Source organism: Nonomuraea sp. NPDC005501, assembly GCF_040605905.1.
Lineage (GTDB): Bacteria > Actinomycetota > Actinomycetes > Streptosporangiales > Streptosporangiaceae > Nonomuraea.
The window spans coordinates 1-56,342 of the sequence record NZ_JBEXDT010000029.1 but is presented as its reverse complement, the minus strand read 5'-3'; the positions used below and the strand labels follow the sequence as shown (position 1 = coordinate 56,342).

Annotated in this window: 56 protein-coding genes, 1 tRNA gene and 1 pseudogene; 31 read left to right on the top strand and 27 right to left on the bottom strand. The window is 69.3% G+C overall.

Annotated elements, in window-relative coordinates; genetic code table 11:
* Nucleotides 1-59: 59 nt before the first annotated feature.
* Nucleotides 60-350 (bottom strand): 30S ribosomal protein S6, encoded by a 291-nt coding sequence (gene rpsF, locus ABZS51_RS16870; protein ID WP_106242878.1) that lies wholly within the window; start codon nucleotides 348-350, stop codon nucleotides 60-62.
* 189 nt (nucleotides 351-539) lie between these two features.
* Here rpsF and ABZS51_RS16865 point away from each other — a divergent pair, with 189 nt between their 5' ends.
* Complete coding sequence (locus ABZS51_RS16865) at nucleotides 540-851, top strand: hypothetical protein (RefSeq protein WP_355441319.1); 312 nt, start codon at nucleotides 540-542, stop codon at nucleotides 849-851.
* Nucleotides 852-959: 108 nt separating this feature from the next.
* On the opposite strand, the gene ABZS51_RS16860 is transcribed toward ABZS51_RS16865, so the two are convergent.
* Nucleotides 960-1,094: a hypothetical protein gene (locus ABZS51_RS16860; RefSeq protein ID WP_301309528.1), complete on the bottom strand. Its 135-nt coding sequence runs from the start codon at nucleotides 1,092-1,094 to the stop codon at nucleotides 960-962.
* 120 nt (nucleotides 1,095-1,214) lie between these two features.
* Here ABZS51_RS16860 and ABZS51_RS16855 point away from each other — a divergent pair, with 120 nt between their 5' ends.
* The gene (locus ABZS51_RS16855; protein WP_310707790.1) at nucleotides 1,215-1,958 is read left to right on the top strand and encodes a deoxyribonuclease IV; all 744 of its coding nucleotides are present in this window, start codon (nucleotides 1,215-1,217) and stop codon (nucleotides 1,956-1,958) included.
* Nucleotides 1,959-2,040: 82 nt separating this feature from the next.
* On the opposite strand, the gene ABZS51_RS16850 is transcribed toward ABZS51_RS16855, so the two are convergent.
* The 4 genes from ABZS51_RS16850 to ABZS51_RS16835 form a co-directional block, all read right to left on the bottom strand.
* A complete protein-coding gene (locus ABZS51_RS16850) occupies nucleotides 2,041-3,123 on the bottom strand; it encodes a mannosyltransferase family protein (RefSeq protein ID WP_355441315.1) in 1,083 nt (360 codons plus the stop codon).
* Nucleotides 3,120-4,472, bottom strand: coding sequence for a glycosyltransferase 87 family protein (locus ABZS51_RS16845; RefSeq protein WP_355441312.1), 1,353 nt, complete (start codon nucleotides 4,470-4,472; stop codon nucleotides 3,120-3,122). Before ABZS51_RS16845 ends, ABZS51_RS16850 begins: the two co-directional genes overlap by 4 nt.
* Entirely contained in the window at nucleotides 4,469-7,102 is a 2,634-nt protein-coding gene (locus ABZS51_RS16840; protein ID WP_355441309.1) for a transglycosylase domain-containing protein, read from the bottom strand. Before ABZS51_RS16840 ends, ABZS51_RS16845 begins: the two co-directional genes overlap by 4 nt.
* A 232-nt stretch (nucleotides 7,103-7,334) precedes the next feature.
* The gene (locus tag ABZS51_RS16835) at nucleotides 7,335-7,721 is read right to left on the bottom strand and encodes a DUF5318 family protein (RefSeq protein ID WP_355441306.1); all 387 of its coding nucleotides are present in this window, start codon (nucleotides 7,719-7,721) and stop codon (nucleotides 7,335-7,337) included.
* A 133-nt stretch (nucleotides 7,722-7,854) separates the two neighbouring features.
* Here ABZS51_RS16835 and ABZS51_RS16830 point away from each other — a divergent pair, with 133 nt between their 5' ends.
* On the top strand, nucleotides 7,855-8,439 hold the full coding sequence (locus tag ABZS51_RS16830) for a PadR family transcriptional regulator (RefSeq protein ID WP_355441304.1): 585 nt from the start codon (nucleotides 7,855-7,857) through the stop codon (nucleotides 8,437-8,439).
* A gap of 13 nt (nucleotides 8,440-8,452) precedes the next feature.
* Nucleotides 8,453-9,532 (top strand): inositol-3-phosphate synthase, encoded by a 1,080-nt coding sequence (locus ABZS51_RS16825; protein ID WP_310707784.1) that lies wholly within the window; start codon nucleotides 8,453-8,455, stop codon nucleotides 9,530-9,532.
* A 133-nt stretch (nucleotides 9,533-9,665) separates the two neighbouring features.
* Here the strand turns inward: ABZS51_RS16825 and idi are convergent, their stop codons facing one another.
* Nucleotides 9,666-10,259, bottom strand: a complete 594-nt coding sequence (gene idi / locus ABZS51_RS16820; protein ID WP_310707783.1) for an isopentenyl-diphosphate Delta-isomerase — start codon at nucleotides 10,257-10,259, stop codon at nucleotides 9,666-9,668.
* 104 nt (nucleotides 10,260-10,363) lie between these two features.
* Here idi and ABZS51_RS16815 point away from each other — a divergent pair, with 104 nt between their 5' ends.
* Nucleotides 10,364-11,653 carry an MFS transporter gene (locus ABZS51_RS16815; protein ID WP_355441301.1) on the top strand — a complete coding sequence of 430 codons (1,290 nt, stop codon included), beginning with the start codon at nucleotides 10,364-10,366 and terminating at the stop codon, nucleotides 11,651-11,653.
* Between the two features lie 7 nt (nucleotides 11,654-11,660).
* Here ABZS51_RS16815 and ABZS51_RS16810 read toward each other — a convergent pair whose 3' ends face one another.
* Nucleotides 11,661-13,064 carry a CCA tRNA nucleotidyltransferase gene (locus ABZS51_RS16810; RefSeq protein ID WP_355441364.1) on the bottom strand — a complete coding sequence of 468 codons (1,404 nt, stop codon included), beginning with the start codon at nucleotides 13,062-13,064 and terminating at the stop codon, nucleotides 11,661-11,663.
* A gap of 146 nt (nucleotides 13,065-13,210) precedes the next feature.
* Here ABZS51_RS16810 and ABZS51_RS16805 point away from each other — a divergent pair, with 146 nt between their 5' ends.
* The 8 genes from ABZS51_RS16805 to trxA all read left to right on the top strand — a co-directional run bounded on the left by ABZS51_RS16805 (nucleotide 13,211) and on the right by trxA (nucleotide 22,348).
* The gene (locus tag ABZS51_RS16805) at nucleotides 13,211-13,732 is read left to right on the top strand and encodes a YbaK/EbsC family protein (protein ID WP_355441298.1); all 522 of its coding nucleotides are present in this window, start codon (nucleotides 13,211-13,213) and stop codon (nucleotides 13,730-13,732) included.
* Between the two features lie 47 nt (nucleotides 13,733-13,779).
* On the top strand, nucleotides 13,780-16,020 hold the full coding sequence (locus tag ABZS51_RS16800) for a DUF6049 family protein (RefSeq protein WP_355441296.1): 2,241 nt from the start codon (nucleotides 13,780-13,782) through the stop codon (nucleotides 16,018-16,020).
* Nucleotides 16,017-17,624: a murein biosynthesis integral membrane protein MurJ gene (gene murJ, locus ABZS51_RS16795; RefSeq protein WP_310707779.1), complete on the top strand. Its 1,608-nt coding sequence runs from the start codon at nucleotides 16,017-16,019 to the stop codon at nucleotides 17,622-17,624. The genes ABZS51_RS16800 and murJ overlap by 4 nt, the downstream gene beginning before the upstream one ends.
* 178 nt (nucleotides 17,625-17,802) lie before the next feature.
* A complete protein-coding gene (locus ABZS51_RS16790) occupies nucleotides 17,803-19,323 on the top strand; it encodes a protein kinase family protein (RefSeq protein WP_355441293.1) in 1,521 nt (506 codons plus the stop codon).
* Between the two features lie 16 nt (nucleotides 19,324-19,339).
* Nucleotides 19,340-19,975, top strand: a complete 636-nt coding sequence (sigM, locus tag ABZS51_RS16785; protein WP_355441290.1) for an RNA polymerase sigma factor SigM — start codon at nucleotides 19,340-19,342, stop codon at nucleotides 19,973-19,975.
* Entirely contained in the window at nucleotides 19,965-20,945 is a 981-nt protein-coding gene (locus ABZS51_RS16780) for a zf-HC2 domain-containing protein (RefSeq protein ID WP_355441287.1), read from the top strand. Before sigM ends, ABZS51_RS16780 begins: the two co-directional genes overlap by 11 nt.
* Before the next feature lie 143 nt (nucleotides 20,946-21,088).
* Nucleotides 21,089-22,021, top strand: a complete 933-nt coding sequence (gene trxB / locus ABZS51_RS16775) for a thioredoxin-disulfide reductase (RefSeq protein ID WP_310707775.1) — start codon at nucleotides 21,089-21,091, stop codon at nucleotides 22,019-22,021.
* Between the two features lie 12 nt (nucleotides 22,022-22,033).
* Nucleotides 22,034-22,348, top strand: a complete 315-nt coding sequence (gene trxA / locus ABZS51_RS16770; RefSeq protein WP_310707774.1) for a thioredoxin — start codon at nucleotides 22,034-22,036, stop codon at nucleotides 22,346-22,348.
* 82 nt (nucleotides 22,349-22,430) lie between these two features.
* Here the strand turns inward: trxA and ABZS51_RS16765 are convergent, their stop codons facing one another.
* Complete coding sequence (locus ABZS51_RS16765; protein WP_310707773.1) at nucleotides 22,431-23,048, bottom strand: GNAT family N-acetyltransferase; 618 nt, start codon at nucleotides 23,046-23,048, stop codon at nucleotides 22,431-22,433.
* 267 nt (nucleotides 23,049-23,315) lie between these two features.
* On the opposite strand from ABZS51_RS16765, the gene ABZS51_RS16760 reads away from it, so the two are divergent.
* The 3 genes from ABZS51_RS16760 (at nucleotide 23,316) to ABZS51_RS16750 (ending at nucleotide 26,928) form a co-directional block, all read left to right on the top strand.
* Nucleotides 23,316-24,548 carry a PLP-dependent aminotransferase family protein gene (locus tag ABZS51_RS16760; protein ID WP_310708158.1) on the top strand — a complete coding sequence of 411 codons (1,233 nt, stop codon included), beginning with the start codon at nucleotides 23,316-23,318 and terminating at the stop codon, nucleotides 24,546-24,548.
* 316 nt (nucleotides 24,549-24,864) lie between these two features.
* Nucleotides 24,865-25,821: a D-alanine--D-alanine ligase gene (locus tag ABZS51_RS16755; protein ID WP_355441283.1), complete on the top strand. Its 957-nt coding sequence runs from the start codon at nucleotides 24,865-24,867 to the stop codon at nucleotides 25,819-25,821.
* Between the two features lie 60 nt (nucleotides 25,822-25,881).
* Nucleotides 25,882-26,928 carry an aminotransferase class V-fold PLP-dependent enzyme gene (locus tag ABZS51_RS16750; RefSeq protein ID WP_355441281.1) on the top strand — a complete coding sequence of 349 codons (1,047 nt, stop codon included), beginning with the start codon at nucleotides 25,882-25,884 and terminating at the stop codon, nucleotides 26,926-26,928.
* A gap of 919 nt (nucleotides 26,929-27,847) precedes the next feature.
* On the opposite strand, the gene ABZS51_RS16745 is transcribed toward ABZS51_RS16750, so the two are convergent.
* From ABZS51_RS16745 to rpmH, 8 genes are all read right to left on the bottom strand, one after another.
* Nucleotides 27,848-28,813, bottom strand: a complete 966-nt coding sequence (locus ABZS51_RS16745; RefSeq protein ID WP_355441278.1) for a ParB/RepB/Spo0J family partition protein — start codon at nucleotides 28,811-28,813, stop codon at nucleotides 27,848-27,850.
* A 365-nt stretch (nucleotides 28,814-29,178) separates the two neighbouring features.
* On the bottom strand, nucleotides 29,179-30,108 hold the full coding sequence (locus ABZS51_RS16740; RefSeq protein ID WP_355441275.1) for a ParA family protein: 930 nt from the start codon (nucleotides 30,106-30,108) through the stop codon (nucleotides 29,179-29,181).
* A gap of 137 nt (nucleotides 30,109-30,245) precedes the next feature.
* Nucleotides 30,246-30,917 carry a 16S rRNA (guanine(527)-N(7))-methyltransferase RsmG gene (rsmG, locus tag ABZS51_RS16735; RefSeq protein ID WP_355441272.1) on the bottom strand — a complete coding sequence of 224 codons (672 nt, stop codon included), beginning with the start codon at nucleotides 30,915-30,917 and terminating at the stop codon, nucleotides 30,246-30,248.
* A 262-nt stretch (nucleotides 30,918-31,179) separates the two neighbouring features.
* The gene (locus ABZS51_RS16730) at nucleotides 31,180-31,668 is read right to left on the bottom strand and encodes a R3H domain-containing nucleic acid-binding protein (RefSeq protein WP_310708157.1); all 489 of its coding nucleotides are present in this window, start codon (nucleotides 31,666-31,668) and stop codon (nucleotides 31,180-31,182) included.
* Between the two features lie 20 nt (nucleotides 31,669-31,688).
* Nucleotides 31,689-32,639: a membrane protein insertase YidC gene (yidC, locus tag ABZS51_RS16725; protein ID WP_310707767.1), complete on the bottom strand. Its 951-nt coding sequence runs from the start codon at nucleotides 32,637-32,639 to the stop codon at nucleotides 31,689-31,691.
* A 4-nt stretch (nucleotides 32,640-32,643) separates the two neighbouring features.
* On the bottom strand, nucleotides 32,644-32,901 hold the full coding sequence (gene yidD / locus ABZS51_RS16720) for a membrane protein insertion efficiency factor YidD (RefSeq protein ID WP_310708156.1): 258 nt from the start codon (nucleotides 32,899-32,901) through the stop codon (nucleotides 32,644-32,646).
* Between the two features lie 17 nt (nucleotides 32,902-32,918).
* Complete coding sequence (rnpA, locus tag ABZS51_RS16715; protein WP_355441268.1) at nucleotides 32,919-33,281, bottom strand: ribonuclease P protein component; 363 nt, start codon at nucleotides 33,279-33,281, stop codon at nucleotides 32,919-32,921.
* A 72-nt stretch (nucleotides 33,282-33,353) separates the two neighbouring features.
* Entirely contained in the window at nucleotides 33,354-33,491 is a 138-nt protein-coding gene (rpmH, locus tag ABZS51_RS16710) for a 50S ribosomal protein L34 (protein ID WP_043614899.1), read from the bottom strand.
* Between the two features lie 458 nt (nucleotides 33,492-33,949).
* On the opposite strand from rpmH, the gene dnaA reads away from it, so the two are divergent.
* The 9 genes and pseudogenes from dnaA to ABZS51_RS16665 all read left to right on the top strand — a co-directional run bounded on the left by dnaA (nucleotide 33,950) and on the right by ABZS51_RS16665 (nucleotide 45,771).
* Nucleotides 33,950-35,530: a chromosomal replication initiator protein DnaA gene (gene dnaA / locus ABZS51_RS16705; protein WP_355441265.1), complete on the top strand. Its 1,581-nt coding sequence runs from the start codon at nucleotides 33,950-33,952 to the stop codon at nucleotides 35,528-35,530.
* A 526-nt stretch (nucleotides 35,531-36,056) separates the two neighbouring features.
* Entirely contained in the window at nucleotides 36,057-37,196 is a 1,140-nt protein-coding gene (gene dnaN / locus ABZS51_RS16700) for a DNA polymerase III subunit beta (protein ID WP_310707764.1), read from the top strand.
* Nucleotides 37,197-37,238: 42 nt separating this feature from the next.
* A pseudogene (gene gnd / locus ABZS51_RS16695) lies at nucleotides 37,239-38,183 on the top strand (phosphogluconate dehydrogenase (NAD(+)-dependent, decarboxylating)); the annotation flags it as partial.
* 91 nt (nucleotides 38,184-38,274) lie between these two features.
* Nucleotides 38,275-39,504, top strand: a complete 1,230-nt coding sequence (gene recF / locus ABZS51_RS16690) for a DNA replication/repair protein RecF (RefSeq protein ID WP_355441262.1) — start codon at nucleotides 38,275-38,277, stop codon at nucleotides 39,502-39,504.
* Complete coding sequence (locus tag ABZS51_RS16685) at nucleotides 39,494-39,991, top strand: DciA family protein (protein ID WP_355441259.1); 498 nt, start codon at nucleotides 39,494-39,496, stop codon at nucleotides 39,989-39,991. Before recF ends, ABZS51_RS16685 begins: the two co-directional genes overlap by 11 nt.
* A 375-nt stretch (nucleotides 39,992-40,366) precedes the next feature.
* Nucleotides 40,367-42,310, top strand: a complete 1,944-nt coding sequence (gyrB, locus tag ABZS51_RS16680; protein ID WP_355441256.1) for a DNA topoisomerase (ATP-hydrolyzing) subunit B — start codon at nucleotides 40,367-40,369, stop codon at nucleotides 42,308-42,310.
* Nucleotides 42,311-42,343: 33 nt separating this feature from the next.
* Entirely contained in the window at nucleotides 42,344-44,851 is a 2,508-nt protein-coding gene (gyrA, locus tag ABZS51_RS16675) for a DNA gyrase subunit A (RefSeq protein WP_355441253.1), read from the top strand.
* Between the two features lie 3 nt (nucleotides 44,852-44,854).
* Entirely contained in the window at nucleotides 44,855-45,565 is a 711-nt protein-coding gene (locus ABZS51_RS16670; RefSeq protein WP_355441250.1) for a DUF3566 domain-containing protein, read from the top strand.
* A 129-nt stretch (nucleotides 45,566-45,694) separates the two neighbouring features.
* A tRNA-Ile gene (locus ABZS51_RS16665) sits at nucleotides 45,695-45,771 on the top strand.
* Between the two features lie 62 nt (nucleotides 45,772-45,833).
* On the opposite strand, the gene ABZS51_RS16660 is transcribed toward ABZS51_RS16665, so the two are convergent.
* Nucleotides 45,834-46,121 carry a tyrosine-type recombinase/integrase gene (locus ABZS51_RS16660; protein ID WP_355441247.1) on the bottom strand — a complete coding sequence of 96 codons (288 nt, stop codon included), beginning with the start codon at nucleotides 46,119-46,121 and terminating at the stop codon, nucleotides 45,834-45,836.
* 158 nt (nucleotides 46,122-46,279) lie between these two features.
* Complete coding sequence (locus ABZS51_RS16655; RefSeq protein ID WP_355441243.1) at nucleotides 46,280-46,408, bottom strand: hypothetical protein; 129 nt, start codon at nucleotides 46,406-46,408, stop codon at nucleotides 46,280-46,282.
* 22 nt (nucleotides 46,409-46,430) lie between these two features.
* Between ABZS51_RS16655 and ABZS51_RS16650 the strand changes: the two genes are divergently transcribed.
* Nucleotides 46,431-46,739 (top strand): hypothetical protein, encoded by a 309-nt coding sequence (locus ABZS51_RS16650; protein WP_355441241.1) that lies wholly within the window; start codon nucleotides 46,431-46,433, stop codon nucleotides 46,737-46,739.
* Nucleotides 46,740-46,747: 8 nt separating this feature from the next.
* Nucleotides 46,748-47,044: a hypothetical protein gene (locus tag ABZS51_RS16645; RefSeq protein ID WP_355441238.1), complete on the top strand. Its 297-nt coding sequence runs from the start codon at nucleotides 46,748-46,750 to the stop codon at nucleotides 47,042-47,044.
* Between the two features lie 567 nt (nucleotides 47,045-47,611).
* Here the strand turns inward: ABZS51_RS16645 and ABZS51_RS16640 are convergent.
* On the bottom strand, nucleotides 47,612-48,247 hold the full coding sequence (locus ABZS51_RS16640) for a DUF998 domain-containing protein (RefSeq protein ID WP_355441235.1): 636 nt from the start codon (nucleotides 48,245-48,247) through the stop codon (nucleotides 47,612-47,614).
* 56 nt (nucleotides 48,248-48,303) lie between these two features.
* Here ABZS51_RS16640 and ABZS51_RS16635 point away from each other — a divergent pair, with 56 nt between their 5' ends.
* Together ABZS51_RS16635 and ABZS51_RS16630 are read left to right on the top strand one after the other, a co-directional pair.
* Nucleotides 48,304-49,197: an alpha/beta hydrolase gene (locus ABZS51_RS16635; RefSeq protein ID WP_355441232.1), complete on the top strand. Its 894-nt coding sequence runs from the start codon at nucleotides 48,304-48,306 to the stop codon at nucleotides 49,195-49,197.
* Entirely contained in the window at nucleotides 49,194-49,847 is a 654-nt protein-coding gene (locus ABZS51_RS16630) for a TetR/AcrR family transcriptional regulator (protein ID WP_355441229.1), read from the top strand. The genes ABZS51_RS16635 and ABZS51_RS16630 overlap by 4 nt, the downstream gene beginning before the upstream one ends.
* A gap of 375 nt (nucleotides 49,848-50,222) precedes the next feature.
* On the opposite strand, the gene ABZS51_RS16625 is transcribed toward ABZS51_RS16630, so the two are convergent.
* The 3 genes from ABZS51_RS16625 to ABZS51_RS16615 form a co-directional block, all read right to left on the bottom strand.
* A complete protein-coding gene (locus tag ABZS51_RS16625; RefSeq protein ID WP_355441226.1) occupies nucleotides 50,223-50,597 on the bottom strand; it encodes an SMI1/KNR4 family protein in 375 nt (124 codons plus the stop codon).
* Between the two features lie 311 nt (nucleotides 50,598-50,908).
* Nucleotides 50,909-51,472, bottom strand: coding sequence for a carboxymuconolactone decarboxylase family protein (locus tag ABZS51_RS16620; protein WP_355441223.1), 564 nt, complete (start codon nucleotides 51,470-51,472; stop codon nucleotides 50,909-50,911).
* Entirely contained in the window at nucleotides 51,472-52,071 is a 600-nt protein-coding gene (locus ABZS51_RS16615) for a TetR/AcrR family transcriptional regulator (protein ID WP_355441220.1), read from the bottom strand. The genes ABZS51_RS16620 and ABZS51_RS16615 overlap by 1 nt, the downstream gene beginning before the upstream one ends.
* A gap of 156 nt (nucleotides 52,072-52,227) precedes the next feature.
* Between ABZS51_RS16615 and ABZS51_RS16610 the strand changes: the two genes are divergently transcribed.
* Nucleotides 52,228-52,440, top strand: coding sequence for a hypothetical protein (locus ABZS51_RS16610; protein ID WP_355441217.1), 213 nt, complete (start codon nucleotides 52,228-52,230; stop codon nucleotides 52,438-52,440).
* 78 nt (nucleotides 52,441-52,518) lie between these two features.
* Here ABZS51_RS16610 and ABZS51_RS16605 read toward each other — a convergent pair whose 3' ends face one another.
* The 3 genes from ABZS51_RS16605 to ABZS51_RS16595 all read right to left on the bottom strand — a co-directional run bounded on the left by ABZS51_RS16605 (nucleotide 52,519) and on the right by ABZS51_RS16595 (nucleotide 54,838).
* Nucleotides 52,519-53,652 (bottom strand): aminotransferase class I/II-fold pyridoxal phosphate-dependent enzyme, encoded by a 1,134-nt coding sequence (locus ABZS51_RS16605; protein WP_355441214.1) that lies wholly within the window; start codon nucleotides 53,650-53,652, stop codon nucleotides 52,519-52,521.
* A 242-nt stretch (nucleotides 53,653-53,894) separates the two neighbouring features.
* Entirely contained in the window at nucleotides 53,895-54,386 is a 492-nt protein-coding gene (locus ABZS51_RS16600) for a GNAT family N-acetyltransferase (RefSeq protein WP_355441211.1), read from the bottom strand.
* Between the two features lie 119 nt (nucleotides 54,387-54,505).
* The gene (locus ABZS51_RS16595; protein ID WP_355441209.1) at nucleotides 54,506-54,838 is read right to left on the bottom strand and encodes a cupin domain-containing protein; all 333 of its coding nucleotides are present in this window, start codon (nucleotides 54,836-54,838) and stop codon (nucleotides 54,506-54,508) included.
* A gap of 70 nt (nucleotides 54,839-54,908) precedes the next feature.
* Between ABZS51_RS16595 and ABZS51_RS16590 the strand changes: the two genes are divergently transcribed.
* Nucleotides 54,909-55,859, top strand: coding sequence for a helix-turn-helix domain-containing protein (locus tag ABZS51_RS16590; RefSeq protein WP_355441206.1), 951 nt, complete (start codon nucleotides 54,909-54,911; stop codon nucleotides 55,857-55,859).
* Nucleotides 55,860-55,942: 83 nt separating this feature from the next.
* On the opposite strand, the gene ABZS51_RS16585 is transcribed toward ABZS51_RS16590, so the two are convergent.
* The coding region (locus ABZS51_RS16585) for a dienelactone hydrolase family protein (protein WP_355441203.1) at nucleotides 55,943-56,342 on the bottom strand (400 nt) is incomplete at its 5' end.

Here is a 56,342-nt window from a genome sequence, read left to right as displayed (position 1 = left end):
CTTTGGGTTACGGCTCAGAGTACGGCCGACGCCCGACAAAAAGCCGGGCGACGAGCTGCTTAGTGCACGTCGGGGCGGAGAACCTTGGTGCGCAGGATGCCCTCGTTGAGGTTCATCTGGCGGTCGAGCTCCTTGACCGTCGCGGGCTGCGCGGACAGGTCGATGACGGCGTAGATGCCTTCCGACTTCTTGTCGATGTCGTAGGCGAGACGGCGACGGCCCCAGACGTCGACCTTCTCCACGGTGCCGCCGTCGTTGCGGACCACGGTGAGGAACTGGTCGAGGGACGGCGCGACGGTGCGCTCATCGAGCGAAGGGTCCAGAATGACCATTACTTCGTAACGACGCATGCGGGACTCCAACCTCCTCTGGACTCTTGCGGTCACGACACTCTGCCGTGACAGGAGGACGCTGACGTCTAGGCCCCGGCGCCCCTTTCGGCACCAGGGTGTGACGGTTCACCCGTCACAACGCAGCCTGACCAGGTTACCAGCCGAGTCCATATGGGAAGGCCTGTAGGAAACCAGGGGGTGATAGTTGTGCCACACATCCTCCAACCTTCCAGAAACCAGCGGTTCAGGCTCACGCTCAACAGCGACGGGCGGGCCCATCCGGTGGAGAACACCCTGGCGGTCGTCACCGTGATCTGCGGTCTGACGGCCTTCGTCGCGGCGTTCGTCCCCGGCGGTCACGTCGTGGCTTCCTGGGCGGGCGCGCTGGGGTTCGGGACGGGCCTCTACTCCCAGTACGTCTCCGCCACGACTCCCCAGCGGGCCCTCAACATCGTCGGCGTGGTGGCGTCGTTCGTGGGCGTGGCCCTCGGCATCGCCCACGGCGGTTTCCTGCCCTGACCCCGGGCACCGCCCCCGTACGAACGAAAGACCCGTACGAACGAAAAACCCCGTACGAACGGAAGAAAGGACGGCCCCGGCGCGGCCGGGGCCGTCCGCGATATGGGGTCATCCTCCGATGTGCAGGTCCACGCCGAGCAGGACGAGGAACCAGAGGAAGACCGCGAGCAACGCCTCGGCGATGTCCTTGAGGATCCCCGGAGTGATGTAGTGGTACACCCAGGCCACGTAGAGGCCAATCACGACGTAGATCAGGATGACTAACGAGCGCCATCGCCATCGGGCCATATGCGTCTCTCCTCGCGTAGGGGGTGTCTGGCGACTTCCCCGGGGCAGGTACGGCAAACGGATAGGCTCGATGACATGGTGCGCATCGGAGCTCACGTCGGCCAGGACGATCCCGCCGCTCACGCCGCCGAGGTCGGGGCCGAGGTGGTGCAGTTCTTCCTCGGCGATCCGCAGGGCTACGACAAGCCCGTGCTGCCCGCCAAGCCCGTGGAGGGCGTCGACGTCTACATCCACGCCCCTTACCTGGTCAACGTGGCGACGACCAACAACCGGATCAGGATCCCCAGCCGCAAGCTGCTCGCCCAGCACCTGGAGGCGGCGGCCGGGCTGGGCGCCAAGGGCCTGATCGTCCACGGCGGCCACGTCAACAAGAGCGACGACCCGCAGACGGGCTTCGACAACTGGCGCAAGGTGTTCGAGCGGCTGGAGTGCCCGATCCCGGTGCTGATCGAGAACACCGCGGGCGGCGGCAACGCGATGGCGCGCAAGCTGGAGCGCATCGCGCGGCTGTGGGACGCGCTCGACGGGTTCGACGTGGGCTTCTGCCTCGACACGTGTCACGCGCACGCGGGCGGCGAGGAGCTGGTCGATCTGGTGGACCGGGTCAAGGCCATCACCGGGCGGATCGACCTGGTGCACTGCAACGACTCGCGTGACGCGTTCGACTCGGGCGCCGACCGGCACGCCAACCTGGGCAAGGGGCAGATCGATCCGGAGCTGATCCTCGCGGTGTGCCGGGCGGCCGGCGCGCCGATCGTGGTGGAGACGCCGGGCGAGGGCCAGGCGGCCGACATCGCGTTCCTGAGGGAGAACCTGTAGGACGTGGGAGTCCACAGATCGGATACACACAGGCTGTGGATAACTTCCCTGGATTACCGGGCCACGAAAGTGGGTACGGGAATCAGCCTGCCCACGCGCCGGTGAGGAACCGGATCGTGTTCAGCACCATCAGCGGCCCGGCGACCAGCCCGTACAGGGCCAGCGTCCACGGCCGCCGGGCGCCCAGCCCCGCGACGGCCGTCCACAGGGGGAACCACAGCAGCAGCGAGCGCGGGACCGACAGGTAGTAGGCCGAGGTCATGAGCGCCGCCGCCTGCAGCCCGGTGTAGACGAGCTCGCTCCACCGCCGCCGTACGGCCAGCCAGACCAGCACCGCCACCGCCAGCACGGCCCCGGCGATCTCCATCCGGAAGGCCACCGCGAAGTCGTCGTTGCCCGTCGCCGCGTGCCAGGTCGTGCTCCACGACTCCCACGGCCACACCGTCTCGCGGCCCCACCCGGCCTCCTGCGCGTGCTTCCAGGCGAGCCAGTCGCCCGAGCGGCGGTAGTGGTAGAACGAGTAGAACACCAGCGGCAGGAACGGCACGGCGAGCAGCGGCCACGGCGCCGGCCGGCCCGGCAGCTCGCGGGAGCGCCGCCGGAGGACGTACTCGACGACCAGAGCCACCGCCAGGAACAGCCCCGTGATCCGCACGCACGACGCCCCGGCGGCCAGGATGACGGCCGCCGGCCACTGCCCGCGCCGGGCGGCCAGCCACGCCGGGATCGCGAACGCGAGGAACAGCGACTCGCTGTATCCCGCGGCCAGGAACACGGCCGTCGGGAAGAGCAGCAGCGCCAGCACCGCCATCCAGCCAGGGGCGCCCTCCAGCTCGGCCAGCCGCGCCAGCGCGACCATGGCCACCGCCCCGGCCACCAGGGAGACGATCAGCCCGCACGCCGTCCAGTCCGGCACCACCAGGTGCACGATGCGCAGGATCGCGGGCAGCCCGGGGAAGAACGCGGGCAGCCCCGCGTCGGGCGGAGCGGCCGGGTCGCCGTCGTAGCCGTACCGGGCGATGACGACGAACAGCCCGGCGTCCCACTGCTTCCAGCGCTCCACGTAGGCGTTCAGAGCCGAGCCGAGCAGCGTGGCCACCAGCAGCCCGGCCCGCGAGCCTGACCAGACCAGCAGCGCGTCGCGCGCGGCCGAGCGGGTGATCACCGGTACGAGGAGGCCAGCGTGAACCGGTCAGGGGCGTCATCGAACACGCCGCCGCCCTGGTCGTCGACGCCCGCCTGCCGTACGACGTCCTTGTGCGGGCGCAGGATGTCACGGACGACCAACGCCATCATCACCGCGATCGTGATCACCCGGCCCCAGACGGCGGTGAAGTACGTGTCGTCGCCGATGCCGAGGTCGTCGCGCCCGAGCGGCTGCTGAGAGAGCAGGTAGAGCCAGATGGCGAAGAAGTACCAGATCTCGGCGAGCTGCCAGAGGGCCAGCGCCTTCCAGTTGGGCCGGGCCAGCACCGCGAACGGCACCAGCCAGAGCACGAACTGCGGCGACCACACCTTGTTCGTCATCATGAAGGCGGCCAGCGCGAGGAAGCAGATCTGCGCGAGCCGGGGCCGGCGCGGCGCGGCCAGGGTCAGGACCGCGATGCCCAGGCACAGCACGGCGAGCGAGGCCATGCCGAGCGTGCTGACGTCGGCCTCGCCGAGGACGGGCCAGCCCTTGCTCTGGAAGAACAGCCACGGCGAGCCCCAGTCGACCCCGCGCTCCTGGGAGAAGACGTAGAACCGGCGCCAGCCGTCCCAGGCGAACACCATGAACGGCACGTTGACGACCAGCCACGCCCCCGCGGCCGCGCCCATCGTCACCAGGAACGGCCGCCAGCGAGCGGTGCGCAGCGTCAGCAGGAACAGCGCCCCGGCGAACATCAACGGGTAGAACTTCGTCGCGATCGCCAGCCCGAGCAGCACGCCGGCCAGGACCTGCCGCTTCCGTGCCCAGGCCAGCAGCATGCCCATGGACAGCGCGCCGGCGACCAGGTCCCAGTTGATGTACGCGGCCAGGACGACCGACGGCGCGAGCGCGTACCACAGGGCGTCCCAGCGGCGGGTGGGCCCGGCCACGGCGGCCATCAGCACCACGCCGGCGACCAGGCAGACGCCGAGGAAGATCACCGTGCCGTCGTAGAAGCGGACGGCCTGCTGGACGGGGTCGGACTCCAGCCCGCGGGCGATCCAGGCGAAGAACTGCATGACCTCGCCGAGCACCACGGGGTACTCGACGTGCTTGTCGAACGGCACGTCGGCGAAGTACGGGTTCTGCGTGGCGAGCTGCCGGTCGAACCACAGCGGGTAGATGTCGGTGTAGCAGAAGTTGGTGTAGGTGCTGACCTGGTCGTTCCAGCCGCCGGTGCGGCACGGCAGCCGGAACACGTACGCCAGGCTCGCCCCCAGCGCCGCGAACAGCGCCAGGGGCAGGTACGGCACGGCACGCGCGGCCAGCGGCGGGCGGACGACCGGGTCGTCGTCCACCGCGTCCCCCGCCGGGTCCGTCGTCACCACTGCTCTCGCCCGGTGGGCATCGGCTCGGGCTCGTAGAACGGCGGCATGCCCGGGTCCTGACCGCCGCCCAGCAGCCCGTTGTCGTCGTCGAACCCGTTGTTCTGGTTCGGGTCGATGGTGATGATGCGGCCGCTGTCGTCGTCGCACGGGTCGATGACGCAGGTCACGTCGTCCGGCTGCTCCTCGGCCGGGTCCTTGGTGGCCGTCGGCGTGGGCACGGGCTTGGGCGCGAGGTTCTCCGAGACGCCGGTGTCCACGCGGGCCGGGAACTGCTCGACCTTCTGGCCCTTCATGGCCTCGGTCATGAAGGCCTTCCAGATGGCCGACGGGTACGTGGCGCCCTGGAAGTTCGCGCCCAGCGGCACCTCGTACGCCGTGGTGTACGGCTTCTGCGGCGTGTACTTCTTCTCCTTGGCCGGGTCCTTGCCCCGCCACCACGGGCAGTTGTCGTTGACCGGCTGGATGACCTTGCCGCCCTTGGTGCGGCATTCCTGGCGGAACATGCCGACCGCGGTGGACAGCTGCGGAGTGAAGCCGACGAACCAGGCTTCCTTGTTCTCGTTGTTGGTGCCGGTCTTGCCGGCCACGGGCCGGTCGTAGAGGGCGGCGTTGCGGCCGGTGCCCTGCTTGACCACGGCCTGGAGGGCGACGGTGGCGTCCGCCGCGGCCTCCGGGGAGATCACCTGGGCCGGGGTCTTCTTCTCCTGGTACTTGACCCGGTTCGACCGGTCCTTGACGGTGATGATGACGTGGTTCCTGAAGTGCTTGCCGCCGTTGGCGAAGATCGAGTAGCCGCCGGCCTGCTCGACGGCGGTCACCTGGCCGGAGCCGATGGTGATCAGGTAGTGGTGGCGGTTCTTGGCGTCCTCCAGCCGGTCCTTGCTGAGGCCGGCGCGGCTGGCGATCTCGATGACCTTCTCGAGGGTGACCTTCTCCCCCATCTTGGCGAACGCGGTGTTGACCGAGTGGGCCGTGGCGTCGACGACGTCGATCGAGGAGGCGCCGGAGGCGTGGTCGTTGTTGATCGGGGTGGTGCCCTCGAGCTTGAGCGGGCCCTTGGCCGGCAGGTAGCTCCTGAGGCTGTAACCGGAGTCGAGCCAGGCCGCGAGCACGTAGGGCTTGAACGCCGAGGCGGCCTGCTTCTGCGACAGGAAGGCGTCGTTCCAGGCGTCCTTCTCGTAGTCGTCGCCGCCGTAGAAGGCGCGGATCCGGCCGTTGGTCGGGTCGACGGCCGCCAGCGTGGCGTTGATCTCGCCGGTCAGGCCGGCGGTGTGCTTGTTGACGGCGTCCCTGGCGGCCAGCATCAGCTTCTTGTCGAACGTCGAGGTGATCTTGTAACCACCCGTCTCGACGTCCTCCTTGGAGATGTTGTAGTCGGCCTTCAGCTCGTTCAGCACAGCCTCGACCATGTAGCCGGTCAGGCCCTTGAAGTAGTCCCTGTTCTTGACCTTGACGCGCTTGGGCGAGGTCGGCGCCTTGGCCGGCAGGGTGCCGTAGGCGGCGGGGTCGAGCTTGGCCATCTGCCCGACCACGTAGACGTAGCGCTCCTCGGTGGGCTTCATGTTGCCCGCGATCTCGGCCCGGTCGAACGCGTCGGGGTTCTGGATGCGGCCGGCCAGGTAGGCGCCCTGCTGGGGCGTCAGCTCCTTCACCGGCTTGCCGAAGAACTGCTGGGCCGCGGCGCCGATGCCGTACGCGCCGCGTCCGAAGTAGATGGTGTTGAGGTACTGCAGGAGGATCTGGTCCTTGGTGAGCTGCTTGTTCAGCTTGACCGCGACGAAGATCTCCTTGATCTTGCGCTCGACGCTGCGCTCCTGGGAGAGGCCGTCGTAGTAGTTGCGGGCCATCTGCTGGGTGATGGTGGAGGCGCCCTGCACCTGCTGGCCGGAGACCGTGCTGAAGACGGAGCGCACCATGCCGGAGAAGGAGATGCCGGCGTCCTCGCGGAAGCCGCTGTTCTCGGCGGCGATGACCGCGTCCTGCACGTGCCGCGGGATCTGGTTGATGTCCTTGACCGGGACGCGCTTGGTGCCGAGCTTGGCCAGGACCTCGCCGTTGGCGTAGTACATGGTGCTGCCCTGGTCGTCGACCGTGTCCTGGACCTGGTCCTCGGTCGGCATGGGCATGTTGGCGTAGGCGACCGCGATCATGCCGAAGACGCCGGCGGTGACGACCGCGAAGCCGGCCAGCACGATCTTCCAGCTCGGCAGGAACCTGAGCCACGCCGGGCGCTTCCTGCCGGAGTCGCCCGGCGGCTCGCCGGGACCCTGCGGCCCGCCAGGACCCCCGGGGCCGCCCGACCCGCCGGGCCCACCGGGCCCACCCGGCCCGGCGTTGCCGCCGTTGCCGCGACCGCGGGCGCGGCGCGGCGCCTCGCTGATCATCGTCTCCTGTTCGCCGCGCCGCCTTCCCTCGCGCCGCCCGGGCACGCGCGGCCCCGGCTCGCCGGGCATCCCCATCGCGACGGTCTCCTGTGCTGGACCGGCGGGAGCGCGCCGCCCGGACTCACGCCGCCCGGACGGCTCGCGCCGCTCGGGCTCACGCCGCTGTGGTTCCCGGCCCTGCGGCTCACGGCGGGGCGGCTCGTGCGGCTGCTCGTACGGCTGTTCGTACGACTGCGCGGCCATGGCGCCGGTCTGCTCGTAGGCCGCCTCCGCACGACGGGAAGGCTGCCCCGTGTCCCAGCCGGGATCCCCGGTTTGCGGTGCCTGAGCCTGGGGAACGGAACGGGATGAGCTGGAGCGACGGCGCCTCCCCGGGCGGGCCGTCCCCTCGTCGTGGCTGAAACTCAACACGTCCTCGCATCGTCGTCGGATAGCACGGCGGATCGGGCGTGCTGCTGCCTGCCGCCTTCGGTCTCTAATCTCGGCCGACGAGATCCGGCGGTCCGTTGCCGAGGACGAACGAGACCGTCAAGTGGTTCCAGGAGCAACCCTGGCAGACCTCGACCACGTACACACGGAACTCGTCGTAATCATGGGCCATTTCGACGAGATCTGACGTCGCCTTTGCCTGACCCGCATGCCGCCCCAAGGAATCCCCGTAGACATAGGTCACGTTGGTGACGTTCTGCCTTTCGCACATCGGGCATAGGCGTTCGGTCGGTTCGCCGAAGTGCCGGGCCGCGCGAAGGAGGTACGGCTGTGCGTCACACACGTCGCCGGGCGTGCCGTGCCCGGTACGCAGGTCGCGGACCACTGCTCGCTTGGCGAGGCCGTAATCCACCACCCTTCGCTGTGACCACATGAGCGCCAGACTACGGCTTTTTGGTGATTGCTCCCAACGACTTGGCAAAGTCAGTGATTGCAGCGATATAGCGAACTGACGTATCCTCGGGATGTATCGACTTGATACATCGACGCGAGAGGGGGCGGTTCCCGTGGCCAGCGGACAAGGCAGAGTGCTGGAACTGGCCGTGCTCGGGTCGCTGCACGAAACCCCGCTCCACGGCTATGAGCTGCGGAAACGGCTCAACGCTCTGCTGGGGATGTTCCGTGCGTTCTCCTACGGGTCGCTCTACCCCTGCCTGCGATCGCTGCTCTCCCAGGGCCTCATCGCCGAGGAGCAGCCGGCTCCGGCCACGATCGTGGGCGGCCGATCGAAGATCGTCTACAAGCTGACGGCCGAGGGGAAGGAGCGGCTCCAGGAACTGCTCACCCAGGCCGGCCCGTCGGCCTGGGAGGACGAGAGCTTCGGCGTCCACTTCGCGTTCTTCAGGCATACGGAGGCCGAGGTGCGCCTGCGCATCCTCGAAGGCCGCCGCAGCCGCCTGGAGGAGCGCCTGGACAGCGTGCGCACCGCCCTGGCCCGCACCAGGGAGCGCCTCGACAGCTACACGCTGGAGCTGCAGCGTCACGGTCTCGAATCGGTCGAACGCGAGGTGCGTTGGCTGAACGAGCTGATCGCGACGGAGAGACGGGCATCACAGGAGCCCGAGAGAGATACCACGTCAACTGATGAGTAAGGGAGCGAGTGCGATGGGTTCGGTTCGCGTGGCCATTGTCGGTGTCGGCAACTGCGCGGCGTCACTGGTCCAGGGCGTCCACTACTACAAGGACGCCGACCCGGCGGTCCGGGTGCCTGGCCTGATGCACGTGAAGTTCGGCGACTACCACGTGGGCGACGTCGAGTTCGTCGCCGCCTTCGACGTGGACGCCAAGAAGGTCGGCCGTGACCTCTCCGAGGCGATCGTCGCCAGCGAGAACAACACGATCAAGATCGCGGACGTCCCGCCGACGGGGGTGGTCGTGCAGCGCGGCCACACCTTCGACGGTCTGGGCGAGTACTACCGGGAGATCGTCGACGAGTCCGACGAGGAGCCGGTCGACGTCGTCAAGGTGCTGCGCGACAACCAGGTGGACGTCCTCGTCTCCTACCTGCCGGTGGGCTCCGAGGAGGCCGACCGGTTCTACGCGCAGTGCGCGATCGACGCCAAGGTCGCCTTCGTCAACGCGCTGCCCGTCTTCATCGCCTCCGACCCCGAGTGGGCCGAGAAGTTCACGCAGGCGGGTGTGCCGATCGTCGGCGACGACATCAAGTCGCAGGTCGGCGCCACCATCACGCATCGGGTCATGGCCAAGCTGTTCGAGGACCGCGGGGTCGAGCTGCTGCGCACGTACCAGCTCAACTTCGGCGGCAACATGGACTTCATGAACATGCTGGAGCGCAAGCGGCTCCAGTCGAAGAAGATCTCCAAGACGCAGTCGGTCACCTCGCAGATCCCGCACGAGATGCGCAAGGCCGACGTGCACATCGGCCCGTCGGACCACGTGCCGTGGCTCGACGACCGCAAGTGGGCCTACGTCCGCCTGGAGGGCCGCTCGTTCGGCGACACCCCGCTCAACCTGGAGTACAAGCTCGAGGTCTGGGACTCGCCGAACTCGGCCGGCATCATCATCGACGCGGTGCGCGCCGCCAAGATCGCCCTGGACCGGGGCATCGGCGGCCCGATCCTCAGCGCGTCGTCCTACTTCATGAAGTCGCCGCCCGTGCAGTACTCCGACGACGAGGCGCGCGACTACGTCGAGAAGTACATCCGCGGCGAGGTCGAAAGATAGGCATCCGCCACGGCACAGCCGAGGAGGGCCCGGTCGCCGCACGCGGCTGAGGGCCTCCAGGGAGACGGCGGCTGACCCGCACAGGGTCGGCCGCCGTCACGGCGCCTGGTGGGCCGTCGCCGGGGCCGGGGCGTCAGCCGGTGGGGACCCGGGCCGCGGGGGGCAGCTCGGCCTCGGCGGCCGTGGGCCAGGCCATCGGGTCGGGGCCGAGCCCGACCAGGAGCGGCACCTGTTCGGCGCACCACGGCGAGATGGCCAGCTCGCCCGTCAGCACGCGCGCGGCGAACTCCTGCCACGGCATCCACTGGGTCTCTCCCACCTCCTCCGGGTTGAGCACCGCCGGGGTCTCGGCCGTGACGCGGTAGACGGGGCACAGCTCGTGCTCGACGATGCCGTTGCCCATGACCGCCCGGTAGGCGAACGTGGGCAGCATCAGGTCGGCGCGCTCCACGGCCAGGCCCAGCTCGTAGGAGAGCCTGCGGGTGACGGCGTGGTCGAGCGGCTCGCCCGGCAGCGGGTGGCCGCAGCAGCTGTTGGTCCACACGCCGGGCCAGGTCAGCTTGTGGTCGGCGCGCCTGGTCAGCAGCACGCGACCGTCGCGGTCGAAGACGTAGCTGGAGAAGGCCAGATGGAGCGGCGTCTCCCGGCCGTGCACCGACATCTTGGGCGCGGTGCCGACCGCGCGGCCCTCGCCGTCGACCAGCACCACCAGTTCATCAGTCGTCACGCTACGAAGCGTACGTGATCATGTCGGCGGGCAGAACCTGGTTCGCGCACCTGCTGCGCCAACTCTCGCGCCTGGGACGTCCTGGGCGGGACTAGGCTGACTGCGTGTCGTTCGTCGCCGATCTCCGGATAGTCCTGCAGGGCCGAGACTTCCGCCGGCTTTTCGGCACGCGGCTGGTCTCGCAGTTCTCCGACGGGATCTTCCAGTTCGGCGTGGCCGGGTTCGCCTTCTTCAGCCCGGAGAAGCAGACCACCGCGCTGGCCGTGGCCGCCGGACTCGCCGTGCTGTTGCTGCCGTACAGCGTGCTGGGGCCGTTCGTCGGCGTCTTCATCGACCGGTGGTCGCGGCGGCAGATCCTGGTGATCGCGCCCCTCGTGCGCGGCGGGCTGCTGCTGGCCGCGGCGGCGCTCGTCGCGGCCGGCGCGCCGGAGCCGGTGTTCTACGCCGCGGCGCTCGGCGTCCTGGCGGTCAACCGGTTCTTCCTGGCCGCGCTGGGCGCGTCCCTGCCGCACGTGGTGCCGGTGGAGCGGCTGATGGCCGCCAACGCCGTCACGCCCACCTCCGGCACCGTCGTGACGTTCGTGGGCTTCGGGGTGGGGTTCGTGCTGCGCGAGACGCTCGGCGGCGGCGCGTTCGGCACGGCGGTGCTGCTGCTCGTCTCGGGCGTCGTGTTCGGGCTGAGCGCCCTGATCGCGCGCACGATGGAGCGCTCGCTGCTCGGCCCCTCCTACGCCCCCGACCGGCCGCAGGCGAGCCAGGCGGTCAGGAACGTGGTCGCCGGCCTCGTGGACGGCGCCCGTCACCTGGCGCGCCACCGCAGGGCCGCCGCCACGATGGGCGCCATGGCCGCGCACCGGTTCCTGTACGGCATGGCGACCGCGCTCGGCATCATCCTGTACCGCTACTACTTCACCGACGGCGACCCCGACGCGGCCCTGCGCGGCATCAGCTTGGTGGTGGCCACCTCCGGCGTGGGCTACTTCCTCGCCGTCATCATCACGCCGTGGGCCACGGAGCGGTACACGATGGAGCGGTGGGTGCCGATGGCGCTGGCCGCGGCCGGCGTGCTCACGGCGCCGGTCATCATGCCGTTCCAGGAGTGGGGGCTCCCGGTGGCCGGTTTCGTGCTCGGCATCGCCGGCCAGAGCGTCAAGATCTGCGCCGACACGGCCGTGCAGCGCGACGTCGAGGACGCCTACCTGGGCCGCGCCTTCTCGATCTACGACATGCTCTTCAACGGCATGTACGTGCTGGCCGCGGCGCTGTCGGCGGCCATCCTGCCGGCCGACGGCAAGTCCTACCTCACCGCGGCGATCATCTCGGCGGGCTACCCGGTGGCCGCGCTGGCCTACCGCCTGATCGTGCGGCCCCCGGTGCCCACGCCCTCGCCCTGACCGGCCGTCAGGAGCCGATCAGGCCGTTGTCGCGGGCCCACTCCAGCAGCGCCTCGGTGGCCGCCTCGGTGCCGATGACGCCCTTGTCCAGGCGCAGCTCCAGCAGGAACTTGTAGGCCTGGCCCACCACCGGTCCCGGGCCGACGCCGAGGATCCGCTGGATGTCGTTGCCGTCGAGCTCCGGCCGGATCTTGGCCAGCTCCTCCTCGTCGGCCAGCCGGGCGATGCGCTCCTCCAGCTGGTCGTAGGTGCGCGACAGCGCCGCCGCCTTGCGCTTGTTGCGGGTCGTGCAGTCGGCCCGGGTGAGCTTGTGCAGGCGGGTGAGCAGGTGGCCGGCGTCGCGCACGTAGCGGCGCACGGCGCTGTCGGTCCACTCGCCCGTGCCGTAGCCGTGGAAGCGCAGGTGGAGCTCCACCAGCCGCGACACGTCGGCCACGACGTCCTTGGGGAAGCGCAGCTCCGCCATGCGCTTCTTGGTCAGCTGGGCGCCGACCACCTCGTGGTGGTGGAAGGAGACCCGGCCGCCGGGCTCGTGGCGGCGTGTCTTGGGCTTGCCGATGTCGTGCAGGAGCGCCGCCCAGCGCAGGATGCGGTCGGCCCGGCCGTCCTCCTCCTGGGCGATCGCCTGGTCGAGCACGGTCAGGGTGTGCTCGTAGACGTCCTTGTGCCGGTGGTGCTCGTCGATCTCCAGGCGCAGCCGGGGCAGCTCGGGCAGGACGTGGTCGGCGAGCCCGGTGTCGACCAGCAGGCGCAGGCCCTCGCGGGGCCGGGCGCCGCAGATCAGCTTGTCCAGCTCGTCGCGGATCCGCTCGGCCGAGACGATCTCGATGCGCCCGGCCATGGAGGTCATCGCCTCCACGGCGGCGTCGTCCACGGCGAAGCCGAGCTGGGAGGCGAACCGCGCGGCGCGCAGCATGCGCAGCGGGTCGTCGCCGAAGGACCGCTCCGGGGGGCCCGGCGTGCGCATCCTCCTGGCCGCCAGGTCGGTCAGGCCACCGTACGGGTCGACGAACTCGTGGCCGGGCAGGCGAACGGCCATCGCGTTGACCGCGAAGTCGCGCCGCTCCAGGTCGGCCTCCAGCGTCTCGCCGTACATGACCTCGGGCTTGCGCGACTTGGGGTCGTAGGACTCGCTCCGGTACGTCGTGATCTCGATCAGCCAGCCGCCCTTGCGCACTCCGACGGTGCCGAAGTCGATGCCGATGGTCCACACCGAGTCGGCCCAGTCGCGTACGAGGGACAGCACGCGCTCGGGGTGGGCGTCGGTGGTGAGGTCGAGGTCGTTGCCGATGCGACCGAGGAGCATGTCGCGCACCGGGCCGCCCACGAGGGCCAGCTCGTGCCCCTGGTCGGCGAACAGGCGGCCGAGCTCGTCGGCGACGGGGGCGATCTTGCGGAACAGGTCGCTCATGGCCCGCTGCTGGTTGTCGGTCAGATTTGAGTCGGACAAGCTGGGTAGGTCCTTCGATTCCGGAACATATCCCCCGGGCCACATGAGGTCCGGGTTACCGTCGGTCAAGAGGACCGTCGGGGGCCAAGGAACGAAGGAGCGTGTTCATGAAGGACGCCCTCGCGATCCACCGCTGGCTCCTCGCACACCAGGTCCATCATGAGATCGTACGCCTTCCGCGTCCCATCACCACCGCGGACGAGCTGCCCGAGACGATCTCCGCCGCGCCCGAGAGGTGCGTCGCGGTCACGGTGTTCGAGGCCACGACGAGGCTCGGGCACGAGGTCGTCGCCGTCGTCTCCTCGGTCGCCGCGCCGCCGCGGCCCGGGGCGGTCGGCGGCCTGCTGGGGGCGCGTGAGGTGCGGCACGCCCCCGCGTTCCTGGTCAACTCCGCCACCGACTACGCCGCCGGCCTGGTGTGCCCGCTGCTGCTGCCGCGCCGGCTCCCGCTGCTCATCGACGACCGGCTCAGCTCCGACGGGGAGCCGATCTTCATGGCCAGCGGCGAACGACACACCGCGGTGCGCATGCGCGCCCTTGACCTGCAGTCCCTCCTGTCCGGCAAGACCGTGAACCTCAGGATTCCCATGCCCAGGGGACCACGTGAGGCGATCGCGCTGCGGCACTGAGCCCGTACCATTGCGGGCGTGCGCCGTACTCCAGCCCGGGCGGACGCGTGATCCGTAAGGCCACGCTGCTCGCCGTCGTCTCCGCCGCGTTGCTCGCGCCCCTGGGCGCGGTGACGCCGGGCGCTGCTGCCGCGAGGACGACGACCGCCTCGGCGCCCGCCCAGGCATCCGCCCAGGCCGCCCGCCAGGGGCTGGCCCTCATCGTGTCCTCCATCACACCCGACTGGGCCAAGGGCGCCGCCGACGAGATCAAGATCTCCGGCACCCTGCGCAACGACACCGGCACCGCCCTGACCGGCCTGCTCGTACGGCTGCGCTACTCGCCGCAGCCGCTCCCCAACCGGGCCGCCGTCGAGGCCTACCAGGCCGACCTGAGCGACCCGCAGACCCCGGGCAACGTCTCCGGGAGGTCCGCCATGACGATCGCGTCGCTGGCGGCGGGCGCCTCGACCCCGTGGGAGATCACGCTGACCCCGGCGCAGCTCGCCGCTCCGGGCACGCCCCGCTTCGGCGTCTACCCGATCGCGATCGAGGTCCAGCAGCTCGGCTGGCGGCAGCTCGCCGTCCAGCGCACGTTCATCACGTACGCGCCCCCGCAGCCCAAGCCGGTGCGCAACAAGCTGGCCGTCGCCCTCCCGCTGATCGACCAGCCGCACCGCGCCGACGACCCGAACTTCGCCGACGACAAGCTGGGCCCGGCGCTGACCGGCAAGGGCCGGCTCGCCGACCTCCTCCGCATCGCCAAGGCCGCGCCCGAGAGCGTCACCTGGTTCCTCGACCCCGCCCTGCTCGACGACGTGACCGCCATGTCCAAGCCGTACACGGTCAGCACCAAGGACGGCCCGGTCAAGAAGCCCGCCGACAGCGCGGCCGCGCAGTGGCTCACCGACCTGCGCGAGGCCCTGGCCGACTCCCCCGTCGTGGCCACCCCGTACGCCGACCCCGACGTGGCCGCGCTGGCTCACAAGGGGTTCGACACGCAGGTCGGCCGGGCGATCGAGCTGGGCGGGCAGAAGGCCACCCAGCTCCTCAGGCCCGAGGTGTCGACCTCGATCAACTGGCCGGCCTCCGGGCTGCTCGACGCCGACGCGCTCGACCTGCTGGCCGTCGGCAAGCCCGGCGTCGCCCAGGTGCGCAAGGTCCTGCTCAACTCCACCAACCTGCCGCCGCAGGGTCAGCAGCAGCCGGGAACGGAGACGACGCAGCAGGCGGCCCTCGCGCCCGGGGCCGTCACCCCCGACGCCGCGGCCACGCTGTACAGCGTCGCCGGGCCCGTCACGGCGCTCGTCGCCGACCCCGCGCTCAGCCGGCTCTTCGAGCCCGGCGGCGGCGCCGGCTCGGTGCTGCTGAGCCGCCAGCGCTTCATCGCCGAGACCGCGATGATCTCCGCCGAGCCCGGGCAGACGACCCCGCGCTCGCTGGTCATCGCGCCCTCCCGCCGCTGGGACCCCAACCCCACGCTGGTCTCCGCCCTGCTCAAGACCGCGAAGAGCCTGCCGTGGCTGACGCTCACCCCGCTCGACTCGGTCAAGCCGGCCAAGGCCAAGACGGTCCAGACCGGCCAGTCGGCACAGCCGGCGCGCGCCGGCCTCACCTACACCGATCAGGACCGCAAGGAAGAGCTCGGCGCCAAGTACCTCACGCCGATCAAGGACATCGCCCGCAAGGCCGACCTCACCTCGCTCATCACCACGGACAAGCCGCCGTCGGCGTTCGACGCGGCCGTGCTGCGGCTGACGTCCTCCGCCTGGCGCAACCAGACGCGGGCCGGGCGCGCGGCGGCCGAGCTGGTCGCCGACGCCGTGGACGACCGGATGGACATGATCACGATCACCGGCGCCGACCCCGACCGGCCGCGCACCCTCGCCGGGTCCGACGGCGTCGTGCCGATCAGCGTCAAGAACTCTCTGCCGGTCGAGGTGACGGTCGACGTCCGCGTCGTCTCCAACAACCACAAGCTGCTGAAGGTCGTCGACGTCCAGGAGCCCCGGCGGCTGGTGATCGGCGGCAACGGCCAGAGCGGCACCCTCCCGGTCGCGATGCAGGCGACGCCCGGCGTCAGCGGCGACTCCGCCGTGACCGTCCAGCTCCTCACCTCCGACGGGAAGCCGTACGGCAAGCCGGTGAAGCTCATCATCCGCACCACCGGCTACACCGGCATCGCCCTGGTGATCGTCGGCGCGGCGCTGACGGTCATGCTCGCCGCGGTCGTGACGCGGGTCCTCAGGCGCAGATCGCAGCGACGGCTCGAACGGGCCGCCAAGAGTCGGGAAAGTGAGACCGTATGAGCCGCATGCTCCGGGCCAGCGCCGTCATGGCCGCGGGGACCATGGTGTCGAGGGTCACGGGCTTCGTGCGCACCATGGTGCTGGCCATCGCGATCGGCACCGCCGGCATGGGCGACGCCTACAACGCGGCCTACTCCATCCCGTACAGCATCCTCGACCTGCTGCTGCTCGGCGTCCTGAGCAGCGTCGTCGTGCCGATGATCGTCCGGGCGCAGAAGCAGGACCCCGACGGCGGTCGCGCCTACGAGCAGCGCCTGCTGAGCCTGTCCGCGGTCGCACTGGCCGTCGTCGCGGTGATCGCCGTGCTGGCCGCGCCGCTGCTCATCGACCTCTACACCACGGGCTGGAGCGGGCGTAAGTTCGACGTCGCGGTGACGCTGGCCCGCTTCATCCTGCCGCAGCTCGCCTTCTTCGGCGTCGGCGCGGTGGCGGGCGCCATCCTCAACACCCGCGACCGCTTCGCGGCCCCCATGTGGGCGCCCGTGCTCAACAACGTCGTGGTCATCTGCGTGCTGCTCGCCTACGTGGTCGTGGTGGGCGACGCGGGCGACGACATCGGCCGCGTCACCGACGGGCAGCTCGCCCTGCTGGGCCTCGGCACCACCGCGGGCATCGTGGCCCAGGCGGTCGTGCTGATCGTGGCGCTGCGGCGGGCCGGGTTCGAGTTCGTGCCCCGCTTCGACCTGCGCAACGCCCGGCTCGGCGAGATGGGCCGGGCGGGCGCGTGGACCATCGGCTACGTGGTGGTCACCCAGCTCGGCTTCATGCTGACCACCAACCTGGCCAGCTCCGCGGGCGACTCCGTCTCGGGTCACGGCATCAGCCCCTACACCTACGCCTTCCAGCTCTTCCAGCTCCCGTACGGCATCATCGGGGTCTCGGTGATCACGGCGATGCTGCCGCGCATGAGCCGCGCGGTGAGCGAGGGCCGGTTCGGCGACGTGCGCAGCGAGTTCGCCTCCAGCGTGCGGCTCATCGGCTCCATCATGGTCCCGGTGTCGCTGCTGCTCATGGTGCTCGGCCCGGCCATCACCGTGCCGATCTACGCGCACGGGTCCGTGCCGCTCCAGGACGCCGTCTACATCGGCAACGTCCTGCAGGTGTACGGCCTGGCCCTGGTGCCGTTCGCGATCTTCCAGCTCCTGCTGCGCGTCTTCTACAGCTTCGGCGACACCCGGACCCCGGTGTACGTGGGGGCGGCCACGACCGTGGTCAACGCACTGCTCATGTGGATCATGTATCAGGTGCTCCCGTATGCCTACACGGTGATGGGACTGGCCTTCGCCTACGCCGTCGCGTACGCTCTCGGGGCGGTGGCCGCCTGGTGGCTGGCCTCCCGGCGGGTGCACGGGCTGGGCGGCTGGCAGATCGGCATGGCCATGACCCGGATGTACCTCGCCGCTCTGCCCACGGCCGTGCTGGCGCTGGCCGTGGTGTGGCTGGTCCAGCTCGCGTTCGGCGGGCTGAGCTTCCTCACCTCGGTGATCATCCTGGTGGTCGGCGGGGGCGTGGGCATGCTGCTGTACCTCGCCGTGGCTCACCGTATGCGCATCCCCGAGGTCAACTCGATCGTGGGGATGGTTGCCGGGCGGTTGGGCCGGTAAGGAAGCCGGTAAGGAATCACGGGCGGAACCGGCGCGGCACTACCATGGTGCCCACACGCGCGAATGGAAGCAGGAGGGGCGTGGGCGGATCCACCCGGCATAGCGTGCCTACGTGGGACACGACCACGCAGGCCACCCGAGTCATGAGCACGCCCGATCAGCCGAGCGGAGTGAGTCAGTGAGCACGTCGGCGGTCGAACCCGGCACTCGTCTCGCCCAACGCTTCCGGCTCGAGGACCGGGTCACCGAGTCCGACGGCGCCACTCTGTGGAAGGCCATCGACGAGATCCTCGCCCGCCCCGTCGCCGTCCACACCTTCTCCGCCGACTTCCCCCGCGTCCACGAGGTCGTCACCGCCGCCCGGGCCGCCAGCCGGCTCACCGACCCGCGGCTGACGCAGGTGTTCGACGCGGCAGAGGAGGAGGACTACTCCTACGTCGTGAGCGAGTGGGTCACCGGCGAGACCCTGTCCGACCTGGTCGCGGCCGGCCCGCTGGACCCGGAGCGGGCGGCGGGGCTGGTGGCCGAGGCTGCCGAGGCCCTCGCGCACGCCCACGAGGCCGGCCTGTACCACCTGTGCCTGCGCCCGTCCCACCTGGTGTGGACGACCGGCAACACCGTCAAGGTGCTGGGCGTCGCCGTCGACGCGGCCCTGTCGGGGCTCACCACCGACCAGCCCGCCCTGGACGACGCCGAGGGCCTGGGCCGGCTGCTGTACGCGGGTCTGACCGGCCACTGGCCGGGCGACGAGGAGGAGGGCGGCCTGCCGCCCGCTCCCATGACCGACGGCCACGTCTGCACGCCACGCCAGGTCACCGCCGGAGTGCCGAGCTACCTCGACACCGTCACGGTCAAGGCGTGCCTGCCCGAGTCGCGCAAGGGCCACGGCGCCCTGAACAGCCCGGCGGCCGTGGCCGAGGCGCTGGCGGGCGTCGCGCGGCCGATGCCGATCCCCATCGACTACAACGCCGCCCCGCCCTCGGTGACGGTCACCTCGCCGTCGGAGGGCCTCGACACCGACGTACGGCCGCCGCGGCCCCAGCCGCCGATCCAGCACCTGACCGTCCCACAGCGCGGGAGCTCCCAGCGCGGCGGGATGGTCAACCGCGTGCTCATGACGGTCGTGGTGCTGCTCGTCATCGCCGCGGTCGGCGTCGGCGCGTGGACGATCGGCCGCAGCCTGGGCAGCGGCAAGGGCGGCTCGGAGGCGCAGGGCACGCCCTCGGCGACCTCGGCGTCCGTCACCGCGGCCCCGCAGGCGGTCAAGCCGAAGAGGGCGATCGCGTTCGACCCCTTGGGCGACAAGGAGGAGAACACCGGCGCCGAGCTGGCGATCGACGGCAAGCCCAGCACGCTCTGGAAGACCGACAACTACAACACCGCCGAGCTGGGCAACCTCAAGGAGGGCGTCGGCCTGCTGCTCGACATGGGCAAGCCGGTGCAGATCAGCGACGTGGTGGCCACGCTGTCCGGCGCGAGCGGGGCGAGCGTGGAGCTCAAGGTGGGCGACGCCCCTGATCTTTCGGCGCTGAAGACCGTCACCAAGCAGAAGGGCGCCTCGGGGAAGGTCACGCTGAAGCCCGATCAAGCGGCCACCGGGCAGTACGTTCTGATCTGGTTTACGCGGCTTCCGGCAGATGCGGGCGGCTTTCATGGCACCATCTATGAGGTAATGGTCCACTCCTCCGGATCGGCATAAACCAGGAATCCCTCTTGTGAACTCCCCACCCGAGACACCCTCATCAGCGGAGCGGCCGGCGATCACTGACGCCGCGCTGCTGACCGCGCACATCGACGGGGATCCACACGCGTTCAGCGAGATCGTCAAGAGGCACCGAGACCGCATGTGGGCGGTCGCCCTGCGCACGCTCGGCGACCCCGACGAAGCGGCCGACGCCGTGCAGGACGCGTTCGTGTCCGCCTATCGCAAGGCGGGCTCGTTCCGCGGCGAGGCGGCCGTCACCACCTGGCTCCACCGCATCGTTGTCAACGCCTGCCTCGACCGGATGCGCCGCAAGTCCATCCGGCCGGTCGCGGACGACGAGCTCATCGAGGCCGCCGAGCGCGAGACGCCCCTGCCCGACCACACGGTCGAGCGGGAGGTCTCGATGGAGGTCTCTGCCGCGCTGAAACGGCTCCCGGCCGACCAGCGGGCGGCTCTCGTGCTCGTCGACATGATGGGTTATTCGGTCGAAGACGCAGCTCAGGTGCTCGGCGTGCCCAGCGGCACCGTCAAGAGCCGATGCGCCCGAGGCCGGGCGAAGCTTGCCCCGATTCTTTCGCATCTGCGGAACCGTTCGGACCTCGGTCGCGTCTCATCCGGGAAGGGAGCAGAACTTCGTGACGGGTGATACGCACTACGATCTGGAGATCCTCGCCGAGTTGGCAGAGGGCCTCCTGGACGCCGGCACGGCCCGCCAGGTCCGCGACCATCTCGCGGTATGCGACCCCTGTGGGGAGCTCCTGGCAGACCTGGCAGCGGTTCGCGAGGTGCTCGCGGCTACGCCCACACCGGCCATGCCGATGGGAGTCGCACTGCGCATCGACAAGGCGCTCGCCGCCGAGGCACTCGCCGCCGAGGCCGAGCAGCGGCGCGGGGGCGTGGACCTCGCCGAGGCGCCGGACTGGGACAAGCTCATGCGGGACGCTCCATGGGAGCAGCCCGCCGTGGTGAGCGAGCCGGTCCGCCTCAGGCCCGCAGCGCGCCTGGCGCCGGAGCCGGTCCACACGGTCCCCTCCTACGAGGAGCCGGCCCACGCGGCGGAGGCCGAGGAGACCGTACGGCTCGGAGTGGTCGCCGACGACGGGACCATCGTCCCGGCGCGGCGGGTGGCCCGACGCCGCCGGTGGGCTATGCCGGCGGTCGCGGCCGCTGCCGCGGCGGCCGTCGTGGGCGGCGTCGTCGTCTCCGGCAACCTGCTCGTGGCCGATGGCGGCGGTTCGGGCTCCAGCCGGCAGGTGGCGGCCCAGCCGGCCCCCGCCCCGACCAAGGAGGTGGCGAAGGCCAGGCCGTACGCGCTGACCGACAGCGGCCACAACTACAGCGACGGCGAGCTGCGGCAGCGCCTGGGGGGCTTCCTGGCCCCCGCTCCGATCGTGGCCGGCGTCACGGCCGACACCAACAAGGTGGCGACGTGCGTCAATCAGGTCGCCGGCCGTACCAAGCTGAAGATCTTCGCGGTCGACCAGGGTCAGTACAACGGCCAGGAGGCCGTGATCGTGGTGTCCCGGCGGGACGAGACGGCCAAGCGCATCCGCGTCGACGTCGTCGACCCGTTCCACTGCAAGAACCTGCGCAAGCCGAAGATCGGCCGCTGGTGACCTGTCGATCGTGAGCACACGTCAGAGCCCGCTTCGGCGGGCTCTTTCGTTTGATCCGGGCGTCGCGGGCAGGGGTGGGAATCTCCGCGGCCTAGGATCTGTTGACGCCACTGGCAAAAACAGACGAGGAAGGCGTGGGAGCGTTGAGCGACGTTCGTAACGTGATCATCATCGGGTCCGGGCCCGCTGGCTACACCGCGGCCGTCTACTCCGCGCGCGCCGAGCTCAACCCGCTGGTCTTCGAAGGCTCCGTCACCGCCGGTGGCGCCCTGATGAACACCACCGACGTGGAGAACTTCCCGGGGTTCCCCGACGGCATCATGGGCCCCGACCTGATGGACAACCTGCGCAAGCAGGCCGAGCGGTTCGGCGCCGAGCTGATGGCCGACGACGTGGTCGAGGTCGACCTCGAAGCCAATCCCAAGGTCATCAAGACCTACACCGACACCTACTACGCGAAGTCGGTCATCCTGGCGATGGGTTCGCGCTACCGCGAGCTGGGCCTGGAGAACGAGAAGCGGCTGTCCGGCCGGGGCGTCTCCTGGTGTGCCACCTGTGACGGCTTCTTCTTCCGCAACAAGGACATCGTGGTGGTCGGCGGTGGTGACACCGCGATGGAGGAGGCCACGTTCCTGACCCGGTTCGGACGCATGGTGACGGTCGTCCACCGCCGCGACCAGCTCCGCGCCAGCAAGATCATGCAGGAGCGGGCGCTCGCCAACGACAAGATCCGCTTCGTCTGGGACAGCGAGGTCGTGGACGTCCTCGGCGAGTCCAGGGTCGAGGCCGTCAAGCTGCGCAACGTGAAGACCGGTGAGGAGTGCGAGCTCGCCACCGACGCCCTCTTCCTCGCAATCGGCCACGACCCGCGCACCGAGCTGGTCAAGGGCCAGATCGACCTCGACGATGAGGGCTACGTCAAGGTCGCCTCCCCCAGCACCCAGACGAACATCGACGGCGTGTTCGCCGCCGGCGACGTCGTCGACCACACCTACCGTCAGGCCATCACCGCGGCCGGCACCGGCTGCTCGGCGTCGCTCGACTCCGAGCGCTGGCTCGCCGCACACGAAAGTTAAGGAGCGCACACCGTGAAGGCAGTAACCGACGCCACGTTCGAGGCCGACGTCCTGAAGAGCGACAAGCCCGTTCTGGTCGACTTCTGGGCCGAGTGGTGCGGCCCGTGCCGTCAGGTCGCGCCCATCCTCGAAGAGATCGCCAAGGAGCACGGCGACAAGCTGGAGATCGTCAAGCTCAACATCGACGAGAACCCCAACGTGCCGCGCGACTACGGCGTGCTGCAGATCCCGACCATGAACGTCTTCAAGAACGGCGAGGTGGTCAAGCAGATCATCGGCGCCAAGCCGAAGGCCATGCTGCTGCGCGAGCTCGACGGCATCATCTGAGGCTCCGCGACCACGCTGCACCGATGACGAAGGCCCTCCGCTCACGCGGGGGGCCTTCCGGTTGTACGGGGCCAGAAGTGGCTCAGACGGGGCGAAGGGCCCGTTCCGGGCTCATGGAGCCGAGGAGCCGCTCCAGCGCCACCTCGACGTCCTCGCGCCACGACACGGCCGTCTTCAGCTCCAGCCGTAGCCGGGGGAACCGCAGATGCGGCCGTACCGTCTTGAACCCGACCGAGAGCAGGTAGTCGGCCGGCACCACGCAGCTCGGCTCCTCCCACTTCAGGTCGCCGAACGCCTCGATGGCCTTGACGCCCCGCCGGGTCAGGTCCTTGGCCATGCCCTGGATCAGCATCCGCCCCAGGCCGCCGCCCGAGAACTCGGGGATGATGTGCGCCGTCATCAGCAGCACCGCGTCCGCGCTGACCGGCGAGGTGGGGAAGGCGAGGGAGCGCGGGGTGTAGAGCGGCGGGCTGTACAGGACGAACCCGGCGGGCACCCCGTCGACATACACGATCTTCCCGCAGCTGCCCCACTCCAGCAGGGTGGCGGAGATCCACGCCTCTTTCTCCAGCGCGGGGTCTCCCGAGTCGACCGCGCGCTCGCCGCCGAGCGGGTCGAGCTCCCAGAACACGCACCGCCTGCAACGGCGCGGCAGATCGTCAAGATTGTCCAGGGTGATGTTGACCAGCCGGCGCGACAACTACGGCCCCAATCGTTGACCCGGAAAAGCCCGCGAAAACCGCGTCCCCAGCTGGCATCGTAGCTCAGTGGGACGCCGTCAGCGGGTACCACGGCGTCCAGCCCGGTCACGGGCGACATGCCCGACTGGCGTAATCTGTTGTTCCAGGTCTATCTGACACCGAGGAGGTGGACCGTGACAGAAGAGCTCAATCACGGTCAGACACCCGCGATCCATGGATCGCGCATCGACGCCTACGTCGACCGGTACGCCGCGCGAGCTACCGGGATGGTCGCCTCCGAGATCCGAGCTCTCTTCGCCGTCGCGTCGAGACCAGAGGTGGTCTCGCTCGCCGGCGGCATGCCGTACGTCACGGCCCTCCCCCTCGACATGGTCGGCGAGCTCGTCTCCGACCTGGTCACCAGGCGTGGCCCGGTGGCTCTGCAGTACGGCTCCGGCCAGGGCGATCCGCACCTGCGCGAGCAGATCTGCGAGGTCATGCGGCTGGAGGGGATTCAGGCCGGGGCGGACGACGTCGTCGTCACCGTGGGGTCGCAGCAGGCGCTCGACCTGATCACCCGCATCTTCATCGACCCCGGCGACGTGGTGCTGGCCGAGGGCCCCTCCTACGTGGGCGCCCTCGGGACGTTCGCCGCGTACGAGGCCAAGGTGGTGCACGTCGCCATGGACGACCAGGGCATCGTGCCCGAGTCGCTGGCGCAGACCATCTACGCCCTGGAGACCGCCGGGGCGCCGATCAAGTTCCTCTACACGATCCCGACGTTCCACAACCCCGGCGGCGTCACGCTCAACGTGGCCCGCCGCCAGCAGGTGCTCGACATCTGCCAGCGGGCCGGCGTGCTCATCGTCGAGGACAACCCGTACGGGCTGCTCGGCTTCGACGGCGAGCCGATGCGCGCCCTGCGCGCCGACAACGCCGACGGGGTGGTCTACCTCGGGTCGTTCTCCAAGACGCTCGCGCCCGGGTTCCGCGTCGGCTGGGCGCTCGCCCCGCACGCCATCCGCGACAAGCTCATCCTGGCCATGGAGTCGGCCGTCCTGTCGCACTCGTCGTTCACGCAGCTCGCCGTCGGCCAGTACCTGGCCACGCAGCCATGGCGGGAGCAGATCAAGTCGTTCAGGGAGCTGTATCGGGAGCGCCGTGACGCGCTGCTGGAGGCCCTGGGGGCGCTCATGCCGCCCGAGGTCACCTGGACGCGGCCGGGAGGCGGGTTCTTCGTCTGGGCGTCGCTGCCCGAGGGGCTCGACTCCAAGGCCATCCTGCCGCGCGCGGTGGCGGAGCGGGTGGCCTTCGTGCCCGGCACGGGATTCTTCTCGGACGGGAGCGGGGCGCGCAACATGCGCCTGTCGTACTGCTACCCGGAGCCGGACCGCATCCGGGAGGGCGTGCGACGGCTCTCCGGGGTGATCGAGCAGGAGATCCAGCTGCGCGACACGTTCGGCACCGGGTCCACGCGCGGGCACGCGGGCGTCGACACACCGGGCCCCGACCTGGCCTGAGGCTCCCCCTCACGCCTGCTCTTCGTTCCACTGCACTCGTACCCGTACGGGCCGGTGTCCCCGCGGACGCCGGCCCGTACGGTCCCGTCTCGGTGCGGGCTCGCTGTATGGCGTGTGCTGTGCGATCGCACGGCAGTGACCGCACCGCACGCATTCCCCGCAACCCTCCGCCTGTCTGCGCCGCACCGTGGCCCGGACCGGGCGGCACACCGAACGACTGGATGACGCCACGCGGTCAGCCGGTGCCGCCCGCCGTGCACCAGGGCTGCCCGCCGCCGGTACGGTTGGACAGCGTGCCATCAGCGGAGGAGATGTGATGAGCGATCTGGGCCACGTGCTCGTGCTGGCCGGGGGCCTCTCGTACGAGCGTGAGGTGTCCCTGCGCTCGGGCCGCCGCGTGAGCGAGGTGCTGCGCGCGGCGGGCATCGACGTGGAGACCCGCGACACCGACGCGTCGCTCGTGCCCTCCATTCTCGCCGATCCGCCGGACGCCGTCTTCGTCACGCTGCACGGAGGCGCCGGCGAGGACGGCGCGATCCGTTCGGTGCTGGAGCTGCTCGGCGTGCCGTACGTCGGCGCGGATCCCGACGCGTGCCGGGTGGCCTTCGACAAGCCCACCGCCAAGGGGGTCGTCCGCTCGGTCGGACTGCGGACGCCGCAGTCCGTCACGCTGCCGAAGGAGACGTTCCACGACCTGGGCGCCACGGCCGTGCTCGGGCGCATCGTGGAGCGGCTCGGCCTTCCCCTCTTCGTCAAGCCCGCTCGGGGCGGCTCCGCGCTGGGCGCCTCGTTCGTACGCACCGCCGAGGAGCTGCCCGCCGCGATGGTGGGCTGCTTCGCCTACGGCGACACCGCGCTGATCGAGCGGTACGTGGAAGGAGTGGAGGTGGCTGTCTCGGTGGTCGACCTCGGGCACGGTCCCGTGGCGCTGCCGCCGGTCGAGATCGTTCCGGACGCCGGGGTCTACGACTACGCGGCCCGCTACACGGCAGGGCACACCGAGTTCTTCGCCCCGGCCCGCCTCACACCCGACGCCGCGGCCGCCTGCGCCGAGGCGGCCGTGAAGGCTCACACGGCGCTGGGACTGCGCGACATCTCCCGGACCGATCTCATCGTGGACGCTTCGGGACAGCCGCACTTCCTGGAGGTCAACGTCGCGCCCGGCATGACCGAGACGAGCCTCCTGCCGATGGCGGCAGAGGCGGCGGGTCAGGACCTGGGCGACCTCTGCCTCATCCTGCTCCGCCACGCGGCCGGCCGCGCCCAGGGCTGACCGCCGCCGAGCGGCTTTCCGCCAGGAGGGCGGCTCGGCCCGCATCAGTAGCCTGGTCATGTGCTGATCGATTCCATCTATCCCAAGAGCTTCGCCAGCGACAACCACGCCGGCGTGCATCCGGCCGTCCTCGACGCCATGACGGCCGCCAACGACGGCGACGCCCCCGCGTACGGAGGCGACCGATGGACCGAGGGCTTCGAGCGTCAGGTCAAGGAGGTGTTCGGCGCCGAGGCGGAGGGGTTCGCCGTGTTCAACGGCGCCGGGGCCAACATGGTCGGGCTGGCCCTCATGCTGGGCCGCTACGACGCCGTCATCTGCCCGGAGACCGCGCACATCGCCACGCACGAGACCGGCGCGGCGGAGCGGCTGCTGGGGGTCAAGCTCATCACCGTCCCGACGGAGGACGGCAAGCTACGCCCGCACCACATCACCAGCCGTCTGGGTGTTCTGGGCCTCCCGCACGAGCCGCAGCCGCGCGTCGTCTCCGTCTCCCAGGTGACCGAGCTCGGCACCTGCTACTCCCCCGACGAGCTCGCCGCGCTCGCCCGCGTCGCGCACGACTCGGGGATGCGCCTGCACGTGGACGGCGCCCGGCTGGCGAACGCCGCCGCGTACCTGGAGTGCGACCTTCGGACCATCACGACGGACGCCGGTGTGGACGTCTTCAGCTTCGGCGGCACCAAGAACGGCGCGCTGGCGGCCGAGGCGGTGGTCGTCCTGGACCCGTCCCTGGCGCACGCCGTGCCGTTCCTGCGGCGGCAGTCGCTCCAGCTCGCCTCCAAGATGCGGTACGTCTCGGCGCAGCTCTCGGCCCTGCTGACGGACGAGCTGTGGCGCCGCAACGCCGCCCATGCGAACGCCATGGCCGCCCGCCTGGCTGCCGGGATCGAAGGGCTGCCGGGGGTTTCACTGGCCTACCCGCCTCAGAGCAACGCCGTCTTCGCCGCCCTGCCGAAGAACGCGGCCGCCGCGTTGCTGGGGCGCTACCTCTTCCACCATTGGGACGAGGACGCGGGTGTGGTCCGCTGGATGACCGCCTTCGACACCACGCCGGAACACGTGGACGATTTTCTGGACGACATCCGCAAGGCGGTCGGTGCCTGAGGGTGCTCTATGGGCGCTCTCCCGCGCTTGTGTCTCACTCCCATGTTTCACGTGAAACGGCGTCGCTGAACTGGCGTCACTGGACTGGCGTGCTGATCGGCACTTCTGGCTCGCATCTGCTCGGCGGGCACTGTTTCACGTGAAACAGCCGCTCGCCTGCGGCCTTGGTTTCACGTGGAACGGGTGGCCGGACGACATGGTTTCACGTGAAACACGACGAACGCCGAGCCGCCGGGGACAGGCTCACACCGCCCGGCACGGGGAGCTTCGCCGGCACCGCCGAAAGCCTGACCGCGCAATTGGGGGCGGCGGCGAAGAGGAAGGTCGCACGGTCTGGGGCGTAGCCAGAGGCCGCACGGTCGGGCGTACACGGAGGCAGCGTAGGTTGGAGCGCGCGCTGCGGGGCGCAGCGCTGGGGCAGAAGCGCGCCTTGGGGCGAAAGCGCGCATTGGGCGTCTGCTGGGTGCCCAGCCGACGCGTAGGCAGGGCGCACACTGGGGCCTCCGGTCACGGCCTGACAGGCGATGCGCCTCTTGGTGACCAGCGATCAGCAACCCACGACCGGGGACCGGCGCCGGCGGCTGGCGACTGGCGACTGGGCGACCGGCCAGGAGAGCAACCGACGACAAGCTTGAGCGACAGGCAACTAGACCGAGCGGCGACGGCGACGGCGGGCACCAGGAGCCGGCAAGGCGCGAGCCTGAGCGACGAGATGGTGTGGCTTCAGGCAGGCGACGGCGTAAGCCCGCGGCAGTGATAGGCGAAACAGGCGGCGCCAGACCGCTGGGGTGACAGGTGGTACAGCCGGCGCCAGGCCGCTGTGGTGAGTAGGTGGTACGGGCGACGGCGTCCAGCGCGCTGTGGTTTCACGTGAAACAGGGCGGCGCTCAGGGCGGCGTTGTTTCACGTGAAACAGCGGTCAGGCGCCGGCTTCCCGCATGGCGCGGGCGGCCTCAGGAGCCATGGTGCCGATGATGCGCTCCAGGTCGTCGATCGTGGCGAACTCCACCACGATCCGCCCCTTGCGCCGGCCCAGGTCCACCTTGACCTTCGTCTCGAAGTGGTCCGACAGGCGGTCGGCGAGGTGGGTGAGGCCGGGGGCGGTGGGCCGGTTGGTGGGGCGGCGCTCGCGAGTGGGCTTGGGGGCCGCCGTCGCACCGCCGAGCGCGACGATCTCCTCGACCGCCCGTACCGACAGCAGCTCGGCGACGATCCGGTCCGCCAGCCGGGTCTGCTCCGCCGCACTGTCGAGACCGAGCAGGGCGCGGGCGTGACCGGCGCTGATGGTGCCGGCCGCCACCCGGAGCTGCACCTCGGGCGGGAGGTTGAGCAGGCGCAGGGTGTTCGTGATGTGGGAGCGGGAGCGGCCGACCTTCTGGGCGAGCTGCTCGTGCGTCGCCCTGAAGTCGTCCAGGAGCTGCTGGTAGGCGGCGGCCTCTTCGAGGGGGTTGAGCTGCTCGCGCTGGAGGTTCTCGATGAGGGCGTCGCGGAGGAGGTCGTCGTCCTGGGTGTTGCGCACGATCGCCGGCACCGGGTCGAGCCCCGCCAGCCTGGAGGCACGCCAACGCCGCTCCCCCATGATCAGCTCGTACTCGCCACCGCCGACCGAGCGGACGACGATCGGCTGCAGCAGACCCACCTCGCGGATGGAGGCCGCCAGCTCTTCCAGCCGCTCCTCGTCGAAGACGTCACGTGGCTGCCGAGGGTTCGGCACGATGGCTTGGAGGGGGATCTCCCTGAAATACGCCCCGGCGATCGGCAGGGGGCCGCTCTCGGTGGTCGCGCCGTTGGCGGGGGCCGGCGCCGTCCCCGTGCCGTCACCGATGGGACCGGTCGGGATGAGCGCCCCGAGTCCCTTGCCCAGTCCCCGCCGCTGCTGACTCACTGCGTCTCCTCCACCCGGCCGAATCCGGTCACTCCAGGAGAGGTTACCGGTGCCGACGCGGCCCGGTGTGTCCTCGCCACACGCCGTTGTTCCTGATTTACACCTGGCAAGCCGGACCCCGGGCATGCCAAGGCGGACACGTGGCGAGCCCATGCCGGCGTCACCTGCCGAGTCTCAGCGGTGGTGGCCACCTGCCAAGCGTCCCGGCCGACTCCGCCACGGCCGCCCTCCCGGGTGCACGTGGCGAGTCCCACTCGCTGCGCGCGGGCGTGCCACAGGCGCCGCCGCCGGCGTTGCTCGGGTTCCGGTGGGAAATTCTTCTCCGTAGCGGGCGCCGAGGAGTTCCCGCCGGTTCGGTCGAGGTGCTACACCACGACGTGGTGGGCGATCTCTCTGGCCGCGTCCATGTACGCCATGGCGCCGCTCGATCCCGGGTCGTACGTCATGACCGACTGCCCGTAGCTGGGCGCCTCCGACAGGCGGACGCTGCGCGGGATCACGGTGTTGAGGACCGTCTCGCCGAAGTGCGCCCGCACCTCCTCCGCCACCTGCGACGCCAGGCGCGTGCGCCCGTCGTACATGGTGAGGACGATCGTCGACAGCCGCAGCGTCGGGTTGAGGTGCGCCTTGATCAGGTCGACGTTGCGCAGGAGCTGGCCGAGGCCCTCCAGGGCGTAGTACTCGCACTGGATGGGAATCATGACCTCGTCCGCGGCCACCAGCGCGTTGACCGTCAGCAGGCCGAGCGACGGCGGGCAGTCGATGATGATGTAGTCCAGCTCGGCGGTGTACGCGCTGAACGCACGGCGCAGGCGCGCCTCGCGGGCCACCAGCGAGACCAGCTCGATCTCCGCGCCGGCCAGGTCGATCGTGGCAGGCGCACAGTACAGGCCCGGCATGTCGGGTACCTGCTTCACGATGTCGGCCATCGGGAGGTCGTCCACCAGGACCTGGTACACGTCGGGGACGTCACCGCGGTGCTCGGTGGCCAGCGCCGTTGAGGCGTTGCCCTGAGGGTCAAGATCAACGACCAGGACACGCTGGCCATTCATGGAGAGCGCCGCCGCGATGTTGACGGAGGTCGTGGTCTTGCCGACGCCGCCCTTCTGGTTGGCAACCGCGATCACTCTGCACTTCGACGGGCGGGGCCACGTACTCTCACTGCCGCCGGGAGCGTCCTCGGCCTGGGTGGCCGCCTGAGTCGCAGATGTTTCACGTGAAACCACGGAGCTGAGCGCCTCTCGTACCAAAGGGGAATCGCCGGGGTTCAGTGGGGTCTGGGTCACGATGGCCATCCTTTCAACCCGTGGTGGGCCGGTGTCGGGAATTCGCTGCGGCGACACGCCCAATTCGGGCCAGCCCACGCCCGTGGGACTTTCGGCCAGAGGACCGTCGGGCCAGCCAAGACCGCTTGACGCGACTGGCACCACCGTCACCTCCTTCGTCGCCGCCTGGCAACCTCCGGCGAGCGACCTGCTACCACCCGGACCAGTGTCGCAGGCGGCTCGACCTTACCGCGCCCGACTGTGACAAGCTCAGCCGTCCTCGCTCCAACGGCCCGGAGCTGTGGCTCGGCCTCGGCGAGCTCCTCGGCGGCGCGCTCCCCCTTCATGGCGATCAGCTCGCCGCCTTCGCGCAGGAGCGGCATGGCCCACTTCAGCAGCCGGTCCAGCGGCGCGACCGCGCGAGCGCTCGCCACGTCGAACACCCGTTTGCCCGCCAGCTCCTCCGCCCGGCCGCGCACCACCTCGACGTTGCTCAGCTTCAGCGCCTCGACGCACTCCTCCAGGAAGACGGTGCGGCGCAGCAACGGCTCCAGGAGGGAGACCTGAACATCCTGGCGGACGATCGCCAGCACCAGTCCGGGCAGCCCGGCGCCGGAGCCGATGTCGACCAGGCTGACGTCCTCGGGCACGGCCTCGGCGACGACGGCGCAGTTGAGCAGGTGACGGTCCCAGATGCGCGGCACCTCGCGCGGGCCCAGCAGGCCGCGCACGACGCCCGGCCCGGCCAGGAGCTCGGCGAACGTGTTCGCCCGGTCCCATGCCTCGCCGGTGAAGACGTCCCGTGCGATGCCGGGCGGAGCGGGTAGCTCATCGCTCACTGGTAGGTGGCCCTTTCTCGGGGTGGTGACGGATGACCTCTGCGGCGGTCCGCGGGCGGTGTCGAGTCAAGGCTAGCCACCTTCTTGAGTGCGGCTCGTACGAGACGTCACCGGGAGACGACCGAACCACCCCGCCGGGCGTCCCGCGCTTCCGTACGGGGTCGCGTACCTCCCAAGGCGGGCGAAAAGAGGGGGAGATGCGAACGGCCGCCAGCCCTCGCGTGTCGGGGCTGGCGGCCGGACTGGTGCACGGGGCCGAGGGTCAGGCGGGGAAGACCACCACGTACCGCTGAGGCTCCTCGCCCTCGGACTCGCTGCGGAGCCCGGCGGCGGCCACAGCGTCGTGGACGATCTTGCGCTCGAACGGGGTCATGGGGCTCAGCGACTTGGGCTCGCCCTTCTCCCGGACCTGGTGGGCGACCTCGCTGCCCAGCTTGGTCAGCTCGGCGCGGCGGCGCTCACGGTAGCCGGCGACGTCGAGCATGAGGCGCGACCGCTCCCCGGTCTGCCGGTGCACGGCCAGGCGGGTGAGCTCCTGGAGCGCCTCCAGCACCTCGCCCTCAGGTCCGACGAGTTCGTTGCCCTTGAGCCCGACGACGGAGACGAGGGCACGGTCGCCCTCGACGTCCATGTCGATGTCGCCGTCGATGTCGGCGATGTCGAGAAGGCCCTCGATGTAGTCGGCCGCGATCTCGCCCTCCTGCTCGAGCGCGTTGAGATCAGGAGCCTTCTCCTGCTCGGCCTCGGTCATGACCGCCCTCTCCTTCGTGTTCACGACTTCTTGCTGCCGGTTCGCTTGCTGCGGGGCTGGCGGGTGGGCTGCTGTCTGACGATCTTAGGCTCGGGCGGAGCGGGGGGCGCCTGCTCTTCGGGAGTGGTGCCACGGATCTTGGAGATGAGCCCCTGCTTGGGCTGGACGGGGATGACGTTGCCCTTGGCGTCGTACTGCGGCATGGGGTGCCGGCTGTAGAACCAGTGCTGCTGGCCGAGCGTCCACAGGTTGGTGGTGACCCAGTAGAGGATCAGGCCGAGCGGGAAGTTCAGGCTGAAGAAGGCGAACAGCGGCGAGATGTACATGAGGATCTTCTGCTGCTGCGCCATGGGGTTGTCCGGCATCTGGGCCATGGAGCGGCCGACGCTCTGCCGGACGGTGAGGAACGTGGTCAGCGAGCTGATCGCCACGAAGATCCCCAGCACGATCTTGGTCTGGATGACCGTCGCGTCGAAGCCCTGGATCTGCGCCTCGGACATGAAGAAGCTGGCGGGCAGCGGCGCGCCGAAGATGTGCGCTGACCGGGCGCTGTCGACGAGCTCCTGTGTCATGCCGTAGACGGGCCGGCCGTCGGCCATCGCCCGCAGCACGGTGAACATGGAGATGAAGATCGGGAACTGCGCGACGACAGGCAGGCAGCCGCCGAGAGGGTTGGCGCCCTGCCCTTGGTACAGCGCCATGACCTCCTGGTTCATGCGCTGCTTGTCGTTCTTGTACCGCTTACGCAGCTCCGCGACCTTGGGAGCCAGCTCCTGCATCTTCCGCGACGAGCGCATCTGCTTGAGGAACAGGGGGAAGATCAGGATCCTCATGCACACGGTCAGCGTGATGATGGTCAGCGCCCAGGTCAGCCCGCCGTCCGGGTTGAGGACTGTGCTGTATCCCGTATGGATCCAGATGATGACGTGGGCTACGGCTTCATAGAGCCAGCTCAGCCAGGACAGCTCCACCGAGCTATCTCCCTTGCATTTCGTGGGACCGAACCGGGCGTGGGGGCACCGGGTCTATACCTCCGGGATGAAATGGATGGCACCGCCCGATGCGCCGGACAGTCAGCCAGGTGCCGCGCAATGCACCGTGTACGGCGATCGCCTCGAGTCCGTATGCGCTGCACGAAGGATGGAAACGGCAGTGCGGACCGAGCATCGGGCCGATGAAGGCCCGGTAGAACCGGATGGGGAGGATCAGTGCCCGAGCGGCGAGGCTCGGCATCCCCTGCGGCTGCTCCGTCATCTTTGTCCATCCATCGAGGACTCACGCCGCCTCAGGAGTCGATCCAGTGCGAGGTCAAGCTCGGCGGCTAGGTGCTCGGATCGCGCTGACGCGGCCGGTGGATTGGCGCGTACCACAAGCAGGCTACCTCTCGGCAGCCGTGCGAGACGGTCCCGCATCAGGTGTCGAAGCCGACGCTTGACCTTGTTGCGTATGACGGCGCCACCGATGGCTCGGCTCACCACGAAACCCACCCGAGGTGTCTCATCCCCTGAAACAACGAGATGCACCACCAAAGTGGGGCGACCGGCGCGTCTGCCGCGCTTGATCGCCTCCTGGAACTCCTCCCCGCGCCGCATGCGGGATTCTCGGGACAGCACGTGAAAGGACCGTATACGCCTATTGCCCGCCGGCGGACATCACCGGCGGGCGGACTATCAGGCGCGGGGCGATCAGGCCGACAGCTTCTCGCGGCCCTTGCGACGACGGGCGGCGAGGATGGCGCGGCCGGCCCGGGTGCGCATCCGCAGCCGGAAGCCGTGGGTCTTCGCGCGACGACGGTTGTTCGGCTGGAAAGTACGCTTGCTCACGGGTGGGCTCCAGGCTTGATGGTGCGCCCAGGGGCGCTTGAAACACATGGCTGGCCTGCCGTGGAAGCGAGGGCACGCGAAATAGCCGTCGCGTGGCAAGCCGACCGTCGTACGTTACGGGCCAGACGCGTCCTAGGTCAAACCGGCGGACGCCACCGCGAGGTTATCCACCTGTCCACAGGCAGGTTTTCCACCGCCCCGGCCGCGTCCACAGTATGTGCACCCAGGTGCCACTAGGCTGTGGACAACGTCTTGTACACAGCCTGTGCACATAGCTACTGTCGGCCACTCCAGGGCCATGTGAGGCTGTGGACATCCTGTGGATCACCTGTGGAGATCCGGGGTATCGCGCGCGGTTCCCGGGCTGTGGACGGACGGGGTCGACCGTCACGCAGACGGCACCCGGGTGTGGATAACAATCGCGGGGGGCCGCGGAAAGGAAGGAGGGGAGTGGCGCCATGAACGCTGCCGAGCTCGCCACGGTCTGGTCCAGGGCTCTGGGCAACTTCATCAACGAGAACGTCCCCGTCCAGCAGCGCACGTGGCTTTCCATGGTCCGCCCGATCGCCGCGGCCGGCGACACGATCGTGCTGGGCGTCCCCAACGACTTCCTCAAGGACCTCATCGAGGGCAAGCTGCGCCAGCCGGTGACGACGGCGCTGTCGCAGGAGCTCGGCAAGGCCGTGCGGCTGGCCGTGATGATCGACACGACGGCCCCCGAGCAGCCTTCCCAAGAGCCTCATCAACAGCCTGTGGGCAATGGTTATCCCCAGGGTGTGGATCAGCAGCTGCGTTTCCCACAGCCCCCGTCGTCCCAGCATTACGCCGTTTCGGAGCCCCCGCAGTTCTATTCTCCACAGGCGGAGCCGGCTCAGTCATCCACCGAATATCCACAGCCTGGCTTCACTTTTGAACAGGCCCAGCCGTACACACCGCCTGTGGAGAAAGCGCCGGAGCCGCCGCCGAACCGGTGGGAGGCGAAGAGCACAAAACCCAGCGAACCGGCCAGACTCAACCAGAAGTACACATTCGAGACATTCGTCATCGGGGCCAGCAACCGGTTCGCACACGCCGCGGCCGTGGCCGTGGCCGAGTCCCCCGCGAAGGCGTACAACCCGCTCTTCATCTATGGCGACTCGGGGCTCGGCAAGACACATCTCCTGCACGCCATCGGTCATTACGCGCAGAGCCTGTACGACGGCGCGCGGGTGAGGTACGTGAGCTCCGAGGAGTTCACCAACGACTTCATCAACAGCATCCGCGACCACAAGGCCGACGGCTTCCGCGGGCGCTACCGCGCGATCGACATCCTGCTCGTGGACGACATCCAGTTCCTGGAGGGCAAGGAGCAGACGCAGGAGGAGTTCTTCCACACCTTCAACACGCTGCACAACGCCAACAAGCAGATCGTCATCTCCAGCGACCGGGCGCCCAAGCAGCTCATCACGCTGGAGGACCGGCTTCGCAACCGGTTCGAGTGGGGCCTGATCACCGACGTCCAGCCGCCCGAGCTGGAGACCCGCATCGCCATCCTCAGGAAGAAGGCGATCCAGGAGGGCCTGGCCGCGCCGCCCGAGGTGCTGGAGTACATCGCGAGCCGCATCTCCACCAACATCCGCGAGCTCGAGGGCGCCCTCATCAGGGTGACCGCGTTCGCCAGCCTCAACCGGCAGGGCGTCGACCTGCAGCTCGCCGAGGTGGTGCTGAAGGATCTGATCACCTCCGAGTCGGGCCCGGAGATAACGATCGCGACCATCATGGCCAAGACCGCCGAGTACTTCGGCATCAGCATCGACGACCTGTGCGGCAGCTCGCGCAGCCGGGCGCTGGTGAACGCCCGTCAGATCGCGATGTACCTCGCCCGCGAGCTGACGGAGCTGTCGCTGCCGAAGATCGGCCAGCAGTTCGGCGGCCGCGACCACACGACGGTGATGCACGCGGAGCGCAAGATCCGGTCCCTCATCGCGGAGCGCAGGTCGATGTACAACCAGGTCAATGAGCTGACAATGCGCATCAAACAGACCACCAGCGGGTCCTGAGTAGTTATGCACAGCCTGTGGATAACACTGTGGACCAGGGGAAACGCGCACGGACGGCCGTCAGCCGCCCCACAATGCCCGGAAATTTCGCCCACAAGGGCTGGGGATAAAGCTGGGGACATCCTGCGGATAACTTGGGGACAACCTGTGGATGTCCTGTGGACGCCCTGTGCACAGTCATCTGAGGCCGCGCGAACAGGCGGTTTACCCCGTGGATAACCGGTGGAAACCTTGTGGATGACCGGTGGATGAACACCCCCTGGTCTGGGGACAGCGTGTGCACAACTTTTCGTCATCCCCAGGCGGCGAAGTTGTCCCCAGGCGTCACCCACAGGGGCGGTGGATGAAAACAGGCGGCCTGAGCAGCGGAAACGCCGGTTGTCCACAGTATCCACACCCCCTAGTGTGATGACCACTTATCTCATCTAGAAAGAACTCAAGACCCATAGAAGGGTTCTCCCGGACCGGAGGTGCGGGAGGCGAGACACTTTGAAATCTCAACGAGGCACCCAGGAGGCTGATCACGGTGATGTTCCGAATCGAGCGAGACGTCCTCGCTGAGGCGGTGGCATGGACGGCGCGCAGCCTTCCCGCCCGCCCGTCGGTGCCCGTGCTCGCCGGCATGCGCATGGAGGTGACCGACGAGCAGCGGCTCAAACTCTCCGGCTTCGACTACGAGGTCTCCGCCCAGGTGACGCTCGAGCTCCAGACCGGCGAGCCGGGAGTCGTCCTCGTCTCCGGCAAGCTCCTCGCCGAGATCACCCGCTCCCTTCCCGCACAGCCTGTGGACTTCGTGGTGGACGGCGCCAAGGCGGTCGTCACGTGCGGCAGCGCGCGATTCACACTCCTCACCATGCCTGTGGAGGACTACCCGACGCTCCCGGCCATGCCGCCGGCCGCCGGGCGGGTGGGCAGCGACGTGTTCGCCTCCGCCGTCGCGCAGGTCGCCGTCGCCGCCGGCCGTGACGACACGCTGCCGATGCTCACCGGCGTCCGCATGGAGATCGAGGGCGACCTGGTCACCCTCGCCGCGACCGACCGCTACCGCCTGGCCGTGCGCGAGCTGAAGTGGCAGCCCGGCCAGCCCGACATCTCGGCCGTCGCGATGATCCCCGGCAAGACCCTGGCCGACACGGCCAAGGCCCTCGGCTCGTCCGGCGCCGAGGTGGAGATCGCGCTCAGCTCGGCCGGCGGCGCCGGCGAGGGCATGATCGGCTTCTCCAGCGGCGGCCGGCGCACCACCACGCGCCTGCTCGACCCCGAGTTCCCCAAGTACCGCTCGCTGCTGCCCACGGAGTTCTCCGCGCGCGCCGACCTGTCCACAGGCCCGTTCGTCGAGGCGGTCAAGCGCGTGGCCCTGGTCGCCGAGCGCAACACCCCCGTGCGTCTCGCGTTCAGGAGCGGCGAGGTCGTGCTGGAGGCCGGCAGCGGCGACGAGGCGCAGGCCGTCGAGGTGCTGCCCGTGGACTATGAGGGCGAGGAGATGAACATCGCCTTCAACCACCAGTTCCTGCTGGAAGGGCTGGGTGCGATCGACTCCGACGTGGCCCGGCTGCAGATGACCACGTCCACCAAGCCCGCCATCCTCACCGGGGGCAAGCCGGTGGACGGCGACGGCGCTCCCGACTACCGTTACCTGATCATGCCGATCCGCCTGTCAGGCTGAAGCTGACATCAGGGATGATGGAAGCCTGACAAGGGGGTAGAGCAAATGCAGATCGGCATGATCGGGCTCGGCAAGATGGGCGGCAACATGGCCGAGCGCCTCCGGCGCGGTGGCCATGACGTCGTCGGATATGACCACAACCGCGAGGTCAGCGATGTGGGCAGCCTGAAGGAGCTGGTCGAACGGCTGGAGGCGCCGCGCGCGGTCTGGGTGATGGTCCCGGCGGGCAAGCCCACCCAGCAGACGATCGACGAGCTCGGGCGCCTGCTCAGCGAGGGCGACATCGTCGTCGACGGCGGCAACTCCCACTACGTCGACGACCAGAAGCACGCGGCGGAGCTGGCCGAGAAGGGCATCGGCTTCGTCGACTGCGGCGTCAGCGGCGGCGTCTGGGGCCTGGAGAACGGCTACGCGCTCATGTGCGGCGGCGACAAGGCCGCCGTCGGCCACCTGATGCCCGTGTTCGAGACGCTGAAGCCGGAGGGCGAGGACGGCTTCGTCCACGCGGGCGACGTCGGCGCGGGCCACTTCGCGAAGATGGTCCACAACGGCATCGAGTACGGCATGATGCAGGCCTTCGCCGAGGGCTGGGAGCTGCTGGAGGCGTCGGACGTCGTCAAGGACGTGCGCGGCTCGTTCAGCAGCTGGCGCACCGGCACGGTCATCCGGTCGTGGCTGCTGGACCTGCTCGTACGCGCCCTCGACGACGACGAGCGTCTCGACCAGCTCCGCGGCTACGCCCAGGACTCGGGCGAGGGCCGCTGGACGGTCCAGGCCGCCGTCGACCACGCGGTGCCCCTGCCCGTGATCACCGCGGCGCTGTACGCGCGGTTCGCCTCGCGGCAGGACGACTCCCCCGCGATGAAGGTCGTCGCGGCGCTGCGCAACCAGTTCGGCGGCCACGCGGTGACCGCGGCCGAGGGCTCCACCGAGAAGGGCGCGGACGCGCCCGGCGCCGACGTCACCCCGCCGCGCGAGGCGCAGTAGGACCTTCCGCGCGAGGCTCGTCCCCCGGGTTTTCCACAGGTGGGCAAGCCGGTTGCCCACGTGACCGGCGTGGCCCACTAACCTTCGTGGGGTGCATGTCGCCCACCTGTCGCTGACCGACTTCCGGTCCTACGCCTCCGTGGAGCTCGGCCTGGAGCCGGGCGTCACGGCGTTCGTCGGACCCAACGGCCAGGGCAAGACCAACCTGGTCGAGGCCCTCGGCTACGTCGCGACGCACTCCAGTCACCGGGTGGCCACCGACGCGCCCCTGGTGCGGCAGGGGGCGAGCCGGGCGATCGTGCGCTGCGCCGTCCACAGGGACGACCGGCGGGCGCTGGTGGAGCTGGAGATCAACCCGGGCCGGGCCAACCGCGCCCGGCTCAACCGCTCGCCAGCGCGGCCGCGCGACGTCATCGGGCTGCTGCGGACGGTGCTGTTCGCGCCGGAGGACCTGGCGCTGGCCAAGGGCGACCCGTCGGAGCGCCGGCGCTTCCTCGACGACCTGCTGGTGGCGCGGGCGCCCCGGTTCGCCGGGGTGCGGGCCGACTACGAGCGGGTGCTCAAGCAGCGGGGCGCGCTGCTGCGCACGGCCACGCAGGCCCGCAGAGGCTCCAGGAGCCCCCGTAAGGCCGAGGGCGACTCCGGGTTCGCGGCGGCGGGCGCCGGCGACGTGACGGCCACCCTGGACGTCTGGGACGCCCATCTGGCGCGGCACGGCGCGGAGCTCCTCCAGGCCCGCCTCGATCTGGTCGAGTCGCTGCGCCCGCTGGTCGCCGGAGCGTACGCCGCGCTCGCCCCCACGAGCGCCCCCGCGACCCTCGACTATCGCAGCACGTTGTCCACAGGCGGGGACGGCGCGGAGGACGAAGTCGCCGGTGAGCGGGGATCTTCCGATGCGCAGACGTTATCCACAGACTTGGGGAAAACCCTTGAGGAGCGGATGCGGGAGCGGCTGTTGGAGGTCCGCCCGGCCGAGCTGGAGCGCGGCGTCACACTCGTCGGCCCGCACCGCGACGACCTCGTCCTCGGCCTCGGCGACCTGCCCGCCCGCGGCTACGCCAGCCACGGCGAGTCGTGGTCGTTCGCGCTGGCGCTGCGCCTGGCCGCGTACGATCTGCTGCGCGCCGACGGCGGCGACCCGGTCCTGATCCTCGACGACGTCTTCGCCGAGCTCGACGGCCAGCGCAGACGCCGCCTGGCCGAGATCGTCGCGCCCGCCGAGCAGGTGCTGATCACCGCGGCCGTGCCCGACGACGTGCCGCCCGAGCTGGCCGGCGCCCGTTTCGACGTCGCAGAGGGGAGCGTGACCCGTGTCCGTTGACGACAACCCCACCGCCCGGGGCGCCGCCATGGCGAGGGAGAAGCTGGCCCAGGCCAAGGCCGACGCGGCCAAGCGCGGCCAGCTCCCCCGCCGTGAGCCGCGGCGCAGGGCGGCCGGCCCCCGCCGGGAGGGCGGAGATCCCCAGCTTTTCGGCCGCGCCATCCGGGACCTGCTGGCCGAGCGCGGCTGGGAGCGGCCGGCGGCCGTCGGCGGCGTGTTCGGGCGCTGGGCCGACATCGTCGGTCCCGACCTGGCCGCCCACACCAAGCCGGAGGGGTTCGAGGACGGCGAGGTGCTGATCGCGGCCGACTCCACGGCGTGGGCCACCCAGGTGCGGCTGCTCGCACGCACGCTGCTGCGACGGCTCAACGAGGAGCTGGGCGAGGGCACGGTGACGAGGGTCAAGGTCAAGGGACCGCAGCACGGGCCTCGTCAGGGCGGCCTGCGGGTCACGGGGAGCCGCGGCCCGGGCGACACGTACGGCTGAGCGGGCGGGGGCGGAGGACCGGCCCGCGACCAGCCGTACGCGATCGGGAACGGAGAGCGGACAGGCGCGGAAAACCGATCAGAAGCCCGCAGGAGCGATGACCCCGCGCCCATGGGGGGGAAGGCTTGCGCGGGGGGTCAGCGAGCGACAGGGCAATACAGGGGCGTTCAATGCCACCTTGGGCGCTCGGACCCGGTAGAATGAAAGCGGATTCCGGACACGTCCGCTTGCGTGTCACCCCCGGCGCGCCATGCGACGTCGACTCCCCCGGGTGACCAGCGCAACGGGGCACTCACGACGGTGACGGGCACGGCAGGGGCAGCTGGGTAAGAGAGCGCCTCCCTGCCGCGTGTCCGCGGCAGGAGGATTTGGGACTTGTCCTACGACGCTAGCTCAATCACCGTACTCGAAGGGCTTGAGGCGGTTCGCAAGCGCCCGGGTATGTATATCGGATCGACCGGTGAGCGCGGTCTGCACCACCTTGTCCAGGAGATCGTGGACAACGCGGTGGACGAGGCACTCGCCGGTCACGCGGACCGCATCGACGTCACACTGCTGGCCGACAACGGCGTCCGGGTGGTCGACAACGGGCGTGGCATCCCCACGGGCATCCACCCTGTGGAGAAGCGATCCGCGGTCGAGGTGGTGCTCACCACGCTCCACGCGGGCGGCAAGTTCGACGGCAAGTCGTACGCCGTTTCGGGTGGTCTGCACGGCGTGGGTTCCGCCGTGGTCAACGCGCTGTCCACAGCCATGAACGTCGTGGTCAAGCAGAACGGGCGCGTTCACCGCCTGAATCTCGTCAACGCCAAGCCCGTCGCCCCTCTGTCCATTGACGAGGAGACCGACGAGACCGGCACCGAGGTCACTTTCTGGGCCGACCCCGAGATCTTCGAGACCACCACGTGGAACTTCGAGATGCTCTCGCGCCGGTTCCAGGAGATGGCGTTCCTCAACAAGGGTCTGACGATCACGCTGGCCGACGAGCGGCCCGACCACGTCAACGGCGAGTCCGTCAAGGTCGAGTACCGCTACGACGGCGGCCTGTCCGACTTCGTCACCCACCTCAACTCCAAGAAGGAGCCGGCGCACGCGTCGGTCATCGACTTCGAGGAGCAGGGCGACGGCATCTCGGTCGAGATCGCCATGCAGTGGAACAACTCCTACTCGGAGTCGGTCTACTCCTTCGCCAACGTCATCAACACGGCCGAGGGCGGCACCCACGAGGAGGGCTTCCGCGCGGCGCTGACGTCCATCGTCAACCGCTACGCGCGCGAGCAGAAGTACCTCAAGGAGGGCAAGGACGACAACCTCTCCGGTGAGGACGTCCGTGAGGGCCTGACCGCGATTGTGTCGATCAAGCTGGCCGACCCCCAGTTCGAGGGCCAGACCAAGACCAAGCTGGGCAACACCGAGGCCAAGTCGTTCGTGCAGAAGGCCTGCAACGACCATCTGCGCGCGTGGTTCGAGCGCAACCCCGGCGAGGCCAAGGACATCATCAACAAGTCGCTGCAGGCCGCCAGGGCGCGCCTCGCGGCCCGCCAGGCGCGCGACCTGACCCGGCGCAAGTCGCTGCTGGAGTCGGGCAGCGGCCTGCCCGGCAAGCTCGCCGACTGCCAGTGGAACGACCCCGACAAGTGCGAGCTGTTCATCGTCGAGGGCAACTCCGCGGGCGGCTCCGCCAAGGGCGGCCGGGACTCCCGCTTCCAGGCGATCCTGCCGATCCGCGGCAAGATCCTCAACGTCGAGAAGGCCAGGGTCGACAAGGTCCTGCAGAACGTCGAGGTCCAGTCGCTGATCACCGCGCTGGGCACCGGCGTCCACGACGAGTTCGACATCAGCAAGCTGCGCTACAGCAAGCTGATCCTGATGGCCGACGCCGACGTCGACGGCCAGCACATCACCACGCTGCTGCTGACGCTGCTGTTCCGGTTCATGCGGCCGCTGATCGAGGGCGGCCACGTCTACCTCTCGCAGCCGCCGCTGTACAAGATCAAGTGGGACCGGAAGGGTGAGGACGCGTCCTACGCCTACTCCGACCGGGAGCGCGACGCGATCATCCAGGAGGGCATCGCCCGCGGCAAGCGCGACCCGCGCGCCCACGACGGCGTCCAGCGGTTCAAGGGTCTCGGCGAGATGAACGCCAACCAGCTGTGGGAGACCACCATGAACCCCGACAGCCGCATCCTGCTGCAGGCCACCCTCGACGACGCCGCCCAGGCCGACGAGATGTTCAGCGTGCTCATGGGTGAGGACGTCGAAGCACGCCGGGCGTTCATCATCCGCAATGCGCGAGATGTCCGTTTCCTGGACGTGTAGCGACAGCCGTACCTCAGAAAAGGATCTTCACACGTGACGGAAGTGAACACTCCGCCTCCACCGTCGCCCGATCGCATCGAGCCGGTCGACATCCAGACCGAGATGCAGCGCAGCTACATGGACTACGCGATGTCGGTCATCGTCTCGCGTGCGCTGCCCGATGTGCGTGACGGCCTGAAGCCGGTGCACAGGCGAGTGCTGTACGCGATGTACGACGGCGGCTACCGCCCCGACCGCGGGTACTTCAAGTGCTCGCGCGTCGTCGGTGACGTCATGGGTTCGTACCACCCGCACGGCGACACCTCGATCTACGACGCGCTCGTGCGGCTGGCGCAGCCCTGGTCGCTGCGTCACCCGCTGGTCGACGGCCAGGGCAACTTCGGCTCCCCGGGCAACGACGCGCCCGCGGCGATGCGCTACACCGAGTGCAAGCTCGCGCCCATCGCCATGGAGATGCTGCGCGACATCGACAAGGAAACCGTCGATTTCCAGCCCAACTACGACGGCCGCTCCCAGGAGCCCGTCGTCCTGCCGGCGCGCTTCCCCAACCTGCTGGTCAACGGCTCGGGCGGCATCGCGGTCGGCATGGCCACCAACATCCCGCCGCACAACCTGCGCGAGGTGGCCGAGGCCGTCAAGTGGGCGCTGGAGAACCCGGAGGCGTCCGAGGAGGAGCTGCTCGAAGCCGCCATGGCGCGCGTCAAGGGCCCCGACTTCCCGACCAGCGCGCTGATCGTCGGCCGCCGGGGCATCGAGGACGCCTACCGCACCGGCCGTGGCTCGATCACCATGCGGGCCGTGGTGGAGGTCGAGGAGGACAACAAGGGCCGGCACGCCCTCGTCGTCACCGAGCTCCCCTACCAGGTCAACCCGGACAACCTCGCCCTGAAGATCGCCGAGCTGGTGAAGCAGGGCAAGGTCACCGGCATCGCCGACGTGCGCGACGAGTCGTCGTCGCGGGCCGGCCAGCGTCTGGTCATTGTGCTCAAGCGCGACGCCGTCGCCAAGGTCGTGCTCAACAACCTGTACAAGCACACCCAGCTCCAGGACACCTTCGGCGCCAACATGCTGGCCCTGGTCGACGGGGTGCCGCGCACGCTGCGGCTCGACCAGTTCATCTCGTACTACGTGCTGCACCAGGTCGAGGTCGTCGTCCGGCGTACCCGCTTCCTGCTGCGCAAGGCCGAGGAGCGCGCCCACATCCTGCGGGCGCTGCTCAAGGCCCTGGAGCGGCTCGACGACGTGATCGCCCTGATCCGCGCGTCCGAGTCGGCCGCCGCCGCCCAGCAGGGCCTCATGGGCATGCTGGACATCGACGAGATCCAGGCGCAGGCCATCCTCGACATGCAGCTGCGCAAGCTCGCCGCACTGGAGCGCCAGGCGATCCAGGACGAGTTCGACCACCTCATGGCGCAGATCGCCGACTACCAGGACATCCTGGGCTCCGAGTCGCGGCAGCGGCAGATCGTCGGCGACGAGCTCAGCGAGGTAGTGGCCCGCTTCGGCGAGGACCGGCGTACCGAGATCACCGCCTACGACGGCGACATGTCCATCGAGGACCTGATCGCCGAAGAGGACATCGTCGTCACCATCACCCGCGGCGGCTACGCCAAGCGCACCCGCACCGACCTCTACCGCGCGCAGAAGCGCGGCGGCAAGGGCGTGCGCGGGGCACAGCTGCGGCAGGACGACATCGTCGACCACTTCTTCGTCACCACGACCCACCACTGGCTGCTGTTCTTCACCAACAAGGGCCGCGTCTACCGGGTCAAGGCGTACGAACTGCCCGACTCCGGACGTGACGCGCGGGGCATGCACCTGGCCAACCTGCTGGCCATGCAGCCCGACGAGACCGTCATGGAGGTCCTCGACCTGCGTGACTACGACGTCGCCCCGTACCTCGTGCTCGCCACCCGCAGCGGCCTGGTCAAGAAGACCCGCCTGTCCGAGTACGACTCCCCCAGGTCCGGTGGCCTCATCGCCATCAACCTGCGTGAGGACGACGAGGTCATCGGCGCCCGGCTGGTCTCCGAGGAGGACGACCTGCTGCTCGTCTCCAAGGGCGCGCAGGCGATCCGCTTCACCGCCTCCGACGACGCGCTGCGCCCGATGGGCCGCGCGACCAGCGGCGTCATCGGCATGCGGTTCCTCGATGGCGACGAGTTGCTCGCCATGAATCGCATGGCCGACGGCCAGCACGTGCTTATCGCGACCAAGGCTGGGTACGCCAAGCGGACCCCAGTTGAGCAGTATCCGGTTCAAGGTCGTGGCGGTAGAGGTGTGCTGACTGCGAAAATCGTAAGCTCCCGTGGCAAGCTGGTCGGAGCCGTCATGGTCAACCCAGAGGACGAGGTCTTCGCGATCACGTCCGCCGGTGGGGTGATCCGGACGAGTGCCGGCGAGATCAAGCAGTCCGGCCGCCAGACCATGGGAGTGCGTTTGATGAACCTCGCCGAAGGCGACAGTGTGGTTGCCCTCGCCCGCAACGCCGAGTCTATGGAGGCTGCGGTGGACATCGAGGAAGACGGGGGAGGAGAGTAAGTCATGAGCGCCCAGGGTGGTAGCCCCAGCGCGAGGACGAAGGCGGCTCGGGACAACGGGCAGAAGCCGAAGAAGTCCGCCGAATCCGAGACCTTCGACAAGCCTGAGGAGGACAACGCGACGGCCGTGCACCCGATGCCGACCGCGCCGCCGTCCTCCTCGGCCCCGCCCGCGGGGGCCAAGCCGGCACCGACCGGCCCCAAGCCCACGCCCGCGGACCAGCATGACGGCAGGGGGGCGTCGTCGGGCATCCGGCCGTCACTGACGTCGGAGGCGCCGCCGCAGCTGGAGCTGTCGTCGTCGAAGAAGAAGTCCTCCTCGTCGGGAGCCCGGCTCCCCCGCAAGGCCCACCTGGTGCTGCGCCGCATCGAGCCGTGGTCGGCCATGAAGTTCAGCTTCGTGGTCTCGCTCGTCTGCTTCGTGGTGCTGTTCGTGGCAGTCGCCGTGCTGTACGGCGTGCTGTCCGCGCTGGGCGTCTTCGACTCGATCGTCGACCTGGTCAACCAGCTCGGCCAGGGCGAGCAGGGCCAGACGGCGCTGCCCATCGACATCGCCTCATGGTTCGAGCCGGTCCGCATCCTGGGCTACACCGCCCTGATCGGAGCGGTCAACGTCGTGCTCATCACCGCCCTCGCCACGCTGGGGTCCGTCATCTACAACGTCGCCTCCGACCTGGTGGGCGGCGTCGAGGTGACCTTCAGCGAGGCCGAGTAGGCCGCGCCGCTCGCGCCGCCCCGGGTCAACGGGTGCGGCGCGAGCACGGGCGCGGACACGGTAAGCTTTTCCTCGTTCGAGCAACCGGTTCGCGTCGGTAAGGCCGATGCGATACGGTGCGGTGTGCGCGGGGCTATAGCTCAGTCGGTTAGAGCGCTTCCCTGATAAGGAAGAGGTCCCAGGTTCAAGTCCTGGTAGCCCCACCAGCAGAAAGCCCCGAAGCGATCAAGCTCCGGGGCCTTTTTACTGCAACCGGTACTGCAACGGCTCACTCGAACAGCTCGTTGACCCTCTTGATCGCGTTCTCCCGGCTCTCGCCGTCGCCGTGAGTGTAGATCTCCATCGTGACCGAGATGCGGCTGTGGCCAAGGATCTCCATCGCGTCACGCGGTGAAACCCCCGGCTTCTTGAGTAGCGACGCCGCCGTGTGCCGGAGATCGTGAACACGGATCGGCCGTAGCTCGTTCTTCTGCACGATCCGGGCGAAGGACCGGGCCAGGTTTCGCGGCTCGATGGGCCGGCCGGACTTGGTCGTGAACACGTGCCCCGTGTCCACCCAGCTCTCCCCCGCCTCGTCCTTGAGGATCTTCTGTCCGCCCCGCTTCGAAAGACGATCTCTTCCCGCATGGCCCGGGGAGACGGCTTAGCATCGCGCGATGTCTAGTCCCACGACATGATTGACACAACTGTCCCACCACATGCTTGACGGGCACCCTAGGAGACATGACCGGCCTTGCGGGGCCGGGCCGCTTTGATGTTGCGGACGGGCTGGGTGGTGGTGCGGCGGACCACGCGGTTGTCGTCGGGCAGTTCGATGGTCAGAGTGGTGTCGCTGACGTGCACGCACGGTGACGATCGCGCAGGCGTGGATCCGGCCGAGGGCGACCTTCTGCCCGGCGACCATGATGACGCCGCTGTTGCTGGCGACCCGCTGCACGGTGATCGGCTCGATCGAGGGCCGGGGCGGCGGACCGGCCGGCTGTGCGTCTCGAAGGTGCCGCACCCGGTCCCAGCCGATCGGATTGGGACGGGTGCGCAGCAACTCCCGCGTGCCGGGATCGAGGAACATCAGGGTGTGTTCCTCGATCCGGACAGTGACCCGGCGGCCGTTGATGATCTCGGCAGCCAGCACGACACGTCCGGCCAGGCTGACCGTGCCGGGCCCGTCCTATAGTGCCAGGCATGACCGAGCGCGAGGATGAGGCGGTTTGGGACGAAGATGAGTATGTTGCATACCTGCGAGATGAGCGCCGAGCCTTCGCGTGGGTGATGCAGCGCTACGGGGGCCTCACTACGGCCGAAGCCGAGGAAGCTGCGCTGGAGTGCTACCCCTACGAGGCTAGTGGCACGCCATTCCGCGGATTGATCTTCCACGACGAGGCGTGGCACTGGGCAATGCTGAGCGTCTATGGCGATCGCTACTACGTGGATCACCCTGAGCTGGCCCAGCCGTCAACTGAGTACAGGGCCCTCGGCTGAACCTTCGAACGCCGTCCCACCACAATTGCCTAGCCCACACGACTTCACGCTCGCAGACCTGCACCTGCCAAGTCCACCCAGCCGGCCACAAGCAGTAGGCCATCCGCTTCCAAGATCCGGAACATGCACGGAATGCTCTTCCTCCGCCACGAGGGGGCGACCATATCGGCCACAGGTCAACAAGTCGTCACCCGCAGAAAGAGCGAGCCACTTTTAATCCGTGTGCTGTTCTTCGTTGTCAGGTGGGAGCACGCTGCAAGCAATGGCGCTGGCCGTGGCCGCAGGGCGGGCCGCGGGCCCGGCCGTGCATCGCCTGCCGCTGACATGAACCGACCGCGAGTCCTCCGGCAGTGGGAGACCGCAGTTCGCGCATGTTCGAGCCGCCGCGCGCCGGCCCATGCCGTCGATTGTCGCAGGCCGACACCGAAACCCTCAGCCCTACGTCGAGTCGAGGATGTGCGACTGCCGCAGCTACGGTATAGATGACGGCTACTTCGTGCTGAGTGAAACGATGAGGGTGAAGCACTACTTCGGCACTCGGCACCTCTGCCGTTCGCCAATCTCCGATCAGTCCTGACGCATGGCACGTCTGATGCCGAGCGCGGCCTTGATCAGCCAGATGATGAACGTCACCGCCATGAGGCGCTCTCCGAGCCCGGTGGCTGAGCGGTTGCCGAACAGGCCGCCGAGCTGGTTGTCGAGGAGGCCGGTGACCCAGAAGATCGCATAGCCCGCCGGCGGAAGGAAGGCAAGTCCGCTCAGTCTCGTGGTGCTCGTGGCCTTGAGGATCGGGCGGGTGAGCAGCGGCCCGGCGAGGGCGCAACAGGTGAACGCCAGGATGCCGGCCGCCGCATGGATCACCCCCGAGGTGGTCACGAACCGGGGACCGGTCGGGTCGATGGGATCGGTCGGGAACGCCCCGACCACCACCATGCCGAGTCCGGCCGTTGTCAGCAAGGTGAGGCCTGCGCGTGGTCGGGGCGACGGCAAGGTTGCGGCGATCGCGGCGGTGAGGGCGAGCACTCCTGGCCCGAACGCCAGCGCGGCAAAGCTGAGCAACCAGCCGTGAGGCCCCAGCACGTACTCGCTGACAGTGATGCTGATCGGCTCCCTGCCTGGGTCGATGACGTACAGGCTCGCGACCAGGCCCACGAATACGAGAATTCCCGCAATCCCATGGCTCCGTTCGAAATCTGTCTGCAATGTAGACGTACGCTACGATGTAGACAGGTGTTCTGCGACGTCGGCAAGGGAGAGCCATGTTGATCGACTCGGTTCAGGTGCCCGGCGCGCGGCTGCACGTCGAACGTGCCGGTGACGGGCCTGCACTGCTGCTGATCTCCGGTGGCGGAGGCGACGCCGCCATGTACGCGGACGTGGTCCCGCTACTGGCACGGACGTTCACCGTGATCACCTACGATCGGCGCGGCAACTCGCGCAGCCCGTTCACCGACCCGGAGGCCTCGATCGCGATTCCCCGCCAGGCCGATGACGCCGCCGCCATCCTCGACCACTACGGCCTGCAGCGCTCCTACCTCTTCGGCAACAGCGGCGGCGCGGCCATCGCCCTGGAGATGGTCGTCAGGCATCCCGACCGCCTGCTCGGCGCGGTCGTGCACGAGCCACCGCTGGTCCAGCTCCTCCCGGCGGACGCTCCCGAGCGGCGGGAGATCGAACACATCGGCCGCCTCGGCCGGGAAGGGCACCTGATGCGGGCCTACGCGGCCTTCGGCGCGATGACGCTGCCGGACCCGCCACGACTCTTCCTGTCACCCACCGGCCAGGCCGTCATCGCCGCCGGCACCCACCTCATGCTCGCCGCCGGCGACCTGGCGCGGAAGATCAACCGACGCGAGCCGGACGCGATGACCCGCCAGCTCCGCAACGCGGAGCTGGCCTTCCGCCGCGAGCTGCCGGTGGTCTGCTTCGACTACCGGCCCGACCTGGCCGCGCTGGCCGCCACCACGGCACCGTGGTGCCTGGCCACCGGCCGCGACAGCGCCGGCAAGCCCTACTACACTCCCGCGCACGTGCTGTCGAAGCGTCTTGGCATACCCTGCCAGGAGTTCCCCGGCGGCCACCTCCCGTACATGCAGTACCCGGAGGACTTCACCAAGACACTCACCACGATCCTGGAGGGCTTCCCAGCATGACAGCCGACCCCAGCCCGCCGGGGAGGCTGCCGGAGCCACCCACCCGGCCGACCCTCACCCGCGAATACCTCGCCGTCGTCGCGCTCGCCCTCATCGACGCCCACGGCCTGCGCAAGTTCTCCATGCGCAAGCTCGGCACCGCGGTCGGCTTCGACCCGATGGCCGTCTACCGCTACTACGACGACCAGGAGGCGCTCTTTGACGGCGTCGCCGAGGCGCTGTTCACCGAGATCGGCGTCGACACCCTGCCCTGGGACGGCCCCTGGCAGGAGTTGGCGCGCGAATACTGCATGCGGTTGCGCGACATCCTCCTGCGCCACCCCCACGCCGTGCAGGTGTTCGCGACCCGTCCGGTACGCTCACCCGCCTCCATCGACACCGGCGTCAAGATGGTCACCAAACTCCACGCCGACGGCATCCCCTCGGCGGACGCCCTGCGCATAGCCCGTTGCCTGCGCGAGTTCACCATCGGCCACGCCCTGGCCATCGCCGTGACCAAGCTCGGCGCAGAACGGCGCAGTCGCAAACCTCGACCCGATACCCCCGACTACAACCTGCTCGCCGAGGCCGCCGACGCCACCGCCCTTGACGACCACTTCGAGATGGGACTCACCGCCATCCTGCGCGGCTTCCAGCATTCCGCCGGCTGAGAAGGCAGCACCATACACGGACGTTCAAGCCCTCCAGACCTTCCCTGGACTGCTCCACCGCTACGCGGGCTGATCACCAAAGTCGTGATCACCCGTCTTGGAACAGGCACTCAGAGCGCCCCTGTCCAGTGAGGCGGATCATCACCGCCATCGGTCGGATTGTGTTCCAACCCTTACACCCATTCCTTGCCCGCCAACCATGGGTCACCTTCGGGATACGGGATTTCCAGGTCGCGTCCGTTGATGACGCCACCATGCCGCCGATGATTCTGGCGTTCAGGATACGAAGTTTCCAGGTCGCGTCCGTCGACCCAGCGGTCGAACCACTCTGCTAGCGACGAGCAGATCGCCAGGGGACTGCTCGTCGGGAAAGTTTCACCCGTCGGCGTCCCAGAGGCAGACGGGGTTACCTGACTGAGTGAGCGACATGTACCAGTACATGGAGCATCCAGCGGCCACGAGCGGGAGCCCGAGCACACTGCTCACCTCCGGGTATTTCTCGTATATTTCGAGCGCGTCAGGGCCGCCCTCGTACTCCCGGTGTCCGCCGGGCGGAAGGCTTAGAAGGTCGTAGGAGGGGCCGAAACCACCGTTGCTCACCTCCGTGTACACCCGTCGTAGGAGCTCGGGTAATTCGCAGCCGATGCGTCGCTCGCGGACACGCAGGTCCGCCTCGGAGATCGGTGGGTACGGGGGCTCGTGCAGGACATCCCTGAAGTACTTGACGGCTTCGGGGGCGCCCGCTTCCAAGGCGGCCTTGATGAGGTGATCAGGGGTGGGGTCATCGAAGCTGAGTTGGGTGATGCTGCCACCTTCACGGAGCGGCCGCTGCGTGTGGCGGATGCGGCTACTGACGTTCTCGCCGTATACACGTATGAGCCAGTCCAGCGGAACGTGGACTGTTTTCCAGGTCGGAGCAGGAGTTGGTCACTGTCCCGCTCCTACCGTGGTTGCCTCGAAAAGGAAGAGGTCCCGGGTTCAAGTCCTGGTAGCCCCACACAGTTAGAGCAGCTCAGACGCTCTGGCGTCGCCGGGACGTCGCCGGGCCAGCCTGGGAACTGTCAGACTGCCGCCTGCGCTCGGGTCCATTCCTGGTCCTGCCAGGCGGGGTCGAGCGGGGTATGGGCGATGTGGTTGGTGTAGTTCGACAGCGTCTTCATGCCGACGCCGAGCACGATGTCCAGCACGTTCCGGCGGGTGTGGCCGGCGGCCAGGAATGCCTCGATCTCGGCCTCGTCCACCCAGCCACGCTGGGCCACCACCGCGCGGGTGAGCCGGCGGACCGCCTCCAGCGCCTCGTCGGCGACGGGCTTGCACGTTCGCAGGGCCTCGACGACCTCGGCCGGTACCCGCGCACGCAGCGCGAGGGTGGAGTGCGCGGCCACGCAGTACTCGCAGCCGTTCTCCACGCTGGCCGTGATCAGCACCACCTGCTTGGCCGCCAGGGACAGTGACGACTTGCCGAACTGCTCGGCCAGCGCGTTGTAGCCCGCCAGCAGTTCCGGCGACTCGGCCATCACGCCGTTCAGCGTGGTCACGAACCCCATCCGCTTCTTGGCCGCCTCCAGCATCGGCCGGGCTGCCTCGGGGGCATTGCTCTCGTCGTAGGTGCGGAAACCGCTCATCATCTCTCCTCGGTAGTGGTGAAACCATCAAGTACGGCGCGCACGCCCGCCAGCAGGACGGCCGCCTCGGCGCCGGCTCGCGAGCGCAGGTTGACCGCGTAGGCCTGCAGGGCCAGTGCCTCGGCGGCCGCATCCACGTCCAGGTCGGTGCGGAGCTGGCCGTCGGCTCGGGCGGTCTCCAGCGCGGTCCGCATTGCCGCCTGGAGTGCGTCGTGGTGGCGGTTCAGAATCTCGCGGATCTCGGGAAGATCACCGCCGGTCGTCGCATGAGTGTTGGTGACCAGACATCCCCACCGGGCGTGCTCGCCCGAGCACCGGGCCGCCACCAGCCGTTCGAAGAACGCGGCGATGGCCGGCACGCCGCGGGTGTCGGCGGTCAGGGCGTCGAACACCGGCCGTGACTGCCGTTCCAGATAGCGGCCCAGCGCAGCCGCGTGCAACTGCGCTTTGCCGCCGAAGGTCGCATACAGGCTGGAGCGGCTGAGCCCGGTCGTCTCCACGATCTCGGCGATGCCGGTGGTGTCGGCCCCGCGCTGCCAGAACAGGCGCACCACCTGGTCCAGAACCACGTCCGTATCGAAGTGCTTGATGTCGGGCATCTCGCCACCTTCTATCTTGGAACGACTAGTCCAAGATAGAAGGTGGCGATGGTCGGCGCAATCCCTTGTAGCGGTCCTCCCGGTGTCACGCCGGACATGGCAGCGCATGAGGGCATGGGAGGGCGAGCCGTGCGCCCCACGATGATTCTGGCTTCCATGGCGGGCATCTCCGCAGCCGCGACCCTGACCGAGTGCACCGCGACCAGCGACACCGAGGGCAGCGTGCCGCCCGCGACGACCAGCACCGCGGTTTCCGGCTCGTTTCCGGCGGACGGGCCCACGTACGAGGACGGCGAGTACAGCGCCACAGGCCAGTACGGGAACCTGCCGTCCAGCATCGGCGTGTCGGTCACCCTCTACGACGGGTGATCGCCGCCGTCGAGGTCACCCGAACCCCGTCCCCTCCCAACGCCGCAGCACACCGAAAACCGGCGTTTGTGGAGTGCGTCAAAGGACACAGGAGCTTGCGCACTGCCACTCCGGCCAGGCTCGGGCGAGCGTGGCCATCCCCTCGGGGAACAGGGCCCTGCCCATGCCGAACCGCAGGTGCTGTCCAGCGTGCTGGAACATCACATCAGGAGCCAGCAGCACACCGTGACAGTCGACCAGCCACTCGGAGAACGCCCGCGCCTCCGTCGCCGTCAGCCACGGATACGCGCAGGTCCCACCCGCCGGGGGCACCCAGTCCCACCCAGGCGTGGACTCCACGAACGAGGCCAGCGCGGCCGCGTTGGCGCGCACCAGGCTGTTGGCGCGATCCAGAAGCGCGGGGGCCGCCTGCAGGCCTGCGACGGCGAGGATCTCGCTCGGCGCGCTCGTGGCCAGCGTCGTCCAGTAGCGGTAGTCCAGCAGGCGCGCCGTCACCGCTGCGTTCTGCGTAACCGTCCAGCCGATCCGGACCCCGGCCATGCCCAGCACCTTGGACACCCCCGTGACCGAGATCGCGTTGGGCGTCAGCGCCGCCGCGGACGGGAGCCGGCGCCGCGGCTCCAGTTCGATGCCTCGGTAGATCTCGTCGCTCAGCAGGAGGGTCTCGGTGCCGTCCACCAGGCCCAGAAGCTCCTCGAAGACCGGCGCTTCCGGCAATGCTCCCGTGGGGTTGTGGGGAAAGTTCGCCACGATCAGCCGGGTGTCCGGCCGCAGGGCGCGCCTGATCTCGTCCACGTCCAGGCGCCAACCGTCCTCCCGCCGGAGGCGGATCTCGGTCACCTCCGCCCCGATCGCGCGTGGTACGTCGATCAGCAGCTGGTAAGTGGGGCCGATGACCACCACGTGGTCGTCGGGGCTGAGGATGACGTTGAGGAGGACGAACACCGCCTCGGTGGCGCCGGCGAAGACCTGCACCGCCGACCCCGACGGGAGACCGGAGGACCGGGCGGCCAGCTCCCTCAGCAACGGGTGGCCCGGGGATTCGGTGTAGCCCAGCGTCAGGGACTCGTACCACCGACGCGTGTCCTCGGGGGCGACCTCCCACAGCGCATCCAGCGACAGTCCTTCGGTGTCTGATCCGGTCAGGTTCACCCGGCACGTGAACTCATGCTCGGCGAACATGCGCTCGATCAAGAACGGAGGCAGTTCCACGTCGCGATCCCGTCTGCTGGTAGGCGTGTCGACTGGGCGGCTGGTCCTGGGGCGCGTGTGAAGGCAGCAGCGCTGTCTGCCCGCGGGGCCAGGGTCCGCGGCGTCTGGTGCGTACGATCGCCGGCGGAGGGTCGTCCTCGCACTGGGCACACTCGGGCGACCCCCTCAACGCAGTGGAAGCCGCCTCCCGCGCCCGAAGGGCTACGGGGCGGGCGCGTCACAGGCGAAACCTTCCAGAGAGCCTAGTGTTTCTCCGTGTCGGCGGAGAAGCGGGCGTACTGCACGAGGACCGGGCGCAGCCCCCTGCGCTCGTAGAGGCGCTGGGCACCGGCGTTGGCTGCCAGAGTCCCGATGAGCAGATCGCCGATGCCGAGCCTTTTCAGCTCATCGTCCACTTGGTCCAACAGCAGCGTGCCGATGCCGTTGCCTCGCTCGGCCGGAGCAACGGAGAGCGTCTGAAGCTCCGCCATACGGCTACCCGTCACCCAGGTGTCGTCGGGCCCGGACTGGATCTCCACGAAGGCGTAAGCGACCGCCCGGCTGTGACGTTCGGCCAGCAGGATGAACGAGTCCTCCTCCAGGATCCAACGCCGATAACAGGAACGGCGCAGCTCCCAGGAACGCTCGTCCGAGAAGTACGCGAATCCCGGTTGAACGGACCGGTGGTGCTCGTGCAGCGCCAGCCACAGTGGCTCCAGACGATCGATGAACTCAGCCCCTCCCTTGTGGAGCACGATGTCACCATGGGTGTAGCCGGCTTGACTCATCGAAGCTTCGACCGACCTCGGCGACGGCGATCAGTTTCCGCGGTAGGCGCGCCGGATGCGCGGTGAGACGCCTGCATTGGCCAGGTCTAACCTTCCGGATAGAAGAGGAACAGCGTGCATCCCGTGGTCGTCTGCGGGACGTGCGAGGAACCTGCGGGGGCGTGGATGAAGGAGCCGGCCGGGTAGTCCCGGTCTCCGTCGTTGAAGACGCCGGAGATCACGAAGACCTCCTCGGGACCCGGTTCGTGGACGTCGACTCCCTGCCAGCGGGTGTTCGCGTCCATCTCCAGCACGTACGCCTTCGCGCCGTTGTCCCCGTTCCACAGCGGACGCAGACGGATGCCCGGGAACACCTCGCGGACCGGGGCGTCCTGGACGGCGGACCACACATAGCCGGACGTGTTGTGTTCTGTCGTCATGGGGCCAGCTTGGCGGCCGACCGTCGTCCCGCCGAGTGTCTGGAAAGACATCGTGAGGTACTTTTCGGCCATGCATCGAGTGGTGGCGCTCGTCCGCCCACCGCAGTCGACCTTCGAGCTCGCCTGCGCGGCCCAGGTGTTCGGGGTGGAGCGGGCGGGACTCCCGACGCGGTACGCCTTCAGCGTGTGCACCGAGAGTCCCGGCCCGGTCGCGACGTACGCCGGGTACGACATGCTCGTGACCGGCGGGCTGGACGCGCTCGACCGGGCCGACACCGTGATCGTCCCTGGCTGGCTGCCCGCACAGCAACCACCCTCGCCCTCGGTCGTCCGGGCGCTGCGCCGCGCGCACTCTCGTGGAGCGCGGGTGGTGAGCATCTGCTCCGGCGCCTTCGCGCTGGCGCACGCCGGTCTGCTGGACGGACGAGAGGCGACCACCCACTGGGCGCTGGCGGACCAGCTCGCCGGGCGCTTCCCGCACATCCGGGTCGATCCGGACGTGCTGTACGTGGACCACGGCGACGTGGCCACCAGCGCCGGCGCCGGGGCCGGCATCGACCTGTGCATGCACCTGGTCCGCGGCGACCAGGGCGCCGGGTATGCCGCGCACATCGCACGGACCATGGTCATGCCGCCCCATCGCGAAGGCGGGCAGTTGCAGTACTCGGCGCCGCCGCACCCCGCACAGATCGACGGCACGCTCGCGCCGCTGCTGGAGTGGATCACCGAGAGACTCGGCGAACCGGTGACCATCGAGAGCATGGCCGCGCACGAGGGCGTCTCAACACGTACCCTCACCCGGCGGTTCACCGACCAGCTCGGCACGAGCCCGGGGCATTGGCTGCTCGGCCGGCGGATCGCCGCGGCCCAGGACCTGCTGGAGTCCTCCGACCTCCCGTTGGACGCCATCGCCCACCGCGTGGGCCTCTCCTCGGCCACCAACCTGCGCAGGCGCTTCCTCAACACCCTGGGCACGACGCCCGGCGCCTACCGCCGGGCGTTCCGGGCCAAGCCACGATGACCACCCGCTGGTTCAACGACACCCCGCCCCGCATCCTGCGTCGGCACGCCTGCGGGGCCTGTGCGGCTCCAGCGCGGCGTGCATCAAACGGCGTATACGTCGTCCTTGGTGCCGTCGACGCCCGCGGCCTGCATCTCGGCGGTGAACGCGTCCCGTTGCGCGGCCGGCATGATCGGGTCTTCCGAGCCGACCCCGGCCCACACCGGGCAGCGGATGTGCGCCGCCTCGCCCGGTCGGCCCGTGGTCAGTGCGTTGACTGTCCCGATCGCGCGCAGGTTGACGCCGTCGCGCCCGAGTTCCAGCCCGATGGCGCCCCCGGTGCCGTAGCCGATGGCGGCGATCCGGTCGGGGTCGGTCCGCGGTTCTGCTCGCAGCACGTCGAGCGCCACGTGGCCGATGTCCCGCATCCGGTCGGGGTCGGCGAGCAGCGGCATGCAACGGGCCAGCATCTCCTCGGGGTCGGTGAGCAAGCGCCCGCCGTGG

What these genes read in the sequence shown, in the direction of transcription:
- rpsF (WP_106242878.1), bottom strand. Translation starts at nt 350, where the DNA reads ATGCGTCGTTACGAAGTAATGGTCATTCTGGACCCTTCGCTCGATGAG.
- ABZS51_RS16855 (WP_310707790.1), top strand. Translation starts at nt 1,215, where the DNA reads ATGGTGCGCATCGGAGCTCACGTCGGCCAGGACGATCCCGCCGCTCAC.
- ABZS51_RS16840 (WP_355441309.1), bottom strand. Translation starts at nt 7,102, where the DNA reads ATGGCCGCGCAGTCGTACGAACAGCCGTACGAGCAGCCGCACGAGCCG.
- ABZS51_RS16835 (WP_355441306.1), bottom strand. Translation starts at nt 7,721, where the DNA reads ATGTGGTCACAGCGAAGGGTGGTGGATTACGGCCTCGCCAAGCGAGCA.
- ABZS51_RS16825 (WP_310707784.1), top strand. Translation starts at nt 8,453, where the DNA reads ATGGGTTCGGTTCGCGTGGCCATTGTCGGTGTCGGCAACTGCGCGGCG.
- ABZS51_RS16810 (WP_355441364.1), bottom strand. Translation starts at nt 13,064, where the DNA reads ATGAGCGACCTGTTCCGCAAGATCGCCCCCGTCGCCGACGAGCTCGGC.
- ABZS51_RS16805 (WP_355441298.1), top strand. Translation starts at nt 13,211, where the DNA reads ATGAAGGACGCCCTCGCGATCCACCGCTGGCTCCTCGCACACCAGGTC.
- murJ (WP_310707779.1), top strand. Translation starts at nt 16,017, where the DNA reads ATGAGCCGCATGCTCCGGGCCAGCGCCGTCATGGCCGCGGGGACCATG.
- ABZS51_RS16760 (WP_310708158.1), top strand. Translation starts at nt 23,316, where the DNA reads ATGGTCGCCTCCGAGATCCGAGCTCTCTTCGCCGTCGCGTCGAGACCA.
- ABZS51_RS16755 (WP_355441283.1), top strand. Translation starts at nt 24,865, where the DNA reads ATGAGCGATCTGGGCCACGTGCTCGTGCTGGCCGGGGGCCTCTCGTAC.
- ABZS51_RS16740 (WP_355441275.1), bottom strand. Translation starts at nt 30,108, where the DNA reads ATGGCCATCGTGACCCAGACCCCACTGAACCCCGGCGATTCCCCTTTG.
- ABZS51_RS16730 (WP_310708157.1), bottom strand. Translation starts at nt 31,668, where the DNA reads ATGACCGAGGCCGAGCAGGAGAAGGCTCCTGATCTCAACGCGCTCGAG.
- yidD (WP_310708156.1), bottom strand. Translation starts at nt 32,901, where the DNA reads ATGCCGAGCCTCGCCGCTCGGGCACTGATCCTCCCCATCCGGTTCTAC.
- dnaA (WP_355441265.1), top strand. Translation starts at nt 33,950, where the DNA reads ATGAACGCTGCCGAGCTCGCCACGGTCTGGTCCAGGGCTCTGGGCAAC.
- ABZS51_RS16670 (WP_355441250.1), top strand. Translation starts at nt 44,855, where the DNA reads ATGAGCGCCCAGGGTGGTAGCCCCAGCGCGAGGACGAAGGCGGCTCGG.
- ABZS51_RS16645 (WP_355441238.1), top strand. Translation starts at nt 46,748, where the DNA reads ATGACCGAGCGCGAGGATGAGGCGGTTTGGGACGAAGATGAGTATGTT.
- ABZS51_RS16635 (WP_355441232.1), top strand. Translation starts at nt 48,304, where the DNA reads ATGTTGATCGACTCGGTTCAGGTGCCCGGCGCGCGGCTGCACGTCGAA.
- ABZS51_RS16630 (WP_355441229.1), top strand. Translation starts at nt 49,194, where the DNA reads ATGACAGCCGACCCCAGCCCGCCGGGGAGGCTGCCGGAGCCACCCACC.
- ABZS51_RS16620 (WP_355441223.1), bottom strand. Translation starts at nt 51,472, where the DNA reads ATGAGCGGTTTCCGCACCTACGACGAGAGCAATGCCCCCGAGGCAGCC.
- ABZS51_RS16615 (WP_355441220.1), bottom strand. Translation starts at nt 52,071, where the DNA reads ATGCCCGACATCAAGCACTTCGATACGGACGTGGTTCTGGACCAGGTG.
- ABZS51_RS16610 (WP_355441217.1), top strand. Translation starts at nt 52,228, where the DNA reads ATGGCGGGCATCTCCGCAGCCGCGACCCTGACCGAGTGCACCGCGACC.
- ABZS51_RS16595 (WP_355441209.1), bottom strand. Translation starts at nt 54,838, where the DNA reads ATGACGACAGAACACAACACGTCCGGCTATGTGTGGTCCGCCGTCCAG.
- ABZS51_RS16590 (WP_355441206.1), top strand. Translation starts at nt 54,909, where the DNA reads ATGCATCGAGTGGTGGCGCTCGTCCGCCCACCGCAGTCGACCTTCGAG.